This window comes from Pseudomonas sp. LBUM1668 (assembly GCF_059695715.1).
On sequence record NZ_CP166787.1, the window covers coordinates 1544364 to 1602034 of the forward strand.

Annotated in this window: 45 protein-coding genes (2 of these 45 cut by a window edge); 22 read left to right on the forward strand and 23 right to left on the reverse strand. The window is 59.2% G+C overall.

Annotated elements, in window-relative coordinates:
• A protein-coding gene (locus ACA061_RS06940; protein ID WP_181818528.1) for a PFL_1563 family small protein crosses the window boundary here: on the reverse strand, nucleotides 1–168 show its 5' portion. It extends 21 nt beyond the left edge of the window; 168 of the gene's 189 nt are visible here — the first part of the coding sequence; it begins with the start codon at nucleotides 166–168; its stop codon lies beyond the left edge, outside the window.
• 341 nt (nucleotides 169–509) lie between these two features.
• Between ACA061_RS06940 and ACA061_RS06945 the strand changes: the two genes are divergently transcribed.
• The 3 genes from ACA061_RS06945 to ACA061_RS06955 all read left to right on the forward strand — a co-directional run bounded on the left by ACA061_RS06945 (nucleotide 510) and on the right by ACA061_RS06955 (nucleotide 3079).
• Nucleotides 510–1346, forward strand: coding sequence for a CvfB family protein (locus ACA061_RS06945; protein WP_150602994.1), 837 nt, complete (start codon nucleotides 510–512; stop codon nucleotides 1344–1346).
• 103 nt (nucleotides 1347–1449) lie between these two features.
• On the forward strand, nucleotides 1450–1854 hold the full coding sequence (locus ACA061_RS06950; protein WP_497300941.1) for a DUF2177 family protein: 405 nt from the start codon (nucleotides 1450–1452) through the stop codon (nucleotides 1852–1854).
• A 340-nt stretch (nucleotides 1855–2194) separates the two neighbouring features.
• The gene (locus ACA061_RS06955; RefSeq protein WP_228732634.1) at nucleotides 2195–3079 is read left to right on the forward strand and encodes a DMT family transporter; all 885 of its coding nucleotides are present in this window, start codon (nucleotides 2195–2197) and stop codon (nucleotides 3077–3079) included.
• On the opposite strand, the gene ACA061_RS06960 is transcribed toward ACA061_RS06955, so the two are convergent.
• Nucleotides 3027–4208: an MFS transporter gene (locus ACA061_RS06960; RefSeq protein WP_497300943.1), complete on the reverse strand. Its 1182-nt coding sequence runs from the start codon at nucleotides 4206–4208 to the stop codon at nucleotides 3027–3029. The genes ACA061_RS06955 and ACA061_RS06960 overlap by 53 nt on opposite strands.
• 105 nt (nucleotides 4209–4313) lie before the next feature.
• Here ACA061_RS06960 and ptrR point away from each other — a divergent pair, with 105 nt between their 5' ends.
• Both ptrR and ACA061_RS06970 read left to right on the forward strand, forming a co-directional pair.
• Nucleotides 4314–5207: a putrescine utilization regulator PtrR gene (gene ptrR / locus ACA061_RS06965; RefSeq protein ID WP_210553730.1), complete on the forward strand. Its 894-nt coding sequence runs from the start codon at nucleotides 4314–4316 to the stop codon at nucleotides 5205–5207.
• Between the two features lie 142 nt (nucleotides 5208–5349).
• A complete protein-coding gene (locus tag ACA061_RS06970; protein ID WP_003184145.1) occupies nucleotides 5350–5478 on the forward strand; it encodes a PA1414 family protein in 129 nt (42 codons plus the stop codon).
• Nucleotides 5479–5709: 231 nt separating this feature from the next.
• On the opposite strand, the gene ACA061_RS06975 is transcribed toward ACA061_RS06970, so the two are convergent.
• The 4 genes from ACA061_RS06975 to speB all read right to left on the reverse strand — a co-directional run bounded on the left by ACA061_RS06975 (nucleotide 5710) and on the right by speB (nucleotide 10183).
• Entirely contained in the window at nucleotides 5710–7089 is a 1380-nt protein-coding gene (locus tag ACA061_RS06975; protein WP_150617700.1) for a sodium:solute symporter family protein, read from the reverse strand.
• Between the two features lie 152 nt (nucleotides 7090–7241).
• Complete coding sequence (locus ACA061_RS06980) at nucleotides 7242–8744, reverse strand: purine-cytosine permease family protein (protein ID WP_150602988.1); 1503 nt, start codon at nucleotides 8742–8744, stop codon at nucleotides 7242–7244.
• Nucleotides 8745–8799: 55 nt separating this feature from the next.
• Entirely contained in the window at nucleotides 8800–9222 is a 423-nt protein-coding gene (locus ACA061_RS06985; RefSeq protein ID WP_497300945.1) for a YybH family protein, read from the reverse strand.
• A gap of 10 nt (nucleotides 9223–9232) precedes the next feature.
• Entirely contained in the window at nucleotides 9233–10183 is a 951-nt protein-coding gene (gene speB / locus ACA061_RS06990) for an agmatinase (RefSeq protein ID WP_047300226.1), read from the reverse strand.
• A 325-nt stretch (nucleotides 10184–10508) separates the two neighbouring features.
• Between speB and ACA061_RS06995 the strand changes: the two genes are divergently transcribed.
• On the forward strand, nucleotides 10509–11402 hold the full coding sequence (locus ACA061_RS06995) for a LysR family transcriptional regulator (RefSeq protein ID WP_007914510.1): 894 nt from the start codon (nucleotides 10509–10511) through the stop codon (nucleotides 11400–11402).
• A gap of 5 nt (nucleotides 11403–11407) precedes the next feature.
• Complete coding sequence (locus ACA061_RS07000) at nucleotides 11408–12004, forward strand: tRNA-uridine aminocarboxypropyltransferase (protein ID WP_150617703.1); 597 nt, start codon at nucleotides 11408–11410, stop codon at nucleotides 12002–12004.
• A gap of 232 nt (nucleotides 12005–12236) precedes the next feature.
• On the opposite strand, the gene ACA061_RS07005 is transcribed toward ACA061_RS07000, so the two are convergent.
• From ACA061_RS07005 to ACA061_RS07015, 3 genes are all read right to left on the reverse strand, one after another.
• Nucleotides 12237–13595: an HlyD family type I secretion periplasmic adaptor subunit gene (locus ACA061_RS07005; RefSeq protein ID WP_150602985.1), complete on the reverse strand. Its 1359-nt coding sequence runs from the start codon at nucleotides 13593–13595 to the stop codon at nucleotides 12237–12239.
• Between the two features lie 193 nt (nucleotides 13596–13788).
• The gene (locus tag ACA061_RS07010; RefSeq protein ID WP_150617705.1) at nucleotides 13789–15951 is read right to left on the reverse strand and encodes a type I secretion system permease/ATPase; all 2163 of its coding nucleotides are present in this window, start codon (nucleotides 15949–15951) and stop codon (nucleotides 13789–13791) included.
• Between the two features lie 134 nt (nucleotides 15952–16085).
• Nucleotides 16086–17444, reverse strand: coding sequence for a TolC family outer membrane protein (locus tag ACA061_RS07015; RefSeq protein WP_150602983.1), 1359 nt, complete (start codon nucleotides 17442–17444; stop codon nucleotides 16086–16088).
• A gap of 533 nt (nucleotides 17445–17977) precedes the next feature.
• Here ACA061_RS07015 and ACA061_RS07020 point away from each other — a divergent pair.
• The 4 genes from ACA061_RS07020 to ACA061_RS07035 all read left to right on the forward strand — a co-directional run bounded on the left by ACA061_RS07020 (nucleotide 17978) and on the right by ACA061_RS07035 (nucleotide 34204).
• Nucleotides 17978–26596: a retention module-containing protein gene (locus ACA061_RS07020; protein WP_497300949.1), complete on the forward strand. Its 8619-nt coding sequence runs from the start codon at nucleotides 17978–17980 to the stop codon at nucleotides 26594–26596.
• Between the two features lie 542 nt (nucleotides 26597–27138).
• The gene (locus tag ACA061_RS07025; protein WP_497300951.1) at nucleotides 27139–29079 is read left to right on the forward strand and encodes a hypothetical protein; all 1941 of its coding nucleotides are present in this window, start codon (nucleotides 27139–27141) and stop codon (nucleotides 29077–29079) included.
• A gap of 119 nt (nucleotides 29080–29198) precedes the next feature.
• Nucleotides 29199–31142 (forward strand): hypothetical protein, encoded by a 1944-nt coding sequence (locus ACA061_RS07030; protein WP_497300953.1) that lies wholly within the window; start codon nucleotides 29199–29201, stop codon nucleotides 31140–31142.
• A gap of 239 nt (nucleotides 31143–31381) precedes the next feature.
• Complete coding sequence (locus ACA061_RS07035) at nucleotides 31382–34204, forward strand: autotransporter outer membrane beta-barrel domain-containing protein (protein WP_497300955.1); 2823 nt, start codon at nucleotides 31382–31384, stop codon at nucleotides 34202–34204.
• Between the two features lie 332 nt (nucleotides 34205–34536).
• Here the strand turns inward: ACA061_RS07035 and ACA061_RS07040 are convergent, their stop codons facing one another.
• A complete protein-coding gene (locus ACA061_RS07040; protein ID WP_150617709.1) occupies nucleotides 34537–34932 on the reverse strand; it encodes a YbaN family protein in 396 nt (131 codons plus the stop codon).
• Between the two features lie 10 nt (nucleotides 34933–34942).
• On the reverse strand, nucleotides 34943–35530 hold the full coding sequence (locus ACA061_RS07045) for a UPF0149 family protein (RefSeq protein ID WP_150602977.1): 588 nt from the start codon (nucleotides 35528–35530) through the stop codon (nucleotides 34943–34945).
• 378 nt (nucleotides 35531–35908) lie between these two features.
• Here ACA061_RS07045 and recQ point away from each other — a divergent pair, with 378 nt between their 5' ends.
• The 3 genes from recQ (at nucleotide 35909) to ACA061_RS07060 (ending at nucleotide 40710) form a co-directional block, all read left to right on the forward strand.
• On the forward strand, nucleotides 35909–38038 hold the full coding sequence (gene recQ, locus ACA061_RS07050) for a DNA helicase RecQ (protein WP_150602976.1): 2130 nt from the start codon (nucleotides 35909–35911) through the stop codon (nucleotides 38036–38038).
• Between the two features lie 319 nt (nucleotides 38039–38357).
• Complete coding sequence (locus tag ACA061_RS07055) at nucleotides 38358–38792, forward strand: MarR family transcriptional regulator (RefSeq protein WP_150618563.1); 435 nt, start codon at nucleotides 38358–38360, stop codon at nucleotides 38790–38792.
• A gap of 127 nt (nucleotides 38793–38919) precedes the next feature.
• A complete protein-coding gene (locus ACA061_RS07060; protein WP_497300959.1) occupies nucleotides 38920–40710 on the forward strand; it encodes a motility hub landmark protein FimV in 1791 nt (596 codons plus the stop codon).
• A 183-nt stretch (nucleotides 40711–40893) separates the two neighbouring features.
• Here ACA061_RS07060 and ACA061_RS07065 read toward each other — a convergent pair whose 3' ends face one another.
• Nucleotides 40894–43083, reverse strand: a complete 2190-nt coding sequence (locus ACA061_RS07065; RefSeq protein WP_497300961.1) for a patatin-like phospholipase family protein — start codon at nucleotides 43081–43083, stop codon at nucleotides 40894–40896.
• Nucleotides 43084–43154: 71 nt separating this feature from the next.
• Here ACA061_RS07065 and ACA061_RS07070 point away from each other — a divergent pair, with 71 nt between their 5' ends.
• Entirely contained in the window at nucleotides 43155–43442 is a 288-nt protein-coding gene (locus tag ACA061_RS07070) for an Rdx family protein (RefSeq protein ID WP_210700870.1), read from the forward strand.
• Here ACA061_RS07070 and ACA061_RS07075 read toward each other — a convergent pair.
• Nucleotides 43436–44329 (reverse strand): DMT family transporter, encoded by an 894-nt coding sequence (locus ACA061_RS07075; RefSeq protein ID WP_497300963.1) that lies wholly within the window; start codon nucleotides 44327–44329, stop codon nucleotides 43436–43438. The genes ACA061_RS07070 and ACA061_RS07075 overlap by 7 nt on opposite strands.
• Before the next feature lie 152 nt (nucleotides 44330–44481).
• Entirely contained in the window at nucleotides 44482–45246 is a 765-nt protein-coding gene (locus ACA061_RS07080) for an AraC family transcriptional regulator (protein WP_497300965.1), read from the reverse strand.
• 135 nt (nucleotides 45247–45381) lie between these two features.
• On the opposite strand from ACA061_RS07080, the gene ACA061_RS07085 reads away from it, so the two are divergent.
• A complete protein-coding gene (locus ACA061_RS07085) occupies nucleotides 45382–46197 on the forward strand; it encodes a UDP-2,3-diacylglucosamine diphosphatase (RefSeq protein ID WP_150602970.1) in 816 nt (271 codons plus the stop codon).
• Nucleotides 46198–46282: 85 nt separating this feature from the next.
• Here the strand turns inward: ACA061_RS07085 and ACA061_RS07090 are convergent, their stop codons facing one another.
• A complete protein-coding gene (locus ACA061_RS07090) occupies nucleotides 46283–46873 on the reverse strand; it encodes an HD domain-containing protein (RefSeq protein WP_150618568.1) in 591 nt (196 codons plus the stop codon).
• Nucleotides 46874–46899: 26 nt separating this feature from the next.
• A complete protein-coding gene (locus ACA061_RS07095; protein ID WP_150618569.1) occupies nucleotides 46900–47211 on the reverse strand; it encodes an Mpo1-like protein in 312 nt (103 codons plus the stop codon).
• Between the two features lie 164 nt (nucleotides 47212–47375).
• Here ACA061_RS07095 and ACA061_RS07100 point away from each other — a divergent pair, with 164 nt between their 5' ends.
• Nucleotides 47376–48437: an AraC family transcriptional regulator gene (locus ACA061_RS07100; protein WP_210553717.1), complete on the forward strand. Its 1062-nt coding sequence runs from the start codon at nucleotides 47376–47378 to the stop codon at nucleotides 48435–48437.
• On the opposite strand, the gene ACA061_RS07105 is transcribed toward ACA061_RS07100, so the two are convergent.
• A complete protein-coding gene (locus tag ACA061_RS07105; protein WP_150602967.1) occupies nucleotides 48394–49848 on the reverse strand; it encodes a TrkH family potassium uptake protein in 1455 nt (484 codons plus the stop codon). The two genes, ACA061_RS07100 and ACA061_RS07105, sit on opposite strands and share 44 nt — an antisense overlap.
• Nucleotides 49849–49969: 121 nt before the next feature.
• Here ACA061_RS07105 and ACA061_RS07110 point away from each other — a divergent pair, with 121 nt between their 5' ends.
• Nucleotides 49970–50536 (forward strand): nitroreductase family protein, encoded by a 567-nt coding sequence (locus ACA061_RS07110; protein WP_210553716.1) that lies wholly within the window; start codon nucleotides 49970–49972, stop codon nucleotides 50534–50536.
• A 41-nt stretch (nucleotides 50537–50577) separates the two neighbouring features.
• Here the strand turns inward: ACA061_RS07110 and ACA061_RS07115 are convergent, their stop codons facing one another.
• The 6 genes from ACA061_RS07115 to ACA061_RS07140 form a co-directional block, all read right to left on the reverse strand.
• Entirely contained in the window at nucleotides 50578–51918 is a 1341-nt protein-coding gene (locus tag ACA061_RS07115) for a sensor histidine kinase (RefSeq protein ID WP_497300969.1), read from the reverse strand.
• 114 nt (nucleotides 51919–52032) lie between these two features.
• Nucleotides 52033–52482, reverse strand: a complete 450-nt coding sequence (locus tag ACA061_RS07120; RefSeq protein ID WP_497300971.1) for a Spy/CpxP family protein refolding chaperone — start codon at nucleotides 52480–52482, stop codon at nucleotides 52033–52035.
• Between the two features lie 256 nt (nucleotides 52483–52738).
• The gene (locus ACA061_RS07125; RefSeq protein WP_497300973.1) at nucleotides 52739–53416 is read right to left on the reverse strand and encodes a response regulator transcription factor; all 678 of its coding nucleotides are present in this window, start codon (nucleotides 53414–53416) and stop codon (nucleotides 52739–52741) included.
• 7 nt (nucleotides 53417–53423) lie between these two features.
• Nucleotides 53424–53834, reverse strand: coding sequence for an SH3 domain-containing protein (locus ACA061_RS07130; RefSeq protein WP_150602963.1), 411 nt, complete (start codon nucleotides 53832–53834; stop codon nucleotides 53424–53426).
• 474 nt (nucleotides 53835–54308) lie between these two features.
• Nucleotides 54309–54608 carry a YciI family protein gene (locus tag ACA061_RS07135; RefSeq protein ID WP_096512859.1) on the reverse strand — a complete coding sequence of 100 codons (300 nt, stop codon included), beginning with the start codon at nucleotides 54606–54608 and terminating at the stop codon, nucleotides 54309–54311.
• Nucleotide 54609: 1 nt separating this feature from the next.
• A complete protein-coding gene (locus ACA061_RS07140) occupies nucleotides 54610–55206 on the reverse strand; it encodes a septation protein A (protein WP_150594295.1) in 597 nt (198 codons plus the stop codon).
• 87 nt (nucleotides 55207–55293) lie between these two features.
• Here ACA061_RS07140 and ACA061_RS07145 point away from each other — a divergent pair, with 87 nt between their 5' ends.
• The 4 genes in view from ACA061_RS07145 to scpB are tightly spaced (at most 13 nt apart) and all read left to right on the forward strand, a layout consistent with a single transcriptional unit that may run on beyond the window.
• Nucleotides 55294–56157: a PHP domain-containing protein gene (locus tag ACA061_RS07145; RefSeq protein ID WP_497300976.1), complete on the forward strand. Its 864-nt coding sequence runs from the start codon at nucleotides 55294–55296 to the stop codon at nucleotides 56155–56157.
• Between the two features lie 13 nt (nucleotides 56158–56170).
• Nucleotides 56171–56800: an L-threonylcarbamoyladenylate synthase gene (locus tag ACA061_RS07150; RefSeq protein WP_041478985.1), complete on the forward strand. Its 630-nt coding sequence runs from the start codon at nucleotides 56171–56173 to the stop codon at nucleotides 56798–56800.
• Nucleotides 56801–57622, forward strand: coding sequence for a segregation and condensation protein A (locus ACA061_RS07155; RefSeq protein WP_042558172.1), 822 nt, complete (start codon nucleotides 56801–56803; stop codon nucleotides 57620–57622). It begins immediately after the preceding gene.
• A gap of 11 nt (nucleotides 57623–57633) precedes the next feature.
• Nucleotides 57634–57671, forward strand: the start of a protein-coding gene (gene scpB, locus ACA061_RS07160) for an SMC-Scp complex subunit ScpB (protein ID WP_497300978.1). The gene runs 964 nt beyond the window's last position; 38 of the gene's 1002 nt are visible here — the first part of the coding sequence; the start codon lies at nucleotides 57634–57636; its stop codon lies off the right edge, out of view.

A 57671-nucleotide genomic window follows, 5' to 3' on the forward strand; every position in this document is an offset into this window, starting at 1 on the left:
CTGCTTGGACGGACCGAACGTCTGGCCGCTGACGCCTTTGGCAATTTGCTGGATCTCGCCGCCGGACTTGAGGAACAAAGCGATCTGATCGTTGATCGATTCGCTTGTTTCAACGGCTGGGGCTGGCTTTGCTTTGCTGGTGGATGCTTTTACACGCATGGCGGCCATTAACCTGTAGAAGAGTAACTCGGCCAGGCATCGTACAGTAATTGCTTGACAATAGCTCGGTAAATATCCCCCGGAATAACCAACCGCCAAGGTGGATTATTCTCGGTTAAATATTCGAAATAATTCGCTAACCTGCTGTTTTAGTTAAAAACATCTATGCATTGCGGCGCTGTGGCGGCCTTGCGCTGGGCACCGAATCAGTCTGACGAGTGGCACCGCGCGCGTGCCCGACCAAGGAGAATCAAGGCGTTGCGCAGATTTTCCCGGCCTCGCCGTTTTGCCGGCGAACGTTCCCGGTAAAACCGGGTAGAATGCCGCCCACGCAATGAGGGTTCTGGAAAATGGCTTTAGTCGGGCGCTACAACAGTTTGCAAGTGGTTAAACACACTAACTTCGGTTTATATCTGGACGGCGGTGCCGACGGCGAAATTCTTTTGCCTAACCGTTATATCCCTAAAGATATTCCCAGCGAAGATGAAGACTGGCTCAACGTATTTGTTTATCTGGATAGCGAGGACAAACTTCTCGCTACCACTGAAAAACCGAAAGTTCAGGTCGGTGAATTCGCCAGTTTGAAAGTTGTTGAAGTCAACAGTATCGGCGTGTTCCTCGATTGGGGCTTGCCGAAGGATCTGTTGCTGCCGTATTCCGAAGAGAAGCGTCAGATGACTGCCGGCGAATATTGCGTGGTGCATGTCTACCTCGACAAACACACCCGTCGCATCACCGCCACTGCGCGACTGGATCGCTACCTCGACAAAACCCCGGCCAGCTACAGCCCGGGTCAGGAAGTTGATCTGCTGGTTGCCGAAGCTACCGATATGGGCTTCAAGGCAATCATCAACAACAAACACTGGGGTTTGATTCACAAGAACGAAATCTTCAAGTTCATGCGCGCCGGCATGAGCGAAAAAGGCTTCATCAAGGAAGTGCGCGCCGACGGCAAGATCAGCCTGAGCCTGCAACCGGTTGGCCAGGAAGCGGCGAGCAGCCTGAACTCGAAGATTCTGGCCAAGTTGCGCGAAAATGACGGCACCTTGCCGGTCAGCGACAAGAGCGATCCGGCATTGATCAGCAGCCTGTTCGGTGTCAGCAAGGGTAACTTCAAGAAGGCCATCGGTTCGCTGTACAAGGAAGGCAAGATCGTCATTCATGCGGATCGTATTGAACTAAGCTGACCGCGCACCAGCCCCATGTAGGAGCTGCCGAAGGCTGCGATCTGTTGGTCTTCAACGGCAGAAGATCGCAGCCTGCGGCAACTCCTACATTGAGGGTGGTGTGATGAAGAAAGCGCTGATTGCTTATGTTGCAACGCTGGTGACATTTCTGTTGCTCGACGGGATATGGCTCGGCCTGTTGATGGCGCCGACATATCGCGAACTGCTCGGACCGTTGATGCTTGAAAAACCGCTGCTCTTACCGGCAGCGGTTTTTTATTGCCTGTATGTTTTCGGTTGCGTGGTGTTTGTGGTGTTGCCTGCGCTGAACTGGCAGAGGGCAGCGAAGATGGGCGCACTGTTGGGGCTGGTAGCGTATGGCACGTATGACCTGACCAATTGGGCGACATTGCGCGGATGGTCGGTGCAGGTGTCGTTGATGGATTGGTCGTGGGGGACGTTCGCCACTGCTGTGGCTTGTACTGTTGGTTTTCTAGTGGCGAAACGGCTGGTGAAGTCATACTCCTGAACAGCGTTGATTGAGCTGGCCTCATCGCTGGCAAGCCAGCTCCCACAGGATTCTGTGACAAACCAGGAGTTGTAGGCAACGCGGACGTTGTGGGAGCTGGCTTGCCAGCGATTGGCGGCGCAGCCGACAGCCATTCACCACTGACGCAGCAGACAAACTAAATGTCTTTCCCAGACGGCTTTTTCTGTCGCACTGGTTAATAATCGACGCCACGACCCTTCGCCCCGGACATTGATCCGGGGTTTTGTTTTGACCAATGGATGGCTGCCATGTTGTGTGTGTTCGAGGTGTTGCGGTGATTGTCGAGCGGCGCAATGCCGACCGTTTTGCTTTGCAGGTGATGATCGGTCTGTGCCTGATTTGGGGTGTGCAGCAGGTGATGATCAAGTGGGCTGCACCTGACATCGCGCCGGTGATGCAAGCGGCGGGGCGCTCGGGGATTTCTGCGCTGCTGGTCGGATTGCTGATCTGCTGGAAGGGCGGTTGGGATCAGGTAGGCAGCACCTGGCGCGGCGGCTTGCTGGCCGGTGCGTTGTTCGGGCTGGAGTTCTTCTTTATCTCCGAAGGCTTGCAACTGACCACGGCAGCGCACATGTCGGTGTTCCTCTACACCGCGCCGATTTTTACCGCGCTGGGCGTGCATTTTCTGTTGGCCAGTGAGCGTTTGCGACCGTTGCAGTGGCTGGGGATTTTGCTCGCCTTCATCGGTATCGCGATTGCGTTTGCTGGTGGTGTGTCGTGGGACAACCTTGATCGGCGCATGTTATTGGGCGATGCCTTTGGTGTATTGGCCGGCGCCTGCTGGGGCGCGACCACGGTGGTGGTGCGCGCATCGCGCCTGTCGGAAGCCCCGGTGACGTTGACCCTGTTCTATCAGTTGATCGTCGGCTTCGTCGGCCTGCTGTTGATTGCGCTTTTCAGCGGCCAGATCGGCCATGTCAACCTGACCGCTGTGGCGGTGGCCAGCGTGCTGTTTCAAGGGCTGGTGGTGTCGTTCTTCAGTTACCTGGTGTGGTTCTGGTTGTTGCGGCGTTATCTGGCGGCCAACCTCGCGGTGTTCTCGTTCATGACGCCACTGTTCGGCGTCACCTTCGGCGTGTTGCTGCTCGGTGAACAACTGAGCCTGAACTTCGTCATCGGCGCTGTACTGGTGTTGCTCGGCATCACGTTTGTCAGCGCCGAGCAGTGGCTGCGTCGGCGTTTGCGCAAAGCGCTGGGCCAGTAACCGTCGATTGCATCGCCAGACCGCCAGCAATCAGCAAACCACTGCCGGCTATCACCAACGCCGGTTGCAAGCCACCGCTGAAATGGCTGCTCAGCGCGGCCAGTAACGGGCCGCTGAGCTGACCAACGGCGAAGCAGGCGGTGAGCATGCCGGCATTGCGCTGGGTGGCGTGCGGCGCCAGTTCCCGCGAGCGTTGCATGACCAGTTGCATGCAGGCCAGGAATGGCGTCCCGCAGAAGATCACGCCCAGCGCCAATCCCCAGCCGCTGCCCAGCAAGCAGGCGAACACCCCGGCGGCTTGCAGCCATAACGTCGCCATCAACCAGTGACGCGTGGTGTGCGGATCGTGACGACGCAGGCTCACCAGCAAGACGCCGATGGCGGCGCCGAGGCCGAAGCACGGCCAGAACAGATCGGCCTGCCATTGCCCGTGAAACTGCGCGTTGGCCATTTGCGACAGGAACGTGGCCGGAATGATGTAACCGATGCCGTACAGCGCGTAAATCAACGCTAGACGGCCAATGCCACGACTCGCCGGGCTGACGGCCGCTGCATCAGTTGCCTTCGCGGCGACCGGTTGTGGCAGGAGTCGCCAGACCCCCAACATCATCACCAACGCGGCCGCGGCATAGATCAGCCACAACGTCGCGGACGTCTGGTTCAACAAATGTGAGACCAGCGCCAGCAACCCTGTCAGAAAAATCCCCAACCCCGGCCCGGCAAATACCAGCGCACCCAGTCGTGGGCGACCCGCTGCCACCGCCAGTGGCTGACTCAGCGCGGTAATCATCACCAGCACCCAGGCACTCGCCACACCGGTTCCGAAGCGCAGCAGCAGATGTGCCCAGAAGCCATTCGCCCAGAACGACGCCAGCGTCAGCAGCACACACAGCCACAAGCCGCCGTGCAGGCGCCGCTGAACCTGTTGCGGACGATGGGCAAACATCGCATCCACCGCACCGAGCAGGTAACCGAGGTAATTGGCCGCGGCAATCAGACCGGCGGCAGTCAGGTCAAACTGCCCCTCGCTGAGCAGGTGCGGCATTTGCGGGGTGAGGGCGAAGCGCCCGATGCCCATGGCCATCATCAGGGCGACGAAGCAGGCGGATAAGCGAATCAGCGGCGACATGGTCTGGATTCCGTTGGCAAGATCAATGACCGTCAGGCTAGGACTGATTGACTTTCTTTAAAATTGAATAATAGTGAGTAACTTGTTCTGTTCTGGAGAAAGGTTGTGGAGTTCAGCCAACTGCGGATTTTTCAGGCGGTCGCCGAGGAAGGTTCGATCACCCGCGCCGCCGAACGCTTGCACCGCGTGCCGTCGAACCTGTCGACACGGCTCAAGCAGCTTGAAGAGCAAATGGGCGTGGAATTGTTCGTCCGCGAGCGTCAGCGTTTGCAGCTATCGCCTGCGGGAAAAGTCTTGCTGGACTACACCGGCAAGCTGTTCGCCCTGCGCGATCAGGCCAGCGCGGCGGTAATGGGCGGGCAACCGGCGGGGGATTTTGTGCTGGGCACGATGTACAGCACCGCCGCTATCCATCTGCCGGCATTGCTGGCGCGCTATCACAAGCAGTATCCGGCAGTGAACCTGCAAGTACAGTCGGCGCCGAGCGGTGAGTTGCTGGAAGGTTTGCTCACCGGACGCCTCGACGCGGCGTTGGTAGACGGGCCGCTGCAACTGGCCGGGCTCGACGGCGTGGCGCTGTGCGAGGAAAGGCTGGTGCTGATCACCGAGATCGATCATCCGCCCGTGCACAGCGCCAGTGATGTCGAAGGGCGGTCGGTGTTCACCTTTCGTCGTGGCTGTTCCTATCGCATGCGGCTGGAGGCATGGTTTGCCCATGCCCACGCGGCAATGGGCCGGGCCATGGAGATCGAGTCCTATCAAGGCATGCTCGCCTGCGTGATTGCCGGCAGCGGGGTGGCGCTGATGTCGGAGTCGATGCTGGCCAGCCTGCCAGGGCGCGAGAGCGTAGCGGTGCACCCGCTGGCCGAACCGTTCGCGGGTGCGACAACGTGGCTCATGTGGCGCCGGGGCATGGTCGGCGCCAATCTCAATGCGTGGATAGAGGTGCAGCAAGCCGTCTATCCCGCACCTTTGGTTGAATCCCTGGAAATGGCTTGAACCAATGGCAGCGCACTCTGTTCAATTCAGTAACAGATCATTGCGGATTTGGCCGAGCATTGCGTAGGACTTCGGACTATTATCAGTGCGAAGCGGCCTCAGAATTCCGGCCGCTCAGCACCACCCTGAAGGGGGCATGACGATGAAAGAGAAAATTCAAAACTGGCTGCATGATTTGGGTGTTGCCCTCGGCTTGATCGAACCGCCTCTGCAACCGGTACCGATCCGCACGGACGACGAACAGCGTCGGCGCCAGCCTCGTCGGCGGTAATGTCCCTGATGTGAAGGGTCAAGAGACTCAAGATCAAGAGATCGCAGCCTTCGGCAGCTCCTACAGAGAACAGTGTAGGAGCTGCCGGAGGCTGCGATCTTTTGCTTTCAGTGCCCCAGATCATCGGTAAGAACCGGCTCAAGTCATTCACGCTTTCCTCCAGGCAAAAAAAACGGGTGTGGCAACCGACGCCACACCCGTCGAAGAAAGCAATCGTTCGTTACATCAAGCTCAGATCGCGCTGGCGACAGTAGCGGGGCGCGGCGACACTAGGCTGACCACCACAAAACTCACCAGACCCACAGCCAGGCTGTAGTAGATCGGTGTGTTGGCGTCCAGACCGTCCTTGAACATGAACAGCAGCGCCGTGGCAAAGCCCAGGCCCATGCTGGCGATAGCGCCGGCGGTGGTTGCACGTTTCCAGAAGATCGCACCGATCAGTGGCACCAGCATGCCGCCCACCAACAGGTTGTAGGCCAGGGTCAGGGCGCTGATCACGTCGTTTACCACCAGCGCGATGCCGAGCACGACGATGCCGGTCAGCAGGGTGAACAGACGGTTGATGCGCAGGCTCGATGGCTTGCCGCCGCGCAGTTTTGGCAGCAGGTCTTCGGTCAGCGTGGTGGCGGCGGCGAGCAGGCCGGCGCTGGCAGTGGACATCATGGCGGCCAGTGCGGCAGCGATCACCAGACCCCGGATACCGTCCGGCAGCGACAGTTTGACGATCGCGGCGAAGGCGTTGTTGACGTTGTCCAGATCCGGGATCAGTACGTGCGCGGCCATGCCGATCAGTGCACAGGCGAGGCCATAGATGATGCAATAGATGCCCGCGATGCTGCCGGCGTATTGCGCGACTTTGGCGGTCTTGACGGTGAACACCCGTTGCCAGATGTCCTGACCGATGAGGATGCCGAAGAAGTAGATCATGAAGTAGGTGATGATCGTGTCCCAACCGATGGTGGTGAAGCTGAATGCGGTCGCAGGCAGTTTCAGCACCAGTTCATCCCAACCGCCGACGCGGTACAGGCAGATCGGCAACAGGATGAACATCAGGCCAACGGTCTTGATGATGAACTGGACGATGTCGGTGAGGGTCAGCGACCACATGCCGCCAATCGCCGAATAGATCACCACCACGCCACCACCGACGAGTACCGAGACCCAGAATGGCAGGTCAAACAGCACTTGCAGGACGGTGCCGATCGCCAGAATCGAGGTCACGCCGATCATCAGCGCGTAGGCCAGCATGATGACCGCGCTCGCCGAGCGGGCCATCGGGTTGTAGCGTTTTTCCAGAACCTGGGTCACGGTGTAGATCTTCAGCTTCAGCAGCGGTTTGGCCAAAAACAGGTTCAGCGCAACGATGCCGCAACCCAGTGCCGCGCACAGCCAGAAACCGGAAATGCCATGCACGTAGCCCAGGCGCACGGTGCCGACAGTGGACGCACCGCCAAGCACCGTCGCGGCCATGGTGCCCATGTACAGGCTCGGGCCGAGGTTACGACCGGCAACGAGGAAGTCCTCGTTGGTCTTGGCCTTGCGCATGCCGAAATAGCCGAGCAAAAGCATGCCGGCGGCGTAGATGAGGACGACGAATAAATCCAAAGCCATGATGGCGTGTCTCCGATTGTCTTTTTTATGTTGAGGCTGAATTCAGTTCCCTTGTAGGAGTGAGCCTGCTCGCGATAGCGGTCTGTGAGTCACATCTGTGTGGGATGTGCTGCAGTCATCGCGAGCAGGCTCACTCCTACAGGGGATTTGCGTCAGGCGGCCTGACGCAGTTCGGTTTTCTCAGCGGCTTCGCGGCGGACATCCTTGGGCCCAAACACTTCGCGCGGTTCCGGAAACAGGCGCAGCAGTGTCAGGTACACCACCGAGGCCAGCCCCAGGGTCACCGGCAAACTGATGTCGATGCCGCCCGCCAACTCACCCAGCGGACCGACGAACTGCCCCGGCAGGTTGACGAAGAACAGACCAACGGCCGCGCTCGGGATCCACGCGCCCAGGCCCCGCCAGTTCCAGCCGTGGGTGAACCAGTAGCGTCCGCCTTGTTCGCCGCGCGTGAACACTTGCAGGTCATCCGGGCAGTAAAAGCCGCGACGCACCACCAGGCCGATGATCATGATCACCATCCATGGCGTGGTGCAGGTGATGATCAGCACGGCGAAGGTCGACACGCTCTGCACCAGGTTCGCCGCAAAGCGACCGATGAAGATGAAGGCAATCGACAGCACGCCGATCAGTAACGTCGCCTTGACTCGCGAGAGCACCCGCGGGAACACACTCGACATGTCCAGACCGGTGCCATACAGCGACGTGGTGCCGGTGGACATGCCGCCGATCACTGCAATCAGGCACACCGGCAGGAAGAACCAGCTCGGCGATACCGCCAGCAGCCCGCCGACATAGTTGTTGGCCGCAATGTAGTCCGGCGCCTTGATCGCCACGATGGTCGCGGTGGCCAGGCCGAACAGGAACGGAATCAGTGTCGCCAGTTGCGCGGCGACCACTGCGAACATGATGCGGCCCTTCGGCGTTTCGCGAGGAATGTAGCGAGACCAGTCGCCGAGGAATGCACCGAAGGAAATCGGGTTGCTCATGGCCACCAGCGCGGCACCGATGAACGCCGCCCAGAACCCGGCCTGACCCATGGCCACACTGCCGGCGTACTGGCTGTCGAAGGCGGGGGCAAAGGCAAAGATGCCGAGCAGGAACAACAGGCTCGCGGCCCACACCGCAATGCGGTTGACCCACAACATGAAGCGAAAGCCGTAGATGCAAACCGTCAGCACCAGCAGCGCGAACAGCCCGTAGGCCAGGCCGAGCGTGAGGTCGGTTTCCGGCAGGTCGAGCAGGCGTTTGGCGCCGCCAACCAATGCATCTCCCGAACTCCACACCGAGAGCGAGAAGAACGCGATAGCGGTCAGCAACGACAGGAAGGAACCAACGATCCGCCCATGCACGCCGAAGTGCGCACCGGAAGACACGGCGTTGTTGGTGCCGTTGAGCGGGCCGAACAGCCCCATCGGCGCCAGAATCAGCGCACCGACCACCACACCCAGCACAATCGCCCAGACGCCAGCCTGAAAAGACAGACCGAACAGCACCGGGAAGCTGCCGAGTACAGCGGTGGCAAAGGTATTGGCGCCGCCGAAGATCAAGCGAAACAGGTCGCTGGGCCGGGCGTCACGCTCATGATCCGGGATCTGTTCGACCCCGTTTGTTTCAATGCTGCGAAGGCTTTTTTCGTTGTTGTTGTTATTCATGATCTGCTCCGATCATAAAGGCGCGCTCATCGTGCGTGAGCGTCACCTGTTTTGGCTAAGGGGGTGGCAGCCCTTCCGGCATTGCGGACAAATGTTCGTGGCAGGCCAGCCAATGGCCTTGTTGTTCTAGGCTCGACGTTTGTTTCTTGAAAACAATCGTCTCGCGCTCCTGGCTGAAGTGTTGCTCCCCTTGCATGCGCAGCTCGGTGGCCACGTCATGGATGAAAACCGCCACGTCACCTTGCAGGCTGACGAAGGCGTTGCTCGAGGTGCAGGAAAGCACCTCGAAGCCATCCTCGGCGCGCCAGCCGTCCCACAACGCCTGATAGGCATCGCGCGACAGCAGTGGCTGTTCGAGGGTGTAGAACACGAAGCTGGCGTCGGCGCTGAATGCGCCGAAGTAGGCTTCGCGATCATTGCGTGCGAAGGCTGAAACCAGTTCGGCCGCCGCATGCAAAACCTGATCATGTTCGTTCATGAACCGATCCTCAGCGATGGACTACGCCAGGCAGTACGCAGAGCATTTCGTACAGCAGGTTGGCGGCCAGCAGCGAGGTGTTGCCGGTGGTGTCGTAAGCGGGCGAGACTTCTACCAGATCGCAACCGATCAGGTCGAGGCCTTGGCAGCCGCGAATGATCTCAATCGCCTGAATGGTCGTCAGGCCACCGATTTCCGGGGTGCCTGTGCCAGGTGCCCAGGCCGGATCGATGCCATCGATGTCGAAGCTCAGGTACACCGGACCGCCGCCGACTTTCTCGCGGACTTCGGCCATCAGCGGCGCCAGCGACTTGTGCCAGCACTCTTCGGCCTGCACCACGCGGAAACCCTGATTACGGCTCCAGTTGAAGTCATCAGCGGTGTAACCCTGGGCGCGCAAACCAATTTGCACCACGCGATCGCAGTCCAGCAGGCCTTCTTCGACTGCGCGTCGGAAGGTCGTGCCGTGGGCGATTTTCTCGCCGAACATGTGGTCGTTGACGTCAGCGTGAGCGTCGATGTGTACCAGACCCACCTTGCCGTGCTTTTTGTGAATCGCACGCAGGATCGGCAGGGTGATGGTGTGGTCGCCACCCAGGGTCATCGGAATCACGTTGTGTTCGAGGATGTTGTCGTAGGCTTCTTCAATGATGCGCACGGCGTCGAGCAGGTTGAAGGTGTTGATCGCGACGTCACCGATGTCGGCAACCGACAGCGAATCGAACGGCGCAGCGCCGGTGGCCATGTTGTACGGGCGGATCATCACCGATTCGGCGCGGATGTCGCGCGGCCCGAAGCGGGTGCCGGGGCGCAGCGAAGTACCGATGTCCAGCGGCACGCCTACAAAGGCAGCGTCCAGGCCGGCAGCGGTTGGCAAGTGGGGAAGTCGGAGCATGGTGGCGATGCCGCCGAAGCGCGGCATTTCGTTGCCGCCCAGTGGTTGGTGAAGAATCTTGTCCACGGGTAGGGCCTCATCGTCTTTGTTTTATTTATGTCGGCGCGCCGTTCAGCAAAGGTTCGGACGCCGCTGTGAGGCCGATTCTGCGAAATGTAGTGAAAGGGAAGAATCGCTACGGGCAAATACTTAGTTCAGATTTTTCTAAACTAATGGCAAGGCCCACGCTAGACTTCTCCCACTGCTGATTGCCTCTGCAGGAGCTGCCGAAGGCTGCGATCCTTTGATCTTCAGCGGCCCCAAGGCTGGCAAAAATCAAGATCAAAAGATCGCAGCCTGTGGCAGCTCCTACAGGGTTGTGGTTTAAATCTGGATGATGTGTGGAGTAAACATGGCCAACGCTTTACCCGACCTGAAACTGTTACGCATCTTCGTCAGCGTCGTGCGCCATCAGGGTTTCGCCAACGCCCAGCAGGAACTCAACCTCTCGACCTCGGCGATCAGCACCTACATGAGCCAGCTCGAAGCCGCGCTCGGCCTGGTGTTGTGCCATCGCGGCCGCGGTGGTTTCAGCCTCACCAGCAAAGGGGAACTGTTTCATCAGGAAACCCTGCGCCTGCTCGCCGAGCTCGAAGGTTTCGAACAGTACGCCGCCGCGCTCAAGGGCGAGTTGCGTGGCACGCTCAATCTAGGAGTCATTGACTCCACCGTCAGCGACAAGGCTTTACCGTTCGCCGAAGCCATCGGCGCCTACAGTCAGGAACACCCGGCCGTGCATTTGCACCTGTCGGTAATGAGCCCCTACGAACTGCAACTCGGCGTGCAGGACAACCGCCTCGATCTGGCCATTGGTGCGTTCTCCACGCGCATGAGCGGTCTGATTTACATGCCGCTGTACCGTGAGCAGCACTGGCTGTATTGCAGCAGTCGTCACCCGTTGTTTAACGAGCGACGGATTCCCGAGCAAGTCATCACCCAGCAACGCATGGTCGGTCGTGGCTATTGGAGCCAGGCAGAGCTGGCTCGCCACGGTTTCAAACACAGCGCGGCGACGGTAGAAAGTATGGAGGCGCAGTTGATTCTGGTGCTGTCCGGCGCCTACATCGGTTATCTGCCGGAGCACTACGCCCAGGCCTGGGCCGACAAGGGCGATTTGCGCGTGTTGCTGCCAGCGACCTTCGGCTACCAGGCGCCATTTTCGATGATCATGCGCCGTGGCCGCAGCCGGGAACCGCTGATTCAGACTTTCCGCGATTTGCTCAAAGCACAGCTCAACCAGGCGTAAAAATGATGTCCAGAGTCCAATGCCCGCGCTGCCTGCGCCCACAAACCCATTGCCTTTGCCCATTGATCCCGAGCCTCGACAGCCGCACCCGGGTGTTGCTGTTGCAGCATCCGAGCGAAGTCAATCATGCGTTGAATACTGCGCGTCTGGCTGCGCTGGGGCTGACCAATGCCGAGCTGATTGTCGGTGAGGTATTTGAGGATTTGCCGACACTGCTGGACCAGCCGGGCTATCAGGCGCGGCTGCTGTTTCCCGCGGACGATGCGCAGCCGATGCAGGCTTATGGCGCGTCTGATGAACCGCTGTTGCTGGTCGTGCCGGACGGCACCTGGCGCAAGGCGCGCAAGATGCTGCACCTAAATCCACTGTTGGCGGCGTTGCCACGGGTGACGTTGGCGCAGGGCGGGGTGTCGCGGTATCGGTTGCGCAAGGCACCGGGGCCCGGGGCGTTGTCGACCATCGAGGCGATTGTGCAGGCGTTGCAAACGCTGGAAGCGCCGACGTCTTTCGAACCGTTGCTCAAACCATTTGAAGCGTTGATCGAGGGGCAGATTGCAGCGATGGGGGAGGAGACTTTTCAGCGTAATCATGCTGAAAAATGATCGGTGTTTTTGCTGGCCTAATCGCTGGCAAGCCAGCTCCCACATTGTCCCGTGTCGAATACAAAATCTGTGAACATCACAAAAACCTGTGGGAGCTGGCTTGCCAGCGTTAGCGCCAGATCATTCACCACAAAATCCAGATCAAAAGATCGCAGCCTGCGGCAGCTCCTACATGGGTTATGCGCACGCCACAGCTTTTGTAGGAGCTGCCGAAGGCTGCGATCTTTTGATCTTATCTTTCACGCATCGCCTCGGTCCGCGCCTTCAGCACCGGTTTCAACAGATAATCCAGCACACTTTTCTCCCCGGTAATGATGTCCACCGTCGCCACCATCCCCGGAATGATCAGCAGCGGCTTCACATCTCCACCAAGGTGATTTTTGTCGGTACGCACCTGAATCAGGTAGAAGCTGTTGCCCTTGTCATCAGTAATCGTGTCGGCACCAATCAGCTCAAGCTTGGCGCTCAGGCCACCGTAAATCGTGTAGTCGTAAGCACTGAACTTGACCATGGCTTTCTGGCCCGGATGCAGGAACGCGACGTCTTGCGGGCGCACTTTGGCTTCGATCAGCAGGTTGTCTTCCAGCGGCACGATTTCCACCATGTCGCTGCCTGGCTGGACGACGCCGCCGATGGTGTTGACCTTCATCTGCTTGATCACCCCACGCACCGGCGAGGTCACCGTGGTGCGCGTCACACGATCGTCGATGGCGATGCTCGAGGCGGTGATTTTTGACAGGTCGGTGCGTTTCTCATTCAGCTCTTTGGCGGCTTCCGAGCGGAAGGTTTGCTCCGATTCGTCGATCTTGCTGCGGATTTCGGCAATCGCCGATTCGGCCCGTGGGATCGCCAGGGTTGTCGCACTCAGCGAGCCGCGAATCTCCACCGCACTGCGCTTGAGCCGCAGGATTTCCACCGGTGATACCGCACCGCTTTTGACCAGCGGCTCGGACATGTTCATCTCTTGTTGCAGCAAGCCGAGGCTAGAACTGAACTGGCCTTGCTTGGAGCGAAATTCCGCCAGTTCCTGAGTCTTCTGCCGCAGTTGTTCGCTGAGGGTACGTTGCTCACTGGCCAGTCGGCGCAGGCGTTGTTCGTGCAGCGAGCGTTCGTCTTCAGCGACTTGCGGGGCCTTGGCGATCACCTCGGCGGAGAGTTTGAACGGCCGCCCCTCGGCCTCTGCCGACAGCCGTTCGACCTGTGCGGTCAAGGCATATCGATCAGCCTCGCTTTCACCCTTGTTCGACAAAAAACGCGTGTCATCCAGACGCAGCAGGGTGTCGCCCTTGTTGACCATTTGCCCTTCACGGACGAAAAGCTCGGTGACGATCCCGCCCTCAAGGTTCTGGATCACCTGAACCTTGCTCGACGGAATCGCCTTGCCTTCGCCCATGGTCACTTCTTCGAGCACGGCGAACTTGGCCCAGACCACAGCGCTGATCAACAGGGCTGCCGCGAGCCACACGGTGATCCGCGACCAGCGCGGCGAATCCTGCAATGAAGCCCCGGCAGTTTCCGGCATGAACTCGACCTCGGCGCTTTTGCCGAAACTGTCGAAGTAGCCGCGCTCTTTCGAAGATGAAGCTGACATGCGGCGATACCCCTCAATAAAGAAACACCAAACCGCCCCACAATTCTGTGGTCAGAAAACTTCCCTGTGGTGAGGGGATTTATCCCCGATGGGGTGCGCAGCGCCCATGAGATTTTTGGGGCTGCTGCGCAACCCATCGGGGATAAATCCCCTCACCACAGATTTGTGAGGGCCACAAATCATGTGCGGGCATTTAAACCGCCGCCGAGCCGACGCGGCCCTTGCGCAGTGCTTCGATGACCGCTTCTTTCGGGCCGTCAGCGACGACCCGGCCGTTATCCAGCACCAGCAACCGATCCACCAGGCTCAGCATCGAGGTGCGGTGGGTGACCAGCAGCAGCGTTTTGCCTTGTACCCATTCGTGCAGCTTCTGGCGCAGTTGGTCTTCGCTGCTGTTGTCCATGGCGCTGGTGGGTTCGTCGAGCAACATGATCGGCGGGTCGAGCAGCAATGCCCGGGCCAGCAATACGGCTTGGCGTTGGCCGCCGGAGAGCAATTGCCCGCGCTCGCCCACCGGCCGGTCGAAGCCTTGCGGGTGCTGGCGCGCGAGTTCGGTGACGCCGGTCAGCTCGGCGACTTCGAGCATGCGTGAATCGCTGATGTAGCGCGCACCAAGGGTCAGGTTGTCGCGCAGGCTGCCGGCCAGCAGCGGCAGATCATGGGCGACATAACCGATCTGCTGGCGCAGGTCAGCGACATCCAGTTGCCGCAGGTCGAGACCGTCGAGCAGCAATTGGCCTTCTTCGGGTTCGTAAAAGCCCATCACCAGCCGTGCCAGGGTACTTTTGCCGGAACCACTACGGCCGATGATGCCGACCCGTTCACCGGGTTTGAGGCTGAAACTGACGTTGCTCAGCGCCGGGGCATTCTGGCCGTTGTAGTGGAAGGTCACGCCGTTGACGTCCAGTGCGCCTTGCAGTTGTGTGCGTTCCAGTGGCCGCTGTTTGCCGTCGCGCTCTTGCGGTAACGACATCAGCGCATCGGTGCTTTTCATGGTCAGTTGCGCTTGCTGATAACGGGTAATCAGCCCGGCAATCTGCCCCAGTGGTGCGAGCACGCGGCTGCCCAGCATGTACGTCGCCACCAGTGCGCCGACGCTCAGGTTGCCGGCGATGATGCTGTAGACCCCAGCGACAATCGTCGCCATCCCCGCGAACTGTTGGATGAACAACGTGCCGTTGGTGGCGAGTGCCGAGAGGTTGCGCGCATGGCTGTCGAGGCGGGTGAGGGCGCCGTGGGTGCTTTCCCATTTGTGCTGGCGCTCGCTTTCGGCGCTGCAGGCCTTGAGTGTTTCCAGGCCACCGAGGGTCTCGATCAGCAAGGCCTGGCGTTCGGCTCCGAGGCTCAAACTCTTCTGCACGGTGTCACGCAGACGCACCTGAATGATCATCGCAAAGATGATCGTCAGCGGAAACGCCAGCAGCGGAATTACCACCAGCCAGCCACCGAGCAGGCCGATCACCACCAGCATCAGCACCACGAAGGGCAGGTCAATCAGGCTGGTCAGGGTAACCGCGGTGAGGAATTCGCGCAGTCCCTGAAAATCGTGAATGCTCTGGGCAAAACCGCCGATGGTAGCCGGCCGAGCCTTCATCGACATACCGGTGATACGTTCAAACAAGGTCGCGGAAAGGATCACATCGGTTTTCTTGCCTGCGCTGTCCAGCAGGTGTGCACGCACCACTCGCAGCACCAGTTCGAAACCGGTGCCGATCAACAGGCCGATCGATAACACCCACAGGGTTGAAGTGGCCTGATTGGGCACCACGCGGTCGTAGGTCTGCATGACAAACAGCGGCACCATCAGGCCCAGCAGGTTGATCAGGAAACTGGCAAGAATCGCATCGCTGTACAGCCATTTCGACAGCTTCAGGGTGTCGCGAAACCACGCATGCACCCGCGGCACCAGCGGCGAGCGCAGGTCTTCGAGTTCATGCCGTGGCCGCGCGAACAAGGCCTGGCCGCTGTAGTGCTCGCTGAGTTCTTCGCGGCTGACCCACTGCTCGCCGCCATCGGCTTCGCTGGGCAGGATCAGCGCCTTGCCGTCATCGCCAAAGCGCCGCAGCACGGCGGTGCGACCGTCGTTGAGCAGTAGCAAAATCGGCAGATTCAGCGGGGAGATATCTTTCAGCTCACGGCGTAACAGCCGCGCCTGCAACCCGGCCCGGGCCGCTGCGCGAGGCAGCAGATCCAGGCTCAGGCGTTGTTTGTTCAGGGGCAGTCCGGCACTCAGGCTGGCGCGACTGACAGTCGCGCCATGGAGTTTGCAGAGGATCAACAGACCGTCGAGTAACGGATCATCGAAGCTCAGCCGCGGATCGACCCCGGCGTTGCCGCCTCCGGCCATGCTAGTCATATTGATCGCCCCTGGTTGTGTGCACATCGCCCTGTGTAGGAGCTGCCGCAGGCTCGGGCCGCGATCGGACGATCTTTTGATCTTGGAAAACCAACATCAAAAGATCGCAGCCTGCGGCAGCTCCTACAGAAGGGTTATTTCAGCTCTGGCAGGCGTGCTTCGTTTTTGACTTCGGCAGAAGCAATCGCATCTGCTGGCAGGACCACTCGTTGCTTGCTCAGCAACTGGCCCATGTTGGCCAGCACGCGGTACATCGAATATTCCTCGGTGTAGCGAATTTCGGTGTAGCGACGGTTGGCGTTGTAGAGCTCGTTTTCACTGTCGAGCAAATCGAGCAGGGTGCGTTGGCCGAGGCCGAACTGATCCTGGTACGCCATGCGTACACGCTTGGTGGTCTCAGCGTATTCACGGGCGGTCGGGGTTTGTTTCTTGGCATTTTCCATGGCGTTCCAGGCCAGACGAATGTTCTCGTTGAGCTGGCGCAGAGCGTTGTTGCGGATGTCCATCGCCTGATTGATGTCGTGCGCATTCGCCGCCAGTCGCGCCTTGTCGCTGCCGCCACGGAACAGGTTGTAGTTCATCACAATGCCCACGCGCCACTCGTTGTCGTGGCCTTCGTCACCCTGCACGTTGTTGTTCGCGCCAACTGCAGCCTCAGCATCGAAGCGTGGGTAGAACGGCGACTTGGCGACTTCGTACTGGCTCTCGGCCGACTGCACGTCAGCCTGCGCCGATTTCAGGTACGGGTTGTTGTCGACCATGCTCTGCTGGGCTTCGCGCAGTTGGGTGGGCAGTTCACCGCGGGTCGAGGCCGGGGTTTCGAGTTCATCAGGCATGCGCCCGACCACGCTGTAGAAGTTGGATTCGGCGTCAGCCAGATCAACTTCGGCGGTGTCGAGGTTGTTTTGCGCCAGCGCCTTACGGGCGACCGATTGGTCGGAGTCGGCGCTGCTGCCGACGCCGCGCTCGGTACGCAGGCCAATCTGATCGTTGACACGCAAGTGCGCTTGCAGGTTGTTCGTCGCCAGTGTCACCAGTTCACGGCGCTTGAGCACTTCGAGGTAGACCTCGATGGTGCGCAGGGCCAGGTCCTGAGCGGTGCCTTGCGCGTAGTAGGCGCGCGAGTTGGACACGCCTTTGGTGCGCTCGACTTCGTTGGCAGTGTTGAAGCCATCGAAGATCATTTGCCGCATGCGCAGCTCGGACTGGGTGTAGGTGAGGATTTCGGTGTTGTGATTGCCGAAGGCCCGGGTGTTGGTGTTGTCGCTGTAGCCGCGACCGTAGGCCGCGTTCAAATCGACGGATGGATAGAAGCCACCCTTGGCGACTTTGACTTGCTCATCAGCCGAAAGGCGAGCGTCCACGCGCGACGCAAGTTCCGGGTGGGTAGCAATAGTGCTTTGAATCGCCTCGGTGAGGTTCATGGCCTGGGCTTGAGAAGTGCAAGCCATGGCCAGCAAAACCGCGCTGCAGAGGGGGGTTAGAACGCGCATGGGTGCATCTCCCTGAGTCCTGATGGTGTGTTACTGTCGCCAAATATTTGACGATATTTTGAGGTCTAAGCGTTTCACTCTTGTAACAACAGAGCTAAGAACATCCTGAAGCGTAGCTAAGAAAAAATTTTCATAAGGCTTATTCCGAAAAAAACTTATGCGGTTTGTAAAATGCAGCACATTGTTCATCTCGAAAGCCTTTGTTTTGTGCGCTTTAGGGAGCGCAAAAAGGCTTGAGGAAAGTTCCATTCACTTTGCGACATACGGCGAAGTACTGCTGAAGGGGAGGGACGCGTAGCGGTCGATGAGCGACAGATTTTTGTCACTCGAGTGATTCAACACCGTTACGTAGCGTTAGCAGGTTGGTTGTCTCGATCAGGGTTCGGAGGTGCTTGAAAGCACTGATATTTCCTGCTCGGGTAAGACCTGCGAGACGAACTGTCGAGGGTGCGAGCGTCGCCACGACAACCCGATTGAGCCATGGGCTGCTTCGCGAACCAGTGCTGACGGTGGTCAGCAGCGGAGGATTTCACATGGCAACGCTCATCGGCACAGTTACCAAGGTTATTGGTCAGGTTTTCGCTCAAGGCATCGACGGCACTCGTCGCGAGCTGGTTGAGGGGGATCGCCTGTTTGCTGGCGATCAACTGATCACCGGGGCCGAGGGCGCGGTTGCCGTTCATCTGCAAAATGGCCAGGAATTGACCTTGGGTCGCGGCAGCAGCCTGACCATGACCGGCCAACTGTTGGCCGGCCAGGCAGCACACGTGAACGCCGCTGAGGCGCTGACCCCAAGCGACGCACAACTGACCGATGTCGAGCAGATCCAGAAAGCCATCGCTGCCGGTGACGACCCGAGCAAAACCGTTGAAGCCACCGCTGCAGGTCCGAATGCCCCAACAAGTGGGGTGCCGGGTGAAGCGGGTGGCGGCCACAGCTTTGTTTTGCTGGAGGAAGTCGGCGGGCGAGTTGACCCGATCATCGGCTTCCCCACTGCCGGCTTCAATGGCATTCCCGAGTTTCCTGAAGAACGCCGCAACGCAGTCATCGACAATGGTGACAACGGCGACGATATCGGCGCGCCTGTTGTCCCGCCGCCACCGGTGAACAATCCGGTCACGCTCGGCGGGCTTGCGGTCGCCGGCGGTGAGCTGAACGTAAACGAAGCCAATCTGCCCGACGGCTCTGCCGCCAATAGCGGAGCGTTGACGCAAAGTGGCAGCTTCACCGTATCGGCACCGGACGGTCTGACCAGCCTGAGCATCGGCGGCATCAACCTGATCAACGGTGGCGTGGCCGTCGGCTTTCCGCAGTCGATCACCACGCAACTGGGCAACACGCTGACCATCACCGGGTACAACCCGGCGACCGGCGTGGTCAGCTACAGCTACACGCTCAACGGCAACGAAACCCATGCTGCCGCCGACGGCGCGAACAGCCTCAGCGAACAGTTCACCGTGATCGCCGGCGACAGCAATGGCGACACCGCCACGGGAACGCTCGACGTCAACATCACCGACGACGTGCCGGTCGCGGTCGATGACAACAATGGCACCGCTTCCGAAACCTTGTTGACGCTGACCGGCAACGTGCTGACCAACGATGATCAAGGCGCCGATCGTGTGCCGGTCGGCCCGAATGCTGGCCCGATCACCCCGGGTACTTTCACCGGTACCTACGGCACCCTGGTGCTCAATGCCAACGGCACTTACACCTACACGCTGAACACCAGCGATGCTGATTTCAAAGCCTTGACCGGCGGCGGTAACGGCACCGAAACCTTCGCTTACACCCTGACCGATGCCGACGGCGATACCAGCACCGCGAACCTCGTCTTGCAGATCCATAACAACGACGATCCGGTGATCATCAACGGCCTCGATGTGAACGGTGGCGAACTCACCGTTTACGAGCAAAATCTCAGCGACGGCAGCGCGCCGGATTCATCCGCGTTGACCCAAAACGGCACCTTCACCATCACCGCATTGGACGGCGTTACCACGCTGACTATCGGTGGCATCGCCGTGGTCACCAACGGCATCGCCGCTGGTTTCCCGCAATCGGTCACCACGCCGCTGGGCAGCACGCTGACCATTACCGGTTTCAACGCGACGACTGGCGTGGTCAGTTACAGCTACACCCTGGTCGACAACGAAGCGCACGCAACCGCCAACGGCGCGAACAATCTGCCAGAGCAATTCGCCGTCACCGTGGTCGATGACAACGGCACCACTGCCAACGGCACCCTCGATGTGAACATCGTCGACGACCTGCCAAGCGCCGTGAACGACAGCAACACGTCGACCGCATCGGAAACCCTGCTAACGCTGACCGGCAACGTCCTGACCAACGACGTGCAAGGCGCCGACCGCGTAACCACTGGCCCGATCACCGCCGGTACTTTCACCGGTACCTACGGCACCTTGGTGCTCAACGCCAACGGCACTTACACCTACACGCTGAACACCAGCGATGCTGATTTCAAAGCACTGACCGGCGGCGGTAACGGCACCGAAACCTTCGCCTACACCCTGACCGATGCCGATGGCGACACCAGCACCGCGAACCTCGTGTTGCAGATCCATAATAACGACGATCCGGTGATCATTAACGGTCTGGATGTGAACGGTGGCGAACTCACCGTCTACGAGCAAAATCTCGGTGACGGCAGCGCGCCTGACTCTGCGGCGTTGACCCAAAACGGCACCTTCACCATCACCGCACTGGACGGCGTCACCACGCTGACTATCGGTGGTATTGCCGTGGTCACCAATGGCGTGGCCGCCGGTTTCCCGCAATCGGTCACCACACCGTTGGGCAGCACGCTGACCATCACCGGGTTCAACGCAACGACTGGCGTGGTCAGTTACAGCTACACCCTGGTCGACAACGAAGCGCACGCAACTGCCAACGGCGCGAACAATCTGCCAGAGCAATTCGCCGTCACCGTGGTCGATGACAACGGCACCACCGCCAACGGCACCCTCGATGTGAACATCGTCGACGACCTGCCAAACGCCGTGAACGACAGCAACACATCGACCGCATCGGAAACCCTGCTAACGCTGACCGGTAACGTCCTGACCAACGACGTGCAAGGCGCCGACCGCGTAACCACTGGCCCGATCACCGCCGGTACTTTCACCGGTACCTACGGCACCTTGGTGCTCAACGCCAACGGCACTTACACCTACACGCTGAACACCAGCGATGCTGATTTCAAAGCACTGACCGGCGGCGGTAACGGCACCGAAACCTTCGCCTACACCCTGACCGATGCCGATGGCGACACCAGCACCGCGAACCTCGTGTTGCAGATCCATAATAACGACGATCCGGTGATCATTAACGGTCTGGATGTGAACGGTGGCGAACTCACCGTCTACGAGCAAAATCTCGGTGACGGCAGCGCGCCTGACTCTGCGGCGTTGACCCAAAACGGCACCTTCACCATCACCGCACTGGACGGCGTCACCACGCTGACTATCGGTGGTATTGCCGTGGTCACCAATGGCGTGGCCGCCGGTTTCCCGCAATCGGTCACCACACCGTTGGGCAGCACGCTGACCATCACCGGGTTCAACGCAACGACTGGCGTGGTCAGTTACAGCTACACCCTGGTCGACAACGAAGCGCACGCAACTGCCAACGGCGCGAACAATCTGCCAGAGCAATTCGCCGTCACCGTGGTCGATGACAACGGCACCACCGCCAACGGCACCCTCGATGTGAACATCGTCGACGACCTGCCAAACGCCGTGAACGACAGCAACACATCGACCGCATCGGAAACCCTGCTAACGCTGACCGGTAACGTCCTGACCAACGACGTGCAAGGCGCCGACCGCGTAACTACTGGCCCGATCACCGCCGGTACGTTCACCGGTACCTACGGCACGCTGGTGCTCAACGCCAACGGCACTTACACCTACACGCTGAACACCAGCGACGCTGACTTCAAAGCCCTGACCGGCGGCGGTAACGGCACGGAAACCTTCGCCTATACCCTGACCGATGCCGATGGCGACACCAGCACCGCGAACCTCGTGTTGCAGATCCACAACAACGACGATCCGGTGATCATCAACGGTCTGGATGTGAACGGTGGCGAACTCACCGTTTACGAGCAAAACCTCAGCGACGGCACCAGCCCGAACACCCCTGCGCTGACCCAGAGCGGCACGTTCACCGTGACGGCCATCGACGGTCTGCAAACCCTGACTGTCGGCGGCATTGCCGTAGTGACCAATGGCGTGGCCGCAGGCTTCCCGCAATCGACCGTCACACCGCTGGGCAGCACGCTGACCATCACCGGTTTCAACGCAACGACTGGCGTGGTCAGCTACAGCTACACCCTGGTGGATAACGAAACTCATCCGAACGCCAATGGCGCCAACAGCATCACCGAGAACTTCAATGTCGTCGCGACGGACACCGATGGCAGCACCGCCAACGGGCAGATCAACGTCAATATCGTCGATGACTTGCCGAGCGCGCATCCCGATGCGGCGTCGGTGGCGGAGGGCGCCACTGTCAGCGGCAATGTCCTGAACAACGATATTGGCGGTGCCGATGGCCCGGCCGTGACAGGCGCGGTGGTTGGCGTGCGCGTCGGTGCCGATACCTCAACTTCGGCCATCGGTGGCCTGAACTCGCAGATCAACGGCACCTACGGCTACCTGACCCTCGATGCCAACGGCAACGCGGTTTACCACAGCAATCCCAACACGGTGAATGGCCCAGGTGCAGTGGATGTGTTCACCTACACCGTGCGTGATGCCGACGGCGATGAAAGCACCACCACCATCACCATCGATGTCTCCAACAGCAAACTGTATGCGGTCAGCGACACCGACGTCACCGTCTACGAGAAAGCGCTGGACCTGACCAAGGACGGCGTGGATCTGGCGCCCGGCACCGTCACGGGCAGCGACCCGACCAGCACCAGCGAAACCGCGTCCGGCACGTTGGTCGGCTCGGTCAACGGTGCCGTCGGCGCGATCAGCTATGCGCTGGTTGGCAGCGCCACCGGCAACTACGGGCAGATCGTCCTCAACCCCAACGGCACCTACACCTACACCCTGACATCGCCAGCGACCACCACACCGAATGCCGATGACGGTGCCAACACCCTGACCGAAACCTTCACCTATCAGGCCACCGATTCGCTGGGCAACATCGTCACCAGCACCATCGTCGTCAGCATCGTCGATGACGTGCCGCAAGCGATGAACGACAGCAATGCCAACAACGCCTCGGAAACCCAACTCACCCTGAGCGGCAACGTGCTGACCAACGATGTGCAAGGCGCAGACGTGGTGGCGACCGGCCCGATTACCCCCGGCACTTTCACCGGCACTTACGGCACGCTGGTACTCAACGCCAACGGTACTTACACCTACACCCTCGACGCCACTGACGCCGACTTCAAAAACCTGCAAGGTGGCGGCAACGGCACCGAGACGTTTACCTACACCCTGACCGATGCCGACGGCGATACCAGCACCGCCAGCCTGGTGCTGAACGTCCACAACAATAACGACCCGGTGGTGCTCAACGGCCTCGACGTCAATGGCGGCGAACTCACCGTTTACGAGAAAAACCTCAGCGACGGCACCAGCCCCAACACCCCGGCGCTGACCCAGAGCGGCACCTTCACCGTGACCGCTCTTGATGGCCTGCAAACCCTCACCGTCGGTGGCATTGCCGTGGTCACCAATGGCGTGGCCGCAGGCTTCCCGCAATCAACCGTCTCGCCGCTGGGCAGCACTTTCACCATCACCGGTTATAACCCGGCCACTGGCGTGGTCAGCTACAGCTACACCCTGGTCGATAACGAAACCCACCCGAACGCCAACGGTGCCAACAGCATCACCGAAAACTTCAACGTGGTAGCAACCGACACCGATGGCAGTACCGCCAGCGGTCAGATCAACGTCAACATCGTCGATGATCTGCCGACCGCCAAACCCGACACCGGCTCGGTGGCGGAGGGTGGCACGGTCAACGTCAGCGTATTGGGCAACGACGTCAACGGTGCCGATGGCGCGGCCACGGTGATCGGCGTGCGCGCCGGCAGCAATACTGCAACCTCGGCTGTTGGCGGGCTCAACAGCAACATCAACGGCGCCTACGGTTACCTGACCCTCGATGCGGCGGGCAATGCCGTTTACCACAGCAACCCGAACTCGGTGAGCCCACCGGGCGCCACTGACACCTTCACCTATAGCATCCGCGACAGTGACGGCGACGAAAGCACCACGACCATCACCATCAATGTCGCCGACTGCAAACTCATTGCCTCGGTCGATCAGGACGTGACTGTCTTTGAAAAAGCCCTCGACCTGAGCAAGGATGGCCAGGATCTGGCGTCCGGCACGGTCACCGGCAGCGACCCGGGCAACACCGGCGAAACCGCCAGCGGCACGCTGGTCGGTGCGGTCACCGGCGGCAGCGGCGCGCTCACTTACACCCTGGTCGGCAGCGCCACCGGCACTTACGGGCAGATCCAGCTCAACGCCGACGGCACCTACACCTACACGCTGACTTCGGCCCCCAAAACCTCGCCGAACGCCAACGACGGGCCGAACACCCTGAGCGAAAGCTTCACCTACAAAGCCACCGATGCGCTGGGCAACACCACCACCAGCACCCTCGTCGTCAACATCGTTGATGACGTGCCAAAAGCCGTGGCCTCGGATCGCTCGGTGACAGCCGTGGAGATCGATTCCAACCTGCTGATCGTTCTTGATATCTCCGGCAGCATGGCCGATGCCTCGGGTGTGCCGGGCCTGTCGCGGCTGGCGCTGGCCAAGCAGGCGATCAGTGCCTTGCTCGACAAGTACGACGATCTGGGCGACGTCAAAGTCCAACTGGTGACCTTCAGCAGCAACGCCACCGACAGAACCGCCGTGTGGGTGGACGTCGCGACAGCGAAGACGATTCTCGCGGGGCTGACGGCCGGCGGCGGTACCAACTACGATGCTGCCGTGGCGGTGATGCAGACCGCGTTCAACACCTCGGGCAAACTCACCGGGGCGCAGAACGTCGGCTACTTCTTCTCCGACGGCAAACCCAACGAGGGCGACATCAACGCCGCCGATGAAGCCGCGCTGAAAAATTTCCTCGATGCCAACAACATCAAGAACTACGCAATCGGCCTCGGCAGCGGCGTGAGCAACGCCAACCTCGATCCGCTGGCTTATGACGGCATCAACCACACCAACACTAACGCGGTAGTGGTCACCGACCTCAACCAGCTCAACTCGGTACTGTCGGGCACCGTGCAGGGCGCGCCGGTCACCGGTTCGTTGCTGGGCGAGGGCGGCACGTTCGGCGCCGATGGCGGTTTCATCAAATCCATCGTGATCGACGGCACCACCTACACCTATGACCCTAAAGCCCTCAGTGGCCAGGGGTCACTGATCGCGAGCGGCGGCGTCAATCACGGCACCTTCAACACCGCAAACAACACGTTGAGCATTGCCACCAACAACAGCGGCACGCTGCTGATCAACCTCGACACCGGCGAATACACCTACACCTCGCAGAAAACCACCGCTGTGGTGCTCACCGAAAATATCGGCTTCACCGTCAGCGATAACGATGGCGATCTGGCCAGCTCGACGCTCACCGTGAAAGTGATCCCCAATGCACCTCCGGTGGCGATGGACGACCACGTCATCACCAACGTGCTGTCGGGCAACATTGTGGTGCCGGGTGAGCTGTTGCTGGCCAACGACACCGACCCCAACGGCGATACCCTCAACGCGACACCAACCAGTTTCAACACCGGTTGGGTTTCGAAAGCGGCGGACTTCACCGGCACCGGCGCGATTAATTTCACGGGCACCAACGTCAATACGGCGGCCAACCAGAATCTGGCCAACGTCCGTAGTGCGTTCTCGGCGAACGCGGCAACCATGACCGCCGTGCTGGTGGTCAGCGGCTACCTGGGCGCCGTGACCAACAGCAATGCCAACGATGAAGACCGCATCACCGTCAACCTGCGTCAGGGTGAAACCCTCAACCTCGACCACAATCTGGCGGCCGGTAACGTCGGCATGGAGTACTCGATCAATGGCGGCAGCTGGATCGCGCTGGCGGACGGACAAACCCTCACTGCGACGTCGAACGCGGTCTACCAGATCCACATCACCAACCTTACCAACCCCTCTGGCGGCAACGTCAACGGGTCGGAAAACTACCAGTTGACCATGAAGCTCAACTACGCCGGGGCCCAGGACATCGCCCCGGACTATCACGGCACTTACACCGCCAACGATAACCACGGCGGCAGCGACACGGCCAACGTGAGCATCAGTTACCAGGACGGCCACACTCTCACCGGTACAGCAGGCGATGACGTGCTGGTGGCGGGCACCGGCAACAACATCATCAATGCCGGCGACGGCAACGACGTACTGACCGCAGGCTCAGGCAACAACGAACTGCACGGCGGCGCTGGCAACGACTTGCTCTACAGCGGCGCCGGCAATGACCTGCTCGATGGCGGCAGTGGGACCGACACCGCGAGCTACGCCCATGCGACTACCGCCGTCACCGTCAACCTCGGCCTGCTCGGTGCGCAAAACACCCTCGGCGCCGGGACGGACACCCTGACCGGTATCGAAAACCTCGTCGGCTCCAACTTCAACGACAGCCTGACTGGCGACAACAATAACAACGTGATCAACGGAGGTCTGGGCAACGACACCCTCAATGGGGGCGGCGGCGATGATTTGCTGATCGGTGGTTTAGGCAACAACACCCTGACCGGTGGGGCAGGGGCCGACACCTTCCAGTGGCTCAAAGGCAACAGCGGCCACGACTTGATCACCGACTTCACCCCCGGCACCGACAAGCTCGACCTGTCGCAACTGCTGCAAGGTGAAAACGGCACCACGTCGTCCCTCGACGACTACCTGCACTTCAGCGTCAGCGGCAGTGGCGCCTCGGTCATGACCAGCATCGACGTGAGCGCCATGGCCGGCGCCACGCCGAACCAGACGATCGATCTGGCCGGCGTCAACCTCGCCAGCCACTACGGCGTCACGCCTGGCGCCGGTGGGATGATTGCCAGCGGGCACGACACAGCGACGATCATCAGCGGCATGTTGAATGATCATTCGTTGAAGGTGGATACGGTTTGATCTGAGGCAGAAACGACAAAACCCGCCGTCCCGATCATCGGGGCGGCGGGTTTTTTCATGCCTCAGACAGGTGACCCGTGTAGGAGTTGCCGAAGGCTGCGATCTTTTGATCTTGCTTCTAAAAAAGTCAAAAGATCGTCCGATCGCGGCCCGAGCCTTCGGCAGCTCCTACAGGGAGGTATTTGCCCTCAGGCATAAAAAAACCGCCGTCCCGTTCAATCGGGACGGCGGTTTTTTGTTTCATCACGAAACGTCAGGAATCGCGGCGCACAAGCCGGCGGATTCTGGCGTAGCTGTAGGCAACGACGCAAGAATCTGTGGCCGAAATCCGTGTCGGCAGGTTTCCTTTAAACGTTTGTTGTTTATTCCGTGTCGACCTGCCAGTTCGGCGAAATCTCCGACGAGCGGTAGCAATACCTGTAATTTCTGACAGTAGCCGCTTTCTGACGATGCGCGCTAAATGAAGCCAGCCATTCGAAAGTTGTCGCAGTGCGACAGCTTGCGAACCAGCAAGCCTCAACATTCGTCAGGGAATACGTGCGATGTCAGCTCACAAAACGCCGAACGATGAAACGACTCTCCCGAGTGGGCCGCGTGCTGATATTCCAGCCCCCAAGGTGCCCTTGGTGCTGGATCCGAATGATCCTCTGGGGCTACTGCCGCTGCGAGCATTGACGCGGGATCTGGAGGTCACGTTTGAAGGCCTGGACTTCAGCACCTTTCCCGGGAGCGTCGATTTGGTGGAACTGGGTTTCATGGCGCGTGGCGCCGATTTCATCGCTGTCAATGAGCGTGAGTACCCATCCAGTATTCCTGTGCAACAGCCGCAAACCCTCACTATTCCCAGGAGCCTTTTAATCCAGGGAGCTTACGACGTTTCGATCTGCTTTTCTCCCAGCATGGTCAACCCTGCGGAGTCCCTGAGGAAAAGCATCACTATTGACACCACCCAGCCCAATTTTGGCCTCCAGCCCCATGCGGTCATTTTTCCTGACGAGTTGAACGGTGCCATCACAGAAAGTTATCTGACGCAACACGGACAGGTCATCGTCGAGGTGCCGTTTTACTTAGATGTCACAACGGGCGATCGAGCAGTCTATTTCTGGACGGACACGCAGGATCCGAGTGACCGCGAAGTTGAGATCGGCGAGCAGGAATTCAGCGAGCAGGAGATTATCGACGAGCGTTTGCTGATCACGGTGCATGCCGATGAGATCCGCGCGTGGGGACACGGTGATCGCTATATGTATTACCGGCTCAGGGATCGCGCGGGTAATACCGGGCCAAATGCGAGGCGGGCGGCGATCTTTGTCGATCTCTCGCCGCTTCCAGGTGCGCTGCTACCTCCCGAGGTGCCTTTGACGCGCAATTTGCTCGACCGTCAACAGGCCCGCGAAGGCGTTCAGGTGAAAATTGAACGTTATGATTTCGCGGACGCGGCGCATCGAGTCGCCATCGACTGGGACGGCACCGCACTGGCAGAGATACCGGTCGACCCCAGCGGTTTTCCGTTGGAGACCACTGTCCCGTGGACGGCCATTCACGCACGGGGCAATGGCCCTTCACGACCCAAAGTGAGTTATCGCATCCGTCTGGCAGATGGCAGCTACACCGCATCTTCGCCTGACATTTCCGTGGCACTGGACTTGACCATAGCCGGCCAGGATCACGTGGACGCCCCGGCATTGCTCAATGAAACCCTGGTCAAACTGGAAATTCGCGGGCAAAAGTCCGATCTCGCCAACCAGTTGCGCAGTGTGGACTTCGGACTGCCGGCAAGAGCGTTACTGGTGCTCTACGACAATCCTCAGCCTTATGAGGAAATCGATGTGTATTGGGGGCCGATTCCGACGCCCGTGGCGACTTATCCGGTGAAGGCGGGTGATGTATCAGGCAGCCTTGTCGAGGTTGAAATCCCCTGGGAGCACATCCTGCCAGAACTGCAGAATCCGAATTTGCCGGTTTACTACGTCACCCGCAATGGTGTGAATGAACAGTACTCACGCAAGACCGAAGTCAAGGTGTCGATTGTCATCATCGAAAACCTGAAGGCACCGACATTCCCTCATGCAGGAAAAGAAGGCGTCTTGCATTGTTGTTCCGTTCCTCGCTTGTGGGAAGGCGTTACGGTTCATATAGCGGGCAACCCACACTTCGCAGCAAGGGATGAAGTGATTGTGCACTGGCAAGGATGTCGTGGGCTAAACGGAACTGACCCGATTGTGGACGCCTATCACGAATTTTCGAAAATCATTGATCCTGCGGAAGTTGCAAATGGCTTCGATATCGTCGTAGCTGATTACGAGAAGTTGATAGCACCTATGGTGAATAACGGTTCGGCCCTTGTCTGGTACATCTTGTACAAAGGAGATGATGGTATAGGTCGGTCGCGTCCGGATTTTGTAATTATCAATAGAACCATGCCCAGTGGTGAGATCTGTTCGCCAACGAATGAGGTTTTTTGCCGGGAAGTGAATTCCTGAGCAAATAAGCAGTAGGTGGAAGTCAGGTGTGGCGGATCAAGTTTTTATTGATCCGAGCGTTTGGTTGTTTCGCGAGTATGAGTTTTCAAATATCTGCTTTAATGATCAGGAGATGGATAATGACTGTCTATGAAAAGAATGCTAAGGGAAAATCCGGCAGAGCTGCAGTAAATACCATCCGTGCCGCCAAATCGGCTCGAGCGATAATGCCGCCGGTGTTTCAGGGGTTGTTGCCATCTGTTCCAGGAGATGAAGATAACAAGTTACCGAAAGCTCGGCAGAATGTTGATAATGACATCGTTATCACTCTGCCGGTGTTGTCTCCTCCACCGGTAGACCGTACGCCGGTAGACTTGCGTTTGTTGTGGCAAGGTGTGCCAGTGGGCGAGCTCAAGGAGCTGGAAACACCGTTAAACCTTCAGGAAACACTGACGTTGCCTTCACTTTATACAAGTGCTGAAGGCCTGTACCTGTTGAGCTATGAAATGTTAGTTGTTAATGATCCCACCAAAGATATCCCCTCTGTCCAGATTCTTATTGATAAGACAGCGCCTAATCAGAATGGCAAGGGAGCGGTCATACAGCTACCCGCCGAATATGATGATTTGCGTATTACAAAAGAGCGCCTGGAGGACAATCCAGAGATTATTTTAACGATTCCTCTACACCCTGATCGAAGAAACGGTGATATTGCCAACGTCTATATGGGGGCGAGTTTCCCGGCCGCGTTTATTGGCGCCTATGTGGCCCCCGATGACGGCAGTAGCGCAATGACGGTAACACTGAAAAAGCTGCAGGTCGAAAACGGCCGCGAGGGCGCGCGAATCATCTATTACACCTGGACGGATCGTGTCGGTAATGAGGGGCCGCCCTCCAGTGAACTCAACATTGTTGTCGAACTTACTTCGGCCCCCGCCAACCTGAAACCACTTGTAGTGCCTGCGGCGGACGCCCCTGACCATCTAATCACCCTAATGGAAGCCTACCCCAATGTTGGCGTAACCATTGAGGCGTATGACAACGTAGGTCCGCTCGATGAAGTGGCTTTGCTTTGGGATGGAATTGCGCAATCACGCCAACGGGTCGTCGATGCAGGTTTCCCGATAATTTTCGACATTCCCTATGAGCATGTGAAACGAAACGGCCTCGGGCATAGACCTGTCTCTGTGCGCTACTCCGTATGGCGGGGGGATCAGGAATACCCTGAACTGACTGCGGTGCCTGTGTTTGTCGATCTGCGACGCCCAGGTACAGCGCCACCTGATCCTGAGAACCCGGAAGTCGGAAATCCAAACCTGGCACCTGTGTCGATTCAAGCGGCAAATACTGTCGAGCCCAACAAATTTGAACTGGACGATGCGGGGCATGATGGTACGGCGACGACAATTATTGATAACGTCCGCGTGGATGGGGATATTTATCAATTGTATTGGGGGGGCGTAGCTGTTCCAGGAGGACGTTATGAAGTTGACGGGACGGAATTAGATGATCAAGAAATAGAGTTCATCATTCCACACGATTTTATTACAGCTCAAGGTAATAATCCGGCAGTACCGGTGCATTACGAAATTACCAACCCATCGTTGTCGGATGACAACGCCAACCCGTCGTTACGTCAACTTGTCAGTGTCTACGTCGTTGCAATTACCCTGCCTGAGCCGGTGATTAACTTTACTGAATTCAAGCGTGGTCAGGAATATTTAACCTGCTCGTCATTAAGGTCTATTGCTGGTCAAGGGCTTGTAGCTGTAATCACTGTACCCGGGGGAGCGCCTCTTGAGGATCAAATGGAGTTGAAGTTTATCTGGGATGGTTTTGGTTGGGATGGCACGGCGCCTGTTCCATTACCGCCCTATGAATTCACAAAGATATTGTCCAACAACGAGCATCTAAACGGGTTCACAGTGTATTTACCATACGACAAAGCATTGATGCCGATTCAGGATGGCACGGGAAGTATCAGGTATCAGGCTACAGTCGGTGCGCGTGAGGAAACCTCGGCTAAGCACGAGTTGCGAGTCATTGCGCGCGATGGTGCTGGAGCTGTCTGTCGGATATTTTGATGAGTAAATAAGTAGTTCATTAAAAAGGAAGACGTCAGTCTTCCTTTTTTTATTTCTACTGTCGTGTTTGTTTGCGGTCTGGAGTTTCTGCAAAGACGTCGTGCGGAAGTAGGACGCCAGCTGTGGAGAATTCGCTATTCAGTATCGGACTAATCCTACATTCGGCGGGAAGTTTTCGCATTAAGCTGCCGGCGGCTAAATAGCCATCCTCATCGGGCGGCAAAAAACTGGAGCATGTTGTGAAAATTCTACGAACGAAATTGGTGCTTTTTTCTCGAGGGCCTATAACTTTTATGGCGCTTTCACCTCTGTTGTTTATCAGTCCACCCCTGATGGCATTGACAAACGTGGGAGCGGGCGAAAATGTAACTATTGTTGACAGTACGCCTGTTGATAATTATCTGGTGCGCAACGGCGGGGTGTTAAACACCGAAAATGCGCAAACCCATGAAGTGTTTGTACAGAGCGGTTCAACCATCAACGCTACAGGCGGCGCTTTTGTGGGGCGCAATCGCAATAGCGGCATTACCCTGACCAACAGTCAGGCATCACTGACCGGGGTAACGTTGAGCAGTGATGGGTCGGCGCTGACGCTGAGGCGTGAGATAGGCTCACCCACTGGTTCTTCTGCCGTGGTCACGGACAGTGTCATACGGGGCGGTAAATCGGGTGTACTGATCACTGGATTGAGTACGCTGGAACTTAACGGCGGTGAAGTCACGGGTTTGCTGGCGGACAGCGTCGGAATCGACATTTTCGCAGGCGAGGTTCGCGCCAACGGCACAACCATCAGTGGCGGCGCCAACGGTGTGCGGATGGCTGCAAGCAGTGGCAATCTGACTGACACCCTTCTGACGCTCAATGGTGCCACGCTGGAGGGACGGGAGTCGTCGGCCATTCTCGTTCAGGAAGGCGTTCAGGCACAGATCAGCGTTCTGAATAACTCGCAACTACTGGCTGGCAACGGCATTCTGCTCGATGTTCAAGATGCATCGGCGGCGGCCATGACGGTTATCGGCAGCGCGTTACAAGGCAATATCAACGTTGCTGGCGGCAGCACTGCCAATCTCACCTTTGATCAGAGTTACATGACGGGCGACGTACTGGTCGATGACAGCTCGAAAGCCAGCCTCACTCTGGACAATCATTCGCAGTTCACCGGTCGCCTGGACAATGTCGCCAGCGTCATCCTGGATAATTCTTCCCAGCTCACCGGCCAACTGGACAACGTTGACAGTGTCACTCTGCAAAATCATTCGCAGCTCTCCGGTCACTTGAGCAATGTCGACAGTGTCATCGTGGATAATTCTTCACGGCTCACCGGTGACCTGGAAAATATCGGCAGTGTCACTTTGCAAAATCGTTCAGGGCTCTCCGGTAACCTGGAAAATGTTGACAGCGTCACCCTGGATAATTCTTCCCAGCTCTCCGGTCGCCTGGACAATGTCGACGTCCTCGCCCTGGATAATTCTTCACAGTTCACCGGTCACCTGGACCATGTCGACAGCGTCACCCTGGACAATTATTCACAGCTCACCGGTGACCTGGAAAATGTCGGCAGTGTCGCCCTGCAAAATCATTCACAGCTCACTGGTGACCTGGAAAGTGTCGACGGCGTTACCCTGCGAAATCGTTCACAGCTCACCGGTCGTCTGAACAATGTCGACAGCGTCACCCTTCAAGATCATTCCCAACTCACCGGACGCCTGGACAATGTCGGCAGCGTCAATATCAGCAGCAACTCGAACTGGACGATGACCGCCAACGGTTCGATCGGTGCCTTGAGTCTGGATGGGGGCAGTGTCACTTTTGGCGCAGCGGATGCGCCCACTTCTTATCGCCAGCTGAACGTCGGTACGCTTTCGGGCAACGGCACGTTTGTCATGAAAGGCGATTTTGCCAGCGGTGAGCGTGACTTCCTGAATGTGACGGGCGCTTCGGCGGGTGATTTTGGTCTCGCAGTGGCTGCGTCGGGGCTGGATGCAACCTCGCCACAGCAATTGATACTGGCGCGTACCGCCACGATCGATGCGGCGCAGTTTGCCTTGGCGGGCAGCGGTGTTGTAGACGTCGGTACCTGGTCTTACAGCCTGAACAGCCGAGAGAATGACGACGGCGGCAAGGATTGGTTTCTGGATCCTGCCACCGAGGTGATCAGCCCGGGTGCGAGTTCCGTGCTGGCGTTGTTCAACACCGCACCCACCGTGTGGTACGGCGAGCTAAGTTCGTTACGCAGCCGCATGGGTGAATTGCGATTCAACGGTGGCGAGGCGGGCGGCTGGATCCGCACCTACGGCAATAAATACAACGTGGCCGCCGGGTCGGGTGTGGGCTATCAGCAACAGCAGCAAGGGTTGTCCCTTGGCGCTGATGCCCGGATCGGTGAAAGTCAGGTATTGGTCGGGGTGCTGGCGGGGACGAGCAAGTTCGATCTGGACCTGGACCGTGGCACTTCAGGCACGGTGAAAAGCTACTACGTCGGTCCGTATGTAACCTGGCTCGACAGCGAGACCGGTTACTACTTTGACGGCGTGCTCAAGTTCAACCGGTTCCGCAATGAGTCCAAGGTCAATCTCAGTGATGGCAGCCGCACCAAGGGTGACTATGACAATTGGGGCGTGGGCGCATCCGCCGAGTTCGGTCGGCACATCAAACTGGCTGACGACTACTTCATCGAGCCGTTCACACAATTGTCGGCAGTGCAGATTCAGGGCAAGCAATACACCCTGGATAACGACATGGACGCCGATGGCGACCGCATGCGTTCGTTGGTCGCCAAGGCGGGGGCCACGGTCGGGCGCAACTTCGCGTTCAATGATGGCGCCATCGCCCAGCCTTACCTGCGTGCGGCAGTCGCACATGAGTTTGCGTCGAACAACGAAGTGAAGGTCAACGACAATGTGTTCAACAACGACTTGTCAGGTTCTCGTGCCGAGTTTGGTGCGGGGGTGGCCGTCGCCCTGTCCGCGAAATGGCAAGTGCATGCCGATTTTGATTATTCAAAGGGTGAGCACATCGAACAGCCTTGGGGGGCGAATGTGGGCGTGAGGTTTAATTGGTGAGGTGCAGTTAAAGGATTGGTGTGCTGGTCTGTGACAATAAAAAACAATTTATCGGGACTTTCAAAAACCGCTGCTCTTTGACCTGAGCAGCGGTTTTTTTGTGTTGCCAATGGGGCGAACCATGCCCGCGAGCAGCAGGGGACGAAGCGGGGGGAGCAGTTAAAGGCTTCCGGATGCCGTGTCGCGACTCCTTCAGAGCGGTGTCGGTTGTCGGTGGGGCGGTTTGATTGATTAGACCTTTGCGTGGAGAGTTGCACACCTGTCAGATCTGACAGACGCGTGATGATTTCCGATGAATGGCGGGGCGCTTGCGGGGATTGTTGGAGAGTGACTCAATGCTTGCGCAGAGTTTTTTGCCGCAAAATGTAGACCGTGACAAGCACTGCGCTGGTCAACATGAACCCTCGCGCCCATGGGAGTGGCACCAGATAGCAAGAGAACAGAATGCTCGCCCACATCAGCCCGATCGCGTAGACCTTGCCCTTGAGTGGAATGCCGTTGCCATCGAGATAATCGCGAATCCATGGCCCGAGCCGGGGATGCTCGACCAGCCAACGATAGAAACGCGGAGAACTGCGGGCGAAACACGCGGCCGCGAGTAGCAGGAAGGGAGTGGTGGGCAAAACGGGGAGAAAAATCCCGATCACCCCCAATGCCACGCTGAGCCAGCCGATGGCCAGCAGGCAGTAGCGCAACATCAGGGGGCGGTTGCCTATGGGGTTGTCCATAGGCTGAATCTTAGTGGTGGCGTGGCTTGAGGATCGCCGGTTTTTCGTCTGGCGCCTGGCACAGCAGGTATAGCGCGGTCAGGGCTTCCGGGATCTGCACGATCATGTCGTCCATCAGATTGGCGTCACTGGCGATGTCTTCGAACTCTGGCTGCTCGTCGAACAGGCCCGAACCGACCATGATCGGCAGGAGCATTTCGCTGACTTCTTCTTCGGCAGTTTCGAACCAGGCGGCTTCACGCAGGAACACGCCTTCCATGAAGCCGATGCACCAGCCGCGCAATTCCGAATCGTCCGGATCTTCGCCCAGATCCAGCTCGCACGGCAGTTCGAACTCTTCGTCGGACGCCAGTTGACGGGCGATGTGCGCCTTGAGGCCGATCAGGGTGGCTTCGATCTCGGCACGCTGAGCTTCGTCGCTGTAACGCGGCTCTTCAGCGAACAGGGCGTCGATCCATTCACGCTCCGGGACGTCTTCGGAGCAGATCGACAACGCGGTCAGGTAACCGTGGGCGGCCACGTAATCCAGCGCCTCGTCGTGCAGCTCGTCGGCGTCGAGGAAGACTTGCAGGCGGGTCAGTTGCTCAGCGAAGGACATTACGTTGCTACCTTGGGGAATCAATAATGCGGGAATTCTAGGCCTTCTTGCGTGCTCAAGCCAGCCGCATGGCATTTTTACAGGGCTGACCCCGTGTAGGAGCTGCCAAAGGCTGCGATCTTTTGATCTTGTCTTTAAAAACAGAATCAAAAGATTGTCCGATCGCGGCCCGAGCCTTCGGCAGCTCCTACAAGGGCGCAAAGAAACTGTCGACGGGTGTCGCCCTGTGCAGGGGAGGGCTCGGGTATACTGCCGCGTTTTGCGATCCCTGCCCGCATTGTGGTTGTCGTGCAATGCGTTCTTACGTTTTGTTTAAGCGGCCCTGGCGGTTCTGAACCAGCCTGAGCAGGGATGTATCGGTAGATTTTTGGAGTTTTTATGCTCGAACAGGCACAACGCGTCCTCAAGGACATCTTCGGCTACGACAGTTTCCGTGGCCGCCAGGGTGCAATCATTGAGCGCGTGGCCAGTGGCGGTGACGCGCTGGTATTGATGCCTACCGGTGGCGGCAAATCCCTGTGCTTCCAGGTCCCGGCGCTGCTGCGCGAAGGCCTGGCGGTGGTGGTTTCGCCGTTGATCGCCTTGATGGACGATCAGGTCGCCACCCTCGAAGAGCTGGGCGTGGCGGCCGCCGCGCTGAACTCTACGTTGAGTGCCGAACAGCAGCGTGATCTGGCAACGCGGATCAAGCGCGGCGAAGTGAAGATGCTCTATCTGGCGCCCGAGCGTCTGGTGCAACCGCGCATGCTGTCCTTTCTGCAAAGTCTCGACATAGCGCTGTTCGCCATCGACGAAGCGCACTGCGTATCGCAGTGGGGTCATGACTTCCGTCGCGAGTATCTGCAGCTCGGGCAACTGGCCGAGTTGTTCCCGACTGTGCCGCGCATCGCGCTGACCGCCACCGCCGACAAACGTACCCGCGAAGAAATCGTCGAACGCCTGCATCTGCAGAACGCCGAGCGCTTCCTGTCGAGCTTCGACCGACCGAACATTTTTTATCGCATCGTGCCCAAGGAACAGCCGCGCAAGCAGTTGCTGGCGTTTCTTGCCGAGCGACGCAGCGATGCCGGCATTGTCTATTGCCTGTCGCGCAAGAAGGTTGAAGAAGTTGCGACATTCCTGAGCGATCAAGGCTTCCCGGCGCTGCCGTATCACGCCGGTCTGCCCAACGAGCTACGCGCCTTCAACCAAAAGCGTTTCCTCAACGAGGAAGGCCTGATCATGGTCGCCACCGTGGCGTTCGGCATGGGCATCGACAAGCCCAACGTGCGTTTTGTGGCCCACCTCGATCTGCCGAAATCCCTCGAAGCGTATTACCAGGAAACCGGGCGCGGTGGTCGTGACGGTCTGCCGGCGGATGCGTGGATGGCCTACGGTCTGCAAGACGTGGTGATGCTCAAGCAGATGCTGCAAAACTCTGAAGGCGACGAGCGCCACAAGCGTCTGGAGCAACACAAGCTCGACGCCATGCTCTCGCTGTGCGAAGAGACCCGTTGCCGTCGTCAGACGCTGCTGGCGTATTTCGACGAGCAGATGGCCGAACCTTGTGGCCATTGCGACAACTGCGTCGACGGCGTGCAGACCTGGGACGCTACCGAGCCTGCACGTCAGGCGTTGTCGGCGATCTTTCGCACCGGTCAGCGTTATGGCGTCGGCCATCTGGTCGATGTGCTGCTGGGCAAGGACAACGAAAAGGTTCGCAGTTTCGGTCATCAGCATCTGTCGGTGTACGGCGTAGGCAAGGCACTGAGCGAAAGTGAATGGCGCTCGCTGTTCCGTCAATTGGTTGCGCGTGGGCTGGCCGACGTCGACCACGAAGGTTATGGCGGCTTGCGTTTGAGCGACTCCTGCCGACCACTGCTCAAGGGCGAAGTGACCCTGGAACTGCGCCGCGATCTCAAACCGCAAGTCACCGCCAAGAGCGGCAGCAAGAGCCAGGCCAGCCAGTTGGTGCGCGGCGAGGAGCGCGAGCAGTGGGAAGCCCTGCGTGCGTTGCGGCGCAAACTGGCCGAAGAACACGGAGTGCCGCCGTATGTCATCTTCCCGGATTCGACATTGCTGGAGATGCTGCGCAGCCAGCCAACCTCGTTGGCGGAAATGGCCCGGGTCAGCGGCGTCGGTGCGCGCAAGCTGGAGCGTTACGGCGATGCTTTCCTCGAAGTGCTCGGCGGCGAGGTCGAGGCACCGAAAGTGGTGGCCGACGTGCGTCACGAACTCATCACCCTGGCCCGCGCCGGCATGACCCCGATGCAGATTGCCGGGCAGTTGCAGTGCTCGGAAAAGAACGTCTACAGCATGCTCGCCGAGGCGATCGGCAAGCAGCAGTTGTCGCTGGAGCAAGCCCTGGACTTGCCTGAAGAGCTGATGGGCGAAGTGCAGGACGCGTTTCTCGACGGCGAAGGCGAATTGCCGCCGGTCGCCGAAATCGCCGAACTGTTCGCCGGTCGTGTTCCGGAAGGCGTGCTGTATTGCGTGCGGGCCGCGCTGCAATCCGAGTTTGAAATGTAATTCGGGCCCGAGCCCCTCATCGGAACGCCGCCCGCCCAGCCCTCTCCCAGAGGGAGAGGGGGCCGACCGAGGTGTCTTGCGGGTTACATCGACCTGAAGGCCTGAGTCGATAATGGATTCAGTAAAGCCCTTTCAGGTCGACGAAATTCTTCAGCATCCCCCAATCAGTCCCCTCTCCCTCTGGGAGAGGGTTAGGGTGAGGGGCTTTTCAAGATGTAACGATTCAGTACAGAGCGACACTTGCCTATAGCTGCAGCTCATGCTTAGCTGACTAATAATTAGTTTTTCTCTATTACATCAGTCTAACCACGAGTGTTTTATGCCGTTAACCGATCAACACCGCTTTGGCATGCAGTTGGCCCAGATGTCCCGCGGCTGGCGTGCCGAGCTGGACCGGCGTCTGGCCGGCCTAGACCTGTCCCAGGCACGCTGGCTGGTGCTGCTGCATCTGGCGCGTTTCGCAGAAGCTCCGACCCAGAGTGAGCTGGCGCGAAGCGTTGGTGTCGAAGGCCCGACCCTCGCACGCTTGCTTGATAGTCTGGAAAGCCAGGGGCTGGTGCAACGCCAATCCGTGATGGAAGACCGCCGGGCGAAAAAAATTGTCCTTTGTGCACCGGCCCTGCCGCTGATCGAACAAATCGAAACCATTGCTACCAAACTGCGCCACGAATTATTCGACGGTGTCGACGAGGCGGATTTAAAGGTGTGCATGCGTGTTCACGGGCACATTCTGGCCAACCTGGAAAAATCTTGAGGCATAACCGCGTACCAGTTTTTTGAGAGATCGCACTGAGCAGACTATAAGAACTACTGGGCAATATCGTGTTCGTACCGGATGTGCGAACGCATAGAAGTCGGTTTTGCTTATTTAAGGGATGCTCATGCTCGCAAGTTGGCACATGGTACTGCGCGTTTACGCCAAGGGATTATTGGTCGCTGGCGCATTCGGCTATTCGACCTTGTCGATGGCTTTGGGGCTGGGCGAGATCTCGGTTCATTCAGCCCTCAATCAACCGCTCAAGGCCGATATCGCTCTGCTTGATGTTGGCACGCTGACGCAGAACGATCTGTCGGTGAGCCTGGCCACGGCTGAAGAGTTTGGCCGTGCCGGGGTCGAGCGGGTGTTTTTCCTCAACGACCTCAAGTTCACACCGATCCTGCATGGCAATCGCCAGATGATCCGGGTGACCTCCAGCAAACCGGTCAACGAACCTTTTCTGAATTTTCTGGTGCAGCTCAATCAGCCCAATGGCCGCTTGCTGCGCGAATACACGGTGCTGATCGATCCGCCGGGCTCACCGGGTATCGTCCCGGCTACCGATGAGCCAGACCCGCGCGCGCAATCCTCTGCATTCCCCACCGTCGAACCCGTGAGCGCGCCACCACAGGCAGCACAGGGCAAACGCGTCATGCCTGCCGCGCCTCAAACTGCATCGACGCCATCCAACGATGCACTGGCCGAACAACTGGCCGCCAGCGTGTTGCAGAACCAGCAGTTGCAAAAGTCCCTTGATGAGCTGAACGCCAGACTGCAGGCGCAGGATGTGCAGATTGCCGACGGCAGGAAGCAGGTCAGTGATCTGCAAACACGCTTGATCGAGCAGCAAAAGGCACCGCCCGCGCCCGCAGCGACACCGGCGCCAACACCGATAACTGCCGCTGCGCCAATCGAGTCCGCAGAGGACGGTTGGAATTGGCCATTGCTCGGTGGCTTGCTGTTGCTGGGGGCATTGGCCGGGTTGCTCGTGCACCGTCGACGCCAGCAACAGCAGCAGGGCGATGCACCGCTGCCGTTGTTGCCGGCGCGCAATGAGCCCGATGTGGACGAAACCGATTCCTCGCAAGAAACGGCCGAACCGGTCAGGACGCAGGCCTCCGCCGATCACCGTGAAGAGCCAGCGGCGGGTGATGTGCTGGAAGCCGTGGCGATTTACCTGGCCTATGGGCGCCTCGGCGAAGCCGTTGGACTGTTGCGCGATGCGCTGCACAAAGAGCCGGAGCGCACTGATCTTGGTTTGCAGCTACTCGAAGTGCTGGGGCGTCAGGGCGATAGTGCCGCGTTCGAGCAGCAGGAAAGTCATTTGCGTGAGCAGGGGGTTGATGCACAAGCCTTGCAGGATATCCGCGCTCGGCATCCGAAGCTGTTGGGCACCGCGCCGTTGGCGGCAGTTTCATCAGCGGCGATAGGCATTGCTCCGGTCATCGTCACCGCCCCCGCGTTGCCCGAGGACAATTTCGAGTTGAATCTGGATGCGTTGTCGATGGACTCCAGTTGGGATCTGGAAGATAGCCGTCCGGCACAGGCTCAGTCCGCAACAGATGACTCCAGCTACTCTTCCAGTTTGGAAGTGTTGCCGCAGGACTTTGACCTGCCGGAGACCGCGGCCAGTGAAGACGCGGAGCTTGAATGGATCCCGGAGCCTGAGGCGCAGCCGCTGGACGATGACTTCCTTGAAGCATTCACCGATCCGCTGCCGTCGCTGGCGTTGGAGCCGTTGGATTTACAGATGCCAGCGCCAGACGAGGCGGGGGCGGGGAAGCTCGAACAGGCGCAGACCTGCATCGATGACGGAGACATCGACAGCGCGATTGCGTTGCTCAATGAGTTGCTCAAGGACGGGGATGAGCCATTAAAGCAAACCGCGCGGACCCTTCTGGCAGGGATCCGCTGATCCCTTGTAGGAGCTGCCGCAGGCTGCGATCTTTTGATCTTGATTGTAAAAAGCAGGATCAAAAGATCGCAGCCTCGTTTCACTCGACAGCTCCTACAGGGTTTTGTCAGCAACGCTGAAACCTGTGGGAGCGGGCTTGCCCGCGATGGCAATAGTCCAGGCAACGTCCATCCTCAATCTTGATCAGAATGTCTGCCCAAGATTCAAATACACCGCCTGCTCATTCGCGTCATTGAGCCCGTAACTGAAATTCAACGGCCCCAGCGGTGTATCGAAGCCAATAAACACACTCGCCGCATTGATGTAACCACTGTCGAACTCGTTGTCGTTGTTCCACGCTCGCCCACGTTCCAGCGATCCGCCGGCGTACAGCGGGAAGTCCAGCGGCAGATACGAGCGCGGTGTCAGCCGGCGGTAATACACCGCCCGCATCAGACTGATGTTCTGCCCGGAAATAGCATCCTCGCGAAACCCCGACAGCTGCCGCGCGCCACCGAGCAGGAAGCTCGACGTCACCACATTGGTGTCGTCGAGGGTACGGCCATAGCGACCGCCCAGAATCAATGTGTCCGGTCCGCGGCTCATGGCTTTATCGAATTTGAATTCCCACTGCCGATAACGCGTATCCGAGCCCAGGCTTGGGTCGAATTGCAGGAATGTCAGGCTGACGTCCTTTCCTTCATGGGGGTAGTAGACGTTGTCCAGTGAATCGTAGGAATACTTCAGCGAATAGAAGCCTTCGTTGAAATTCTCGCTGGGCAGATCCTGGTCGCCAATACGCACATCGGCCTTGCCCCAGGCCTCACCGACGCCGAAGCGCACTTCGCCGTTGTTGCCGATTTGCCGGCCGACATTCAGGGCCATGCCGTAACGCTCGACGCGGTACTGGGCGACCGGATCATTGTCGAGCACCGCATCGACGTTTTGCGCCTCGAACACCACCGACGGCGCGATGAAGTAGCGCGAGCCAACGTCCAGCGGCTGATAGAACTCGCTGTACAGTTCCTGCTTGTCGCCAATCTGCACCCGCGTCAGCCATTCCGCGCCGAGACGATTGATGCCGTTTTTGCGGTAACTGGCACCGAGATTGAAAGCGCTGCTGCCGCGCATGTCGTCTGACAGGTTCAGGCCGACCCTCAGGTAATCGGTGCCACTGCGTTTGCCGCGGGCACTGATGACCAGGGTGTGATCCTGCCCCTTGTGCGCCACGCGGTACTGCACCTGTTCGAAGTAGTCGAGGCCGTACAAGGTGCCCATGTCCGAATGCAATCGACCCAGATCCAGCGGCTCGCCGATGTGTTGGCGAATGTAATAGCGGATCACGTCGTCGTCGACTTTCGAATCGTTCTCGACCTTGATCGCGGTGATGATCGGCGTGCGTTGCCCCGGCGCGCGAGCGGCATTGAGTTCGGCGTCCTGGGACTCGGCTGGCTTGAGACTGGCGAGGCGCGCATCAAGGATTCGGGTTGCGCGATAACCCGCATCGATCATTTCCTGGGCGCGGCCGAAATCAGTCACGCCGAAGCTTGCCAGCGCCGGCTGGATCAATACGTCCGTCGGTTTCAGCGCGGCCAGTTGTTCTTCCGAGTTGCGCCGGGTCATCAGGGTGATCGACTGGTTCAGCACATCGACCACGGTGTTCAGTTGCTTACGGCTGCGTAGCGGCGTACCGATGTCGACCACGATGGCGATGTCGACACCCATTTGCCGCGCGACATCGAGCGGAATGTTGTCGGTCATGCCGCCGTCCACCAACAGGCGGCCGTCGAGTTCGACCGGCGCGAACACCGCCGGGATCGACATGCTGGCGCGAATTACCTGGGGCAGATGGCCCTTGCGAAACACCACTTTTTCGCCGTTGGCGATGTCGGTGGCCACGGCACGGAAGGGGATGGGCAGCTTGTCGAAGTCTCGCGTGTCGCTGGTGTGAGCCAGCAAGCTTTCCAGCATCAGTGCCAGATTCTGCCCCTGAATCACGCCCAATGGCAGGCCGAGGCTGCCGTCGTCGCGAAAGCTGAGTTTCTGTTTCACCAGAAAGTCGCGGTCATCCTGTTTGCGCCGAAACGGCACGTCTTCCCGGGGCGGCGCATCGGACAACGCTTGCTGCCAGTCGATGCCAAGGGCGAGTTTTTCCAGTTCATCAATCTTGTAGCCCGACGCATACAGGCCGCCGACCACCGCGCCCATGCTGGTGCCGGCAATCGCGTCGATCTTGACGCCTTGCTCTTCCAGCGCCTTGAGCACGCCGATGTGCGCCAGACCACGAGCAGCGCCGCCGGACAGCACGAGGCCGACTTTCGGTCGCGGCGTTTCGCTGGCAATCACGAACAATGGAAGAAAACCAAGCAGCAGGCAGAACAGCAGACGGCGCATTGTGAGTCTCGGGGCAAGCGATAAAGCCGAGTATTATAGCGGCGCCCTCTGTCTCCGGAGTTTCATTGAACATGACTGTCGCAAAAGCAGAAGTTGTCATCACCTATTGCACCCAATGCCAGTGGCTGCTGCGCGCTGCGTGGCTGGCGCAGGAGCTGCTCAGCACCTTCGGCGACGACCTCGGCAAAGTGTCACTGGTGCCGGGCACCGGCGGGGTGTTTCACATCACGTGTGATGGCGTACAGATCTGGGAGCGCAAGGCTGATGGCGGCTTTCCGGAAGCCAAGGTGTTGAAGCAGCGGGTGCGCGATCAGATCGATCCTGACCGCGACCTCGGTCATAACGACCGCCCTCAGTGAGACGCGGCTTCGGCGGCGACGGTTTTTTTGTCGGCATTGCCTGACATTCGCGCAGACACCACGATGGCGACGATGATCAGCGCACCGCCGAGCAGCATGCGTAAGGTCGGGTTCTCATCGAAGAGTAGCCAGGCGATCGTGATGCCGTAAACCGGTTCCATGGCGAACACCACAGCGGCGGTGCGTGCCTTGATCACTGCCAGACTGGCAACGAACAGACTGTGCGCGACGCCGGTGCAGAACACGCCGAGCAGGGCGATCCACAACCAGTCCAGCGCGCGCACTTCGCTCAGTTGCGGCGCCGCCACCGGCAGCAGACACAAAGCCACCACGACGTTTTGACAGAGCGCCGCCTGCACTGCCGGGATTCGTCCGGAGCTGGCGCGGTTGGTCAGCGACAACAAGGAAAACAGCAGCCCGGACAACACCGACCAAAGCAAGCCTATGGTCGCGCCGCTGCCGAGATCGAACGCGGGCGTTACCAGCACCAGACCGACGCTTACCAGCACCACCAGCAGAATCTCATTGGCGCGGATGCGCTCGCGAAAGATCAGCCCTTCGAGAATCACCGTGAACGCGGGGAAACTGGCAAAGCCAAGCGTCGCGATGGCTACACCCGCGACCTTTACCGAAAAGAAAAAACTTACCCAGTGCCCGGCCAGCAATACACCGCTGAGCACGAGACGCCGCCAGTCCACGGCCTGAAGTTTCTGCCAGCCGTGCTGGCTGGCGAATCGGGCAAAAAATGCCAGCGCGATGACGGCGAAAGCGGCACGTCCAAACACAATCACGGCAGGGGAGGCAGCGGCGAGTTTGCCGAACACGCCGGTCAGGCCGAACATCAAAGCGCCGATATGCAGGGCGCCGAGGGCGGTACGCGGAGTCATCGCAATCCTTCTATTCAAACCCAGTTTCAATGTAGGAGCTGCCGAAGGCTGCGATCTGTTGATTTTGTTTTTCCGATCAAGATCAAAAGATCGCAGCCTTCGGCAGCTCCTACATATTGAAACGTGAAGAAGCCCATAAATCTGTCGGCAAACTATCGTCCTTTGTCGCCAGCCTCGCGCCGCAACTGGCCCGGCGATGCGCCAAATTCGCGCAGCACCGCGGCCGCAAATGCACTTTGCGAGCTGTAGCCGACCCGACTGCCGATTTCGCCAATCGGCAGCACAGTCTCACGCAGCAGGGTCACAGCCTTGTGCAGGCGCCGACTGCGGATGTAATCCATCGGCGTCTGTCCGCATTCGGCCATGAAACGTGCATGCAGACGCGCACTGGACAACCCGGCGACCCGCGCCAGATCGGCGACTTGCAACGGGTGAGCAGCATGTTGCTCGATGTGCGCATCCAGCGCCGCGTAAGGCAGGCGCCGGGCGTTGAGTTCGGCAGGTTGCGCATGATTGAGGCTGGCCAGCAGCAACACCGCGCCTTGCTGTGCAATCAGCGGATCGCTGACCGGGTTGTTCGCCAGCCAACTGACCAACTGGCTTTGCCCGGAATTCAGCGACAGGCGCGCAGGGTTGTCGAGCAAACGACGGCTGGCCTCGGCATGGGCACCGAGAGAGTCCGTCAGCCATTGCCCGTCGGGGATATCCAGCACCAGACAATGGCTGCCTTGCGGACTGCCGCAAGCGTGATGAGCGCCGGATGGAATCACCACGAAACTCTGCTGACGCACCTGACTGCCACAGCCCTCGACCTCGAAATCCAGCGCGCCGGACAAGCCGAACACCAGTTGTGCATGGTCGTGGCTATGGACGATCAGGTCGTGAGTGTAATGACGCAGGGTGAGGATCGGTCGCATGGCAGGTCGTCTCCGAAGTGACCGACAGTCTACACCGGCGCCCCTTGAGTACGTTGTCACAGGACTGACTCACGCTTGTCATGGTCGATTAACCCGGCCGGTGCACTCTTGCGAAAACATCGCAGAGGGTTGCCCATGACCAGCGCCGAGCTCGCCAGACCCAGCCGCAAACAACGGGTGCGAACCTTGTGGATTTCCGACGTGCACCTGGGCACGCGGGATTGCCAGGCCGAGCATCTGTCGCAATTTCTCAAGGGCTATCACGCCGACAAGGTTTATCTGGTCGGCGACATCATCGACGGCTGGAAACTGCGCGGCGGCATGTACTGGCCGCAGGCACACACCAACGTGATCCGCCGCTTGCTGACCATGAGCAAGCGCGGCACCGAGGTGATCTACGTCACCGGCAATCACGATGAATTCCTGCGGCGTTACTCGAAGCTGATTCTGGGCAATATCCAGTTGGTCGACGAGGCCGTGCACGTCACGGCGGACGGTCGCCATTTGCTGGTGATACACGGTGACCAGTTTGATGTGATCACCCGCTATCACCGCTGGCTGGCCTTCCTCGGCGACTCGGCCTACGAAATTACCCTGACGCTCAATCGCTGGTTGAACCACTGGCGCGCGCGATATGGCTACGGTTACTGGTCGTTGTCGGCGTACCTGAAGCACAAGGTGAAGACGGCGGTGAGCTTTATCAGTGATTTTGAAGAAGCCATTGCCCATGAATGTGTGAAGCGCGAGTTGCACGGTGTGGTGTGCGGGCACATTCACCATGCCGAAATTCGCAAGGTCGGCGAGGTGGATTACCTTAACTGCGGCGATTGGGTGGAGTCGTGCACGGCGCTGATCGAGCATTGGGACGGCACGATCGAATTGTATCGACTGGCGGATGCGCAGGCGCGGGAGGCGCAGCTCAAGGCTGCCAAAGTTGCCGAACTCGCCTGAAAAGCAAAAGATCGCAGCCTTCGGCAGCTCCTACAGGGGGACACATTCCAATGTAGGAGCTGCCGAAGGCTGCGATCTTTTGATCTTAGGCCGTGGTGTGTTCTTCCATCGCCGCCTTGTAGATCGAATTCTTCGGCTGGGCAAACAAACGCTCCATCATCGGCTCAAAGAAGCTCAACGGCAGCGTGTCGTACTCCGGATCAAACGCCGCCGCATCGTATTTGGCGCAAAACTCGGCGGTCGCCTGAAACTGCGGGTGCTCCTTGAACTGCTCGCGCAGATGCCGATCCATGCCCAGATGATGAAAGAAGTAGTAACCCTGAAACACCCCGTGTTTCTCGACCATCCACAGGTTCTCGGCACTGACGAACGGCTTGAGAATCGCCGCCGCAATGTCCGGATGGTTGTACGAGCCTAACGTATCGCCAATATCGTGCAGCAGGGCGCAAACCACATATTCCTCGTCACGGCCATCGCGAAAGGCGCGGGTGGCGGTTTGCAGCGAGTGGGTCAGGCGATCCACCGGGAAACCGCCGAAATCACCTTCGAGTAATTTCAGGTGGGTGGTAATGCGTGCTGGCAACTGCTTGGCGTAGGCGCTGAAGTCTGCGGCGATAATCGCCCAGTCTTCCTGGGTGCCATCCTGCATATGGGTGAAGCGGGCACTGGCGTTCATTGGCAATCCTCGTTGTTGCTTGTTTTTTAGAACGCCACGCGACCCAGAATCATGTCGCGGTACATGACGAAGTCGCCCAGCAGGCTATAAAGCGGATGCTGGAACGTCGCCGGTCGGTTCTTTTCAAAGAAGAAATGCCCCGCCCACGCGAAGCTGTAACCCGCCAGCGGCAGGGCCAACAACAGCAGCCACGCGCCTTTGGCGATGGTCAGCGCGAGAATGAAAATAACCAGGGTCGTGCCAATGAAATGCAGGCGACGGCAGGTGCTGTTGCTGTGCTCGCTGAGGTAATACGGATAGAACTCAGCGAAGCTGTTGAATTGTTTGATGTTTTCCACGACTGCGTTCTCTGTGGTTATTGTTCTGGCGACGAGTTGTGCTGCGGGTAGCTTATTTGAGTCTAGAGTGAACATTGGTGTGGGCCAGTGACAATCGGCGCCACTTTAGTATCCTTCGCAAATCAGGCCGTAGCATGCGGCCCCTCATGTAAAAGAAAAACACCATGAGCGAACGAACGACTTCTGCAAGCTGGGCGATGGGGATTGTCAAAGCATTGGAGATGGACGGCCTGGATTGCCGGGTTCTGTTCAAGCAACTGGGGCTTGATTACTCGGCCCTGGATGATCCGGATGCGCGTTTCCCGCAAGACTCCATGACCCGGCTCTGGCAACGGGCGGTGGAGGTGTCAGGCAATCCGGCCATCGGTCTGAACATGGGCAAAGTGGTGCGCCCGGCGTCGTTTCATGTCGCCGGTTACGCGCTGATGTCCAGTAATACCCTAGTCGAAGGCTTTCAACGGCTGGTGCGCTATCAACGAATCATCGCCGAAAGCGCCGACCTGAGTTTTCGTCTGCTGGATGAAGGCTACGCGCTGATTCTGACGGTGCACGGCGATCATCTGCCGCCCACCCGGCAAAGCGCCGAAGCGTCGCTGGCCTGCGCGCTCGCCCTGTGCGGCTGGCTGAGCGGGCGCACGCTGCATCCGGTCAAGGTGTTGCTGCAGGGCGATGAGCCGGCTGATCTGCAACCCTACAAACACGCTTTCCATGCGCCGCTGGTGTTCAGCGCGCCTTACGATGCGCTGATCTTCGAACGCGCTGACATGGAGGCGCCGCTGCCCACCGCCAACGAGGCCATGGCGCTGCTGCACGATCGCTTTGCGGGAGAGTACCTGGCGCGGTTTTCCGAAAGCCGCGTGACCCACAAGGCGCGGCAGGTGCTGTGTCGGTTATTGCCTCAGGGTGAGCCCAAGCGCGATACGGTGGCGCAGACTCTGCACCTGTCGCAACGCACGCTGCAACGAAGGCTGCAGGAGGAGGGCACGAGTTTTCAGCAGTTGCTCGATGACACCCGCCGCGAACTGGCCGAACAGTACCTGGCGCAGCCGAGCATGACCCTGCTGGAAATCGCCTATCTGTTGGGCTTTGCCGATCCGAGCAACTTCTTTCGTGCCTTCCGTCGCTGGTTCGACAGCACGCCCGGTGATTACCGGGCGCGGTTGGCCAAGGCGCCCAACGCCGTCAGTGACGCCAAAAGGCCGGTATACACAGTACAAACACCGTAATGATTTCCAGTCGGCCGAGCAGCATGCCGGCCGACAGGATCCACTTCGCGGCATCCGGCAGGGTGGCGAAGTTGCCCGCCGGGCCAATGGTCTCGCCAAGGCCGGGGCCAACGCCGGACACGGTGCTGGCGGCGCCGGTCAGCGCGGTCATCCAGTCCACGCCCAGCAGCGACAGGAGCAGGGCGATCACGCAGATGGTGATGGCGAAGAAGAACGAAAACGTCAGAATCGAACGCACGATCTCTTCGTCGAGCCGGTGACCGTTGTACTTCTGCTTGATCACCGCACGGGGATGGATCAGCTGATTAAGGTTGGCCTTGAGCAGGATGTAGGCGACCTGGAAGCGGAAGATCTTGATCCCGCCCGCCGTCGACCCGGAGCAGCCGCCGACAAAACCCAGATAGAAGAACAACATCAACGAGAAGTTGCCCCACAGGCTGTAGTCGCCGAGGGCAAAACCGGTGGTGGTCAGCACTGACGTCACGTTCAGCGCCACATGGCGCAGCGCATCCAGCCAATGCAGTTGGGTCGTCCACCAGTACCAGGTGCCGAGCACCAGCCAGGTCACCAGCAACATCGCCAGCATGCCCTGCACCTGCTGATCCTTGATCAACGCTTGGCGATTGCCGCGCATCGTCGCCACGTACAGGGTGAACGGCAGGCTGCCGAGAATCATGATGACGATCGCCACCCAGTGCACCGCCGGTTGCGTCCACTTGGCCAGGGATTGGTCGGAGGTCGAGAATCCCCCCGTGGAAATAGCCGACATCGCATGATTGATAGCGTCGAACAGACTCATCCCGGCCCACCAGAACGCCAGGCTGCCGAGGATGGTGATGCCGACATACGCCCCCACGATCAGCCGCGCCACCATGTGCGAGCGGGGCATGACCTTTTCCGAGCGATCCGACGATTCGGTCTGGAACAGGCGCATGCCACCGATTCGCAGCAGCGGCAGAATCGCGACCGCCATGCCGATAAAGCCGATGCCGCCTATCCAGTGCAGCAGCGAACGCCACATCAGAATCCCCGGGGACATGTTGTCGAGGCCGTTAAGCACGGTAGCGCCGGTCGCGGTAATGCCGGACATGCTTTCAAAAAACGAGTCGGTGTAGCTGATGTGCTGAGTCAGCAGGAACGGCAGCGCGGCAAAAATACACACCACCAGCCAACTGCTGACGGTCAGCAGGTACATGTCACGCGGGCGCAGGTGAATGTGTTCAGGGCGGCCCGGAATCACCAGTGCGAGGCCGGCAACGAAGGTGATCATGCTCGCCCAGAGGAACGACGGCAGATCGCCGGTGCGGTCGAAAATCACCAGGGTGGCCATCGGCACGACCATGGCAATTGCCAGAGTGATCAGGAAGATGCCGATGATGAAACCAATGATCCGTAAGGTCGGCAACGCCATGAAGTCTGCTCGGGCTGATAGGGGAAGGGCGCCATTCTACCCGTGGGGCAGGGCATGTAAACCGGCATCCTTTTGGCAGATACCGCTAGAATAGCCGCATATTTTTTTCAGGAGGTGGCCGATGCAGGCTCTCGACGCTTTGCTCAACCGTGTTTCCGTTCCACGACTGGTCGAACCGGCCCCCACCGCGCAGCAGCGCGAAGCCCTGTTTGCCGCCGCGTTACGTGCGCCGGATCACGGGCACTTGCAGCCGTATCGCTTTTTGACCGTCGAAGGCGCTGCGCGCGAGCAGATGGGCGAACTGTTGGCTGAAGCTGCGCAAAAGCAGGAAGGCGAAATCACCGAAGCCATGATCGACAAGGCGCGCAACGGCCCGCTGCGTGCGCCGCTGGTGGTTGTGGTGATCGCCAAACTGCAGGAACACGTCAAGTACCCGAAGGCCGAGCAGTTGCTGGCAGCCGGGTGTGCGGCTCACGGGATTTTGCTGGCGGCGTATGCGCAGGGGATTGGTGCAGTCTGGCGCACCGGTGATCTGGCGTATTCGCAGCATGTAGCGAAAGGCTTGGGGTTGGTAGAGGGCGAGGAGGTGATTGCGTTCCTGTACCTCGGTACACCGCAGAAAGAGCCGCGGGTGGCGGAGAAGGTTGATCTGGCCGAGTTTGTCAGCGCTTGGCCTGCCAGTTCCTGACACACCGCGATCGCGAGCAGGCTCACTCCTACAGGTTTTAATCAGGGCTGGACGACAGCCCCCGGCACCAGCGGCAATTCCATACTGGCCACAAACCCGCCGTCAGGATGATTGGCCAGCACCAGACTTCCGCCATGCCGCTCCGCCGCACGCCTTGCAATCGCCAGGCCCAGCCCATGACCCGCCGCCGTCTGCCCCGGCGCTCGATAAAACGGCTCACCCAACTGACTCAGGTGTTCGGCCTGAACCCCCGGGCCATGATCGCGCACACTGACCACAATCCGCTCACCCTGACGCGAGGCCTGCATTTCAATCGCCTGACCCTGCGGATTGAAGCGCTGCGCATTGCGTAGCAGGTTGTCCACGGCGCGCTCGATCATGGTCGGCCAGCCTTTCAGACTCAGCTGCGGCTCGATATCCAATCGTACGGTCTGTTCCGGCGATGCCAACTGCGCATCCTTTTGCAGGGCGCTCAGCAACGTATTCAAATCCACGTCTTCAGCGCTGGCGTTGTCGGCATCGACCCGTGCCAGCACCAGAATTTCACTGATCAGCGCTTCCAGGCGATCGCATTCGCGAGTTAGTCGTGGCCAGAGTTTTTCGCGTTCTTCAGGGTTGGCCCGTTCTGCCAGTGCCAAGGCAATTCGCAGCCGCGCCAGCGGTGAACGCAGTTCATGAGAGACGTCGCGCAACAACTGACGCTGACTGCCGATCAGGCTTTGCAGGCGCGCACCCATGCGGTTGAAGTCGTTGGCGAGCACGCCGAACTCATCGCGGCGGTTGGCCAGTTTGGCCAGGCTGTTCTGCTGATAAGTAGCCTGCCCCAGATCATGCACCGCGCCGCGCAAACGGCTGAGCGGACGGGTGATGGAGAAAGTTACCAGCAAGCTGAACAGGGTCAGTACCACCAGCGCAATGCCCAGCGCACTCAATGGCCAGAGCAGGCTTTCGCGGTGCCAGGAGTCGAGTTCGGGGTGTGGGATGCGGTAGATGAACAGGTAGGTATCACCGGTTTTTTCACTGGTGAACTCATCGGTCAGGCGCCGCCAAGGCAGGCGTCGGTCATCGTTGTTCTGGCGGGCTTCGAAGGCTGCGGCGCGACGGGGAAAGGTACCGCGCACCACCGGGTCACCGCTTTCGTTCAGCACTTGAACGTCGATGTGGTACTGGCGTTTGCGTTGTTGGAGGATGTCCTGAGCGGCTTCTTCGCCTTGTGCTTCGTAGCTCTGCGTCCACTCAGCCGCGAGGGTGTTGAGGCCCGGATGGCGACTGAGGATCCACGCGTCCTGATTGAGCATGTGCCCCAACAGAATGGACAGCCCGGCAACCAGAGCAATGGCCAGCCAGAAGCTTGCGAGAATACGCCAGAACAATGACCGCACAGAAAATCCTCAATCAAACGCGTAACCCCTGTAGGCGCAGCGTGCCGCAGCTCCTGCAGGGGGCGGATGTGAACAGGCCCGACGGTGTTAGCCGTCGGGCCTGTGGTTAAAACATTATTGCGCTTTTTGCGGCTGTTGCGCTTTCCACGCCTTGAACTCAGCCCATTCGGCGCGACGCTCGGCCTTTTTCTTCTGAATCTCGTCGAATTTCTTCTGTTGATCCGGTTTCAGCACGGCGCGGACATCGGCCTCGGCTTTCTTGTGATTGGCCGCCACCTCGTCCTTCATGGCTTTCTGGTCAGCCGGCGAGAGTTTTTCCAGGTACTTGTCGACCACTTGCTTACGCTCGTGCATCTGCTCGCCCATGATCTTGCGGATCTGCTCGCGTTGTTCGCGGGACAGGTCGAGTTGGCTGTACGGGCCTTTGCCGTGCATGCCGTGCATCTGACCGCCGTGGCGTGGGCCGTCGAGCGGGCCATCCATCGGACCGCCGTCTTGCGGCATGGCCATGGCGACGGTTGGCAGAGCGGCAGCGAACATCAGAGCGATAAGAGTCTTGCGCATGGTGTATCTCCTTGTCTCGTTCCCGGTACGTTCCGGATGAGTTCAGATTACGCAGATCAAGGTCAGCGGCGGTCAGCGCTATGTAAAGCTTGGGTAAACACGATTTGTCATCAACCTTACAAACATCCCCCTGTGTAGGAGCTGCCGAAGGCTGCGATCTTTTGATTTTGCTTTTCACAAACAAGATCAAAAGATCGCAGCCTTCGGCAGCTCCTACAGGGGACGTCGTTTTATCGAGCATCCTCGTTTGTGGAGGTCAGAGGCAGTAGAAGTAACCGCGGCTGCGCAGGGCAACGATGCGCGGGCGCCCGTCGGGGTGCGGGCCGATTTTTTTGCGCAGGTTGCTGACGTGCATGTCGAGGCTGCGGTCGTACAGGGTCAGCTTGCGGCCGAGGGCGATCTGCGCCAGTTCCTGTTTGTCCAGCGGCTCGCCGGGTTGCTTGAGCAACGCTTCGAGCAGACGGCTTTCGGAAACGGTGAGGGTCAGTTCTTTCTCGTCGATGCTGACCACGCCGCGCACCGGGCTGAAACTCAAGTCGCCCAGCTCAAGCTGCGTCGACACGGCGGCCGGGTGGCTGCGGCGCAGTACGGCGCGCAGGCGAGCGGTCAGCTCACGCGGATCACACGGTTTTGCCAGGTAGTCGTCAGCACCCAGTTCCAGACCGAGGATGCGGTCCAGCGGTTCGCCACGGGCCGAGAGCATCAACACCGGCATATCGGCGTGATCGTTGCGCAATTGCTTGAGCAGTTCCAGACCGCTGCCATCGGGCAGCATCACGTCCAGCACCACTGCCGCCGGGGCCGCTTCGGCCAAGGCCTTGCGGGCGCTCTGGCCATCGTGGCAGGCACGTACCTGGAAGCCTTCCTGGCTCAGCCAACTGCTCAGGAGCTCACACAGCTCCTGGTCATCATCAATAATTAACAGCTCGCTCATGACTCACTCAATTTAACCATTGCCGACGTTTTCGGCTTGCGCCACTGGCAAAGATACCGCAGAGCAGCGCCAATAGCGCTACTCCGGCGCCAGTGACGAACCACTGCTGCTGATCGGTCAACAAGCGCGGCAGCGGGCTGGCCTGGGCTTCCTTGAGTTGCAGCTTGAGGCGCTGGTTCTCTTGGCGCAACCGGGCGAGCTGAGCGCTTTCACGTTGGTTGTCGGCATTTTGCAGTTGTTTGCTCAGTTCTTCCCGCTGCTGCTCGCTTGTTTTGAGGCGCTGTTGCAACTCGGTGATCTGGCTGCCGGCACTTAATGACAATGGCGTGGAGCTGCCGCCTTCGGTGGTTTCATCACCATGGGCGGGCGCCATGATCGACAACGTGACCAACATCAGACACAACGGACCCTTGCGCATCGCGACACCTGTTTCCAAATGGATATTGGGCAGGTTGTCGGCAGGCAAACGAGAATAATGAGCGATTGAGAGCTGCAGGAACCAGGAAGGTTCATTGCGCCGGAGCAGACGTGTTTTTGGTGCTGGTGATTTTGTGATGCAGGGGGCTTGGCAGGACAAGGGACTTGGGGGGGGGGGGGCAGGTGACTTTGTGGTGCAAGGGAATTGATGGTGCAGGTGACTTTGTGGCGAGGGGATTTATTCCCGATGGGCTGCGAAGCAGTCCTGAAAAAGGAGTATGCGGTGTGTCAGGCACACCGCATCGAATGGCTTTTGGGGCGGCTTCGCCACCCATCGGGGATAAATCCCCTCACCACAGGAATCCCCTTTGCAACAGGGCTCTCCCTTGCCAAAGGAATCCCCTTTGCAACAGAGGTCTCCCTTGCCACAGGAATCCCCTTTGTCACAGCAATCCTGTAAGGGCCTGACTCAGCGTTAAGGCAGGACTTGCTTGAACGGCTTCACGACCACGTTGGCATAAACGCCTGCCGCGATGTACGGATCGGCATCTGCCCAGGCTTGTGCGGCGCTCAGGGAGTCGAACTCGGCGACGATCAGGCTGCCGGTGAAACCCGCTGCGCCTGGATCATTGCTGTCGACGGCCGGGTGCGGGCCGGCCAATACGATGCGGCCCTCGCCCTTGAGCACTTGCAGGCGTTCCAGATGCGCAGGGCGCGCGGCCAGGCGAGCTTCCAGTGAATTGGCGACGTCGGTGGCAATGATGGCGTAGAGCATGTCAGTCCTCGGTTTTTGGTGTTGTGGTATCGGCGTCATGCAGGTGACGGGACAGGTAAATGCCCTGTGCGACCAGGAACAGCACGGTCATGCCCAGGCTGCCGAACACCTTGAAGTCCACCCAGATGCTCTGGAAGGTAAAGGCGACGAACAGGTTGGCGGCCCCGCAGAACAGGAAAAAGGCGATCCAGGCGATGTTCAGGCGGGTCCAGACCGGATCCGGCAGGGTCAGCGCGTGGCCCATGATGCGTTTGATCAGCAGGCGGTCACCGATGAAGTGGCTGCCGATGAAGGCGACGGCGAACAGCCAGTTGACCACCGGGGCTTTCCATTTCAGGAAGGTCTCGCTGTGGAACGCCAGCGTCAGGCTGCCGAACACGAGGCAGGCGATCAGGGTCAGCCATTGGCTCTTTTCCAGCTTGCGCTGTTGGATGAAAAGCGCGCCGTAGACCACCAGGGAGCTGATGATCAGCATCGCGGTGGCGCTGTAAATACCGCCTACAGTCACTTCATGGCCAGCGATGTCGACGACCCGTGGATCAAGTTTGTAAACGATGAAGAACAGCAAAAGCGGGATGAAATCGATGAATTGTTTCACAGTGAGAGCCAGAAGCTGGATGTGGCGGCATAATAACAAACATATGGGCGCGCGATAGCGCCCGCTGATTTGAGGTTACAACTCCCCGTGAATGTTGATTTGCACTGCCATAGCACGGCCTCCGATGGCGCCCTGGCGCCTGCGGTTCTGGTTGCGCGTGCGTTCGAGAACGGCGTGCGAGTCCTGGCCCTGACCGACCACGACACCCTCGAAGGCCTTGCCGAAGCGCGCACGGCCGCGACCGAACTGGGGATGCAACTGGTCAACGGCGTCGAGTTGTCCTGCACATGGGGCGGGGCGACCATTCATGTGTTGGGTTACGGTTTCGACGTCAACGCCGCGCCGTTGGTCGACGCGATTGCCAAATTGCACGATGGCCGTTGGCTGCGGTCGGAAGAAATAAGCCGCAAGCTCGCCCTCAAGGGCATGCCCGGTGCCCTCGACGGCGCAAGGCAGATCCAGCAGGAACTGGGCGACAGCGGCAACGCCCCGGCCCGTCCGCATTTCGCCGACTGGATGGTGCGTGAAGGTTTTGTAAAGGATCGCGCGGAGGCCTTCCGCAAGTGGCTCGGCGCCGGCAAGCTGGGCGACGTCAAGCAGCACTGGCCAACGCTTGAAGACACCGTTGGCACACTGCGCGCTGCTGGTGCCTGGGTCAGCCTGGCGCATCCGTGGCACTACGATTTCACCCGCAGCAAACGCCGAAAGCTGATTGCCGACTATATTCAAGCAGGCGGGCATGCAATCGAGGTGGTCAATGGCCATCAGCCCGCGGAACAGGTGGGCAGCCTGGCAATCCTTGCCCGTGAGTTCGGTCTGCTGGTCAGCGCCGGCAGTGATTTTCATGGCCCTGGAGGTTGGTCCGAGATCGGCCAGTACCGGCCGGTTCCGGAGGACCTTCCACCCCTGTGGTGTCGGTTCAAACATGACACAGTTATTGCCGCCGTCTGAACAGGTAGAGAACGTGAGTCAATTTTTCCAGATACATCCGGAAAACCCGCAAGCGCGCCTGATCAAACAGGCGGTCGAGATCATCCGCAAGGGCGGGGTGGTGATTTATCCAACGGACTCTTCTTACGCCATTGGTTGCCAAATCGGCGACAAGACGGCCATTGAGCGCGTTCGACGCCTGCGTCAGCTCGACGAAAAGCACAATTTCGCGCTGATCTGCAGCGACCTGTCGCAACTGGGCAACTACGCCAAGATCGACACCGGCACTTTCCGCATTCTCAAGGCGCATTTGCCAGGGCCGTACACCTTCATTCTCAACGCCACCCGTGAAGTGCCGCGCCTGTTACTGCACCCGAAGAAGCGCACCATTGGTCTGCGCGTTCCCAGCCATCCGATCGCCCTGGCGCTGCTGGCCGAGCTCGGCGAGCCGCTGATGAGCGTGACGCTGATCATGCCCGGTGATGAAGATCCACTGACCGATCCATACGAAATGCGTCAATTGCTTGAGCATCAAGTGGACCTGATCATCGACGGCGGTTTTGGCGGCATCAAGGCCTCCACCGTGATCGACCTGACCGGCGACGACCCTGAAGTGGTCCGCGTCGGTTGTGGCGATCCGACCCCGTTCATGGTCGAGGCCTGAATGTCCGCAGTGGAAACCGTTGCCGATCCCCAGGCCGGCGCGCAGCAGGAGCTGCCGTTCGCCATGGTCTATGGCCAGGCGGTCATGGAAATGCCGCTGGACCTGTACATTCCGCCGGATGCGCTGGAAGTCTTTCTTGAGGCCTTTGAAGGCCCGCTCGACCTGCTGCTGTACCTGATCCGCAAACAGAACATCAACATCCTAGACATCCCGGTGGCGGAAATCACTCGCCAGTACATGGGCTACGTCGAGTTGATGCAGTCGGTGCGTCTGGAGCTGGCCGCCGAGTATCTGGTGATGGCCGCGATGCTCGCCGAGATCAAATCGCGCATGCTTCTGCCACGGGCCGAAACCGTCGAGGCGGAAGAGGACGACCCGCGCGCCGAACTGATCCGTCGCCTGCAGGAGTACGAGCGTTTCAAGGCTGCTGCTGAAGGCATCGACGGCTTGAGCCGGGTTGGCCGTGATGTGGTCGTGCCCAAGCTCGACGCCCCCGAAGCCCGGGCGCGCAAGCTGTTGCCCGACGTGGCGCTGGAAGAGATTTTGATGTGCATGGCCGAAGTGCTGCGCCGTGGCGACATGTTTGAAAGCCATCAGGTCAGCCGTGAAGCGCTGTCCACCCGCGAACGCATGAGCGATGTGCTGGAGCGGCTCAAGGGCGGCGGTTTTGTGCCGTTCGTCGAGCTGTTTACCGCCGAAGAAGGTCGCCTGGGTGTGGTGGTGACCTTTATGGCGATCCTTGAACTGGTCAAGGAATCCTTGGTCGAGCTGGTGCAGAATGAGCCGTTCGCCGCGATCCACGTGCGAGCCCGAGCCGAATAACGAGTCGAAACATGAACCTGACTGAACCCCGCGAGCTGGCGCCCCTGCT

Coding starts and splice junctions, on each gene's coding strand:
- ACA061_RS07010 (WP_150617705.1), bottom strand. CDS start 15,951: ATGACTAGCATGGCCGGAGGCGGCAACGCCGGGGTCGATCCGCGGCTG.
- ACA061_RS07040 (WP_150617709.1), bottom strand. CDS start 34,932: ATGGACAACCCCATAGGCAACCGCCCCCTGATGTTGCGCTACTGCCTG.
- ACA061_RS07070 (WP_210700870.1), top strand. CDS start 43,155: ATGACTGTCGCAAAAGCAGAAGTTGTCATCACCTATTGCACCCAATGC.
- ACA061_RS06950 (WP_497300941.1), top strand. CDS start 1,450: ATGAAGAAAGCGCTGATTGCTTATGTTGCAACGCTGGTGACATTTCTG.
- ACA061_RS06955 (WP_228732634.1), top strand. CDS start 2,195: ATGATCGGTCTGTGCCTGATTTGGGGTGTGCAGCAGGTGATGATCAAG.
- ACA061_RS07045 (WP_150602977.1), bottom strand. CDS start 35,530: ATGTCCTTCGCTGAGCAACTGACCCGCCTGCAAGTCTTCCTCGACGCC.
- ACA061_RS07060 (WP_497300959.1), top strand. CDS start 38,920: ATGCTCGCAAGTTGGCACATGGTACTGCGCGTTTACGCCAAGGGATTA.
- ACA061_RS06995 (WP_007914510.1), top strand. CDS start 10,509: ATGGCCAACGCTTTACCCGACCTGAAACTGTTACGCATCTTCGTCAGC.
- ACA061_RS06985 (WP_497300945.1), bottom strand. CDS start 9,222: ATGAACGAACATGATCAGGTTTTGCATGCGGCGGCCGAACTGGTTTCA.
- ACA061_RS06980 (WP_150602988.1), bottom strand. CDS start 8,744: ATGAATAACAACAACAACGAAAAAAGCCTTCGCAGCATTGAAACAAAC.
- ACA061_RS07080 (WP_497300965.1), bottom strand. CDS start 45,246: ATGCGACCGATCCTCACCCTGCGTCATTACACTCACGACCTGATCGTC.
- ACA061_RS07155 (WP_042558172.1), top strand. CDS start 56,801: ATGTCCGCAGTGGAAACCGTTGCCGATCCCCAGGCCGGCGCGCAGCAG.
- ACA061_RS07105 (WP_150602967.1), bottom strand. CDS start 49,848: ATGGCGTTGCCGACCTTACGGATCATTGGTTTCATCATCGGCATCTTC.
- ACA061_RS07055 (WP_150618563.1), top strand. CDS start 38,358: ATGCCGTTAACCGATCAACACCGCTTTGGCATGCAGTTGGCCCAGATG.
- ACA061_RS07100 (WP_210553717.1), top strand. CDS start 47,376: ATGAGCGAACGAACGACTTCTGCAAGCTGGGCGATGGGGATTGTCAAA.
- ACA061_RS07015 (WP_150602983.1), bottom strand. CDS start 17,444: ATGCGCGTTCTAACCCCCCTCTGCAGCGCGGTTTTGCTGGCCATGGCT.
- ACA061_RS07130 (WP_150602963.1), bottom strand. CDS start 53,834: ATGCGCAAGGGTCCGTTGTGTCTGATGTTGGTCACGTTGTCGATCATG.
- ACA061_RS07085 (WP_150602970.1), top strand. CDS start 45,382: ATGACCAGCGCCGAGCTCGCCAGACCCAGCCGCAAACAACGGGTGCGA.
- ACA061_RS07030 (WP_497300953.1), top strand. CDS start 29,199: ATGACTGTCTATGAAAAGAATGCTAAGGGAAAATCCGGCAGAGCTGCA.
- ACA061_RS07020 (WP_497300949.1), top strand. CDS start 17,978: ATGGCAACGCTCATCGGCACAGTTACCAAGGTTATTGGTCAGGTTTTC.
- ACA061_RS07110 (WP_210553716.1), top strand. CDS start 49,970: ATGCAGGCTCTCGACGCTTTGCTCAACCGTGTTTCCGTTCCACGACTG.
- ACA061_RS07120 (WP_497300971.1), bottom strand. CDS start 52,482: ATGCGCAAGACTCTTATCGCTCTGATGTTCGCTGCCGCTCTGCCAACC.
- ACA061_RS06960 (WP_497300943.1), bottom strand. CDS start 4,208: ATGTCGCCGCTGATTCGCTTATCCGCCTGCTTCGTCGCCCTGATGATG.
- ACA061_RS06970 (WP_003184145.1), top strand. CDS start 5,350: ATGAAAGAGAAAATTCAAAACTGGCTGCATGATTTGGGTGTTGCCCTC.
- ACA061_RS06945 (WP_150602994.1), top strand. CDS start 510: ATGGCTTTAGTCGGGCGCTACAACAGTTTGCAAGTGGTTAAACACACT.
- ACA061_RS07065 (WP_497300961.1), bottom strand. CDS start 43,083: ATGCGCCGTCTGCTGTTCTGCCTGCTGCTTGGTTTTCTTCCATTGTTC.
- ACA061_RS07135 (WP_096512859.1), bottom strand. CDS start 54,608: ATGCTCTACGCCATCATTGCCACCGACGTCGCCAATTCACTGGAAGCT.
- ACA061_RS07090 (WP_150618568.1), bottom strand. CDS start 46,873: ATGAACGCCAGTGCCCGCTTCACCCATATGCAGGATGGCACCCAGGAA.
- ACA061_RS07125 (WP_497300973.1), bottom strand. CDS start 53,416: ATGAGCGAGCTGTTAATTATTGATGATGACCAGGAGCTGTGTGAGCTC.
- ACA061_RS07025 (WP_497300951.1), top strand. CDS start 27,139: ATGTCAGCTCACAAAACGCCGAACGATGAAACGACTCTCCCGAGTGGG.
- recQ (WP_150602976.1), top strand. CDS start 35,909: ATGCTCGAACAGGCACAACGCGTCCTCAAGGACATCTTCGGCTACGAC.
- ACA061_RS06975 (WP_150617700.1), bottom strand. CDS start 7,089: ATGGCTTTGGATTTATTCGTCGTCCTCATCTACGCCGCCGGCATGCTT.
- ACA061_RS07000 (WP_150617703.1), top strand. CDS start 11,408: ATGTCCAGAGTCCAATGCCCGCGCTGCCTGCGCCCACAAACCCATTGC.
- ACA061_RS07005 (WP_150602985.1), bottom strand. CDS start 13,595: ATGTCAGCTTCATCTTCGAAAGAGCGCGGCTACTTCGACAGTTTCGGC.
- ACA061_RS07075 (WP_497300963.1), bottom strand. CDS start 44,329: ATGACTCCGCGTACCGCCCTCGGCGCCCTGCATATCGGCGCTTTGATG.